The 57,671-nt window shown below is 53.1% G+C and carries 51 protein-coding genes and 3 pseudogenes (1 of these 54 running past the window's edge); 33 read left to right on the forward strand and 21 right to left on the reverse strand.

Annotation, left to right across the window (positions count from 1 at the left end; all coding sequences use genetic code 11):
- On the reverse strand, nt 1–3,627 hold a 3,627-nt coding region (locus V7775_RS13995; RefSeq protein WP_335752531.1), incomplete at its 3' end, for a type VI secretion system tube protein Hcp.
- Between the two features lie 523 nt (nt 3,628–4,150).
- A complete protein-coding gene (locus V7775_RS14000) occupies nt 4,151–5,251 on the reverse strand; it encodes an alcohol dehydrogenase family protein (protein ID WP_335752532.1) in 1,101 nt (366 codons plus the stop codon).
- A 41-nt stretch (nt 5,252–5,292) separates the two neighbouring features.
- On the opposite strand from V7775_RS14000, the gene V7775_RS14005 reads away from it, so the two are divergent.
- The 10 genes and pseudogenes from V7775_RS14005 (at nt 5,293) to V7775_RS14050 (ending at nt 16,768) form a co-directional block, all read left to right on the forward strand.
- Nucleotides 5,293–5,625, forward strand: a complete 333-nt coding sequence (locus V7775_RS14005; RefSeq protein WP_335752533.1) for a hypothetical protein — start codon at nt 5,293–5,295, stop codon at nt 5,623–5,625.
- Between the two features lie 121 nt (nt 5,626–5,746).
- Entirely contained in the window at nt 5,747–6,625 is an 879-nt protein-coding gene (locus V7775_RS14010; RefSeq protein WP_335752534.1) for a LysR family transcriptional regulator, read from the forward strand.
- A 94-nt stretch (nt 6,626–6,719) separates the two neighbouring features.
- On the forward strand, nt 6,720–7,544 hold the full coding sequence (locus V7775_RS14015) for a putative hydro-lyase (RefSeq protein WP_335752535.1): 825 nt from the start codon (nt 6,720–6,722) through the stop codon (nt 7,542–7,544).
- 32 nt (nt 7,545–7,576) lie between these two features.
- Nucleotides 7,577–8,614: a TRAP transporter substrate-binding protein gene (locus V7775_RS14020; RefSeq protein WP_335752536.1), complete on the forward strand. Its 1,038-nt coding sequence runs from the start codon at nt 7,577–7,579 to the stop codon at nt 8,612–8,614.
- A 64-nt stretch (nt 8,615–8,678) separates the two neighbouring features.
- Entirely contained in the window at nt 8,679–9,242 is a 564-nt protein-coding gene (locus V7775_RS14025; protein WP_335752537.1) for a TRAP transporter small permease subunit, read from the forward strand.
- A 4-nt stretch (nt 9,243–9,246) separates the two neighbouring features.
- On the forward strand, nt 9,247–10,530 hold the full coding sequence (locus V7775_RS14030) for a TRAP transporter large permease (protein WP_335752538.1): 1,284 nt from the start codon (nt 9,247–9,249) through the stop codon (nt 10,528–10,530).
- A 68-nt stretch (nt 10,531–10,598) separates the two neighbouring features.
- Entirely contained in the window at nt 10,599–14,174 is a 3,576-nt protein-coding gene (locus V7775_RS14035) for a hydantoinase B/oxoprolinase family protein (protein WP_335752539.1), read from the forward strand.
- 286 nt (nt 14,175–14,460) lie between these two features.
- Nucleotides 14,461–15,130: pseudogene (locus V7775_RS14040) on the forward strand (transposase); the annotation flags it as partial.
- Between the two features lie 589 nt (nt 15,131–15,719).
- A complete protein-coding gene (locus tag V7775_RS14045; protein WP_335752540.1) occupies nt 15,720–16,358 on the forward strand; it encodes a class I SAM-dependent methyltransferase in 639 nt (212 codons plus the stop codon).
- A 29-nt stretch (nt 16,359–16,387) separates the two neighbouring features.
- On the forward strand, nt 16,388–16,768 hold the full coding sequence (locus V7775_RS14050) for a homocysteine S-methyltransferase family protein (RefSeq protein WP_335752541.1): 381 nt from the start codon (nt 16,388–16,390) through the stop codon (nt 16,766–16,768).
- Between the two features lie 267 nt (nt 16,769–17,035).
- Here V7775_RS14050 and V7775_RS14055 read toward each other — a convergent pair whose 3' ends face one another.
- From V7775_RS14055 to V7775_RS14070, 4 genes are all read right to left on the reverse strand, one after another.
- Nucleotides 17,036–17,437, reverse strand: a complete 402-nt coding sequence (locus tag V7775_RS14055; RefSeq protein ID WP_335752542.1) for a hypothetical protein — start codon at nt 17,435–17,437, stop codon at nt 17,036–17,038.
- Between the two features lie 40 nt (nt 17,438–17,477).
- Nucleotides 17,478–17,975 carry a hypothetical protein gene (locus tag V7775_RS14060; RefSeq protein ID WP_335752543.1) on the reverse strand — a complete coding sequence of 166 codons (498 nt, stop codon included), beginning with the start codon at nt 17,973–17,975 and terminating at the stop codon, nt 17,478–17,480.
- 351 nt (nt 17,976–18,326) lie between these two features.
- Nucleotides 18,327–18,656 carry a hypothetical protein gene (locus V7775_RS14065; RefSeq protein WP_335752544.1) on the reverse strand — a complete coding sequence of 110 codons (330 nt, stop codon included), beginning with the start codon at nt 18,654–18,656 and terminating at the stop codon, nt 18,327–18,329.
- 380 nt (nt 18,657–19,036) lie between these two features.
- Entirely contained in the window at nt 19,037–19,936 is a 900-nt protein-coding gene (locus tag V7775_RS14070) for a LysR family transcriptional regulator (protein ID WP_335752545.1), read from the reverse strand.
- Between the two features lie 129 nt (nt 19,937–20,065).
- On the opposite strand from V7775_RS14070, the gene V7775_RS14075 reads away from it, so the two are divergent.
- From V7775_RS14075 to V7775_RS14095, 5 genes are all read left to right on the forward strand, one after another.
- The gene (locus V7775_RS14075) at nt 20,066–20,506 is read left to right on the forward strand and encodes a cupin domain-containing protein (protein WP_335752546.1); all 441 of its coding nucleotides are present in this window, start codon (nt 20,066–20,068) and stop codon (nt 20,504–20,506) included.
- 122 nt (nt 20,507–20,628) lie between these two features.
- Nucleotides 20,629–21,105 carry a hypothetical protein gene (locus V7775_RS14080; RefSeq protein ID WP_335752547.1) on the forward strand — a complete coding sequence of 159 codons (477 nt, stop codon included), beginning with the start codon at nt 20,629–20,631 and terminating at the stop codon, nt 21,103–21,105.
- Between the two features lie 65 nt (nt 21,106–21,170).
- Nucleotides 21,171–21,608 carry a pyridoxamine 5'-phosphate oxidase family protein gene (locus V7775_RS14085; RefSeq protein ID WP_335752548.1) on the forward strand — a complete coding sequence of 146 codons (438 nt, stop codon included), beginning with the start codon at nt 21,171–21,173 and terminating at the stop codon, nt 21,606–21,608.
- 229 nt (nt 21,609–21,837) lie between these two features.
- Nucleotides 21,838–22,737, forward strand: coding sequence for an ADP-ribosylglycohydrolase family protein (locus tag V7775_RS14090; protein WP_335752549.1), 900 nt, complete (start codon nt 21,838–21,840; stop codon nt 22,735–22,737).
- A gap of 44 nt (nt 22,738–22,781) precedes the next feature.
- Nucleotides 22,782–23,249 (forward strand): nuclear transport factor 2 family protein, encoded by a 468-nt coding sequence (locus V7775_RS14095; RefSeq protein ID WP_335752550.1) that lies wholly within the window; start codon nt 22,782–22,784, stop codon nt 23,247–23,249.
- A gap of 305 nt (nt 23,250–23,554) precedes the next feature.
- Here V7775_RS14095 and V7775_RS14100 read toward each other — a convergent pair whose 3' ends face one another.
- On the reverse strand, nt 23,555–24,067 hold the full coding sequence (locus V7775_RS14100) for a MarR family winged helix-turn-helix transcriptional regulator (protein WP_335752551.1): 513 nt from the start codon (nt 24,065–24,067) through the stop codon (nt 23,555–23,557).
- A gap of 98 nt (nt 24,068–24,165) precedes the next feature.
- Here V7775_RS14100 and V7775_RS14105 point away from each other — a divergent pair, with 98 nt between their 5' ends.
- Together V7775_RS14105 and V7775_RS14110 are read left to right on the forward strand one after the other, a co-directional pair.
- The gene (locus V7775_RS14105; protein WP_335752552.1) at nt 24,166–25,134 is read left to right on the forward strand and encodes a haloalkane dehalogenase; all 969 of its coding nucleotides are present in this window, start codon (nt 24,166–24,168) and stop codon (nt 25,132–25,134) included.
- Between the two features lie 160 nt (nt 25,135–25,294).
- Entirely contained in the window at nt 25,295–25,699 is a 405-nt protein-coding gene (locus V7775_RS14110) for an alpha/beta fold hydrolase (protein WP_443070123.1), read from the forward strand.
- 783 nt (nt 25,700–26,482) lie between these two features.
- Here V7775_RS14110 and V7775_RS24770 read toward each other — a convergent pair.
- A complete protein-coding gene (locus V7775_RS24770; protein WP_443070124.1) occupies nt 26,483–26,953 on the reverse strand; it encodes a transposase in 471 nt (156 codons plus the stop codon).
- A gap of 61 nt (nt 26,954–27,014) precedes the next feature.
- Nucleotides 27,015–27,530: a transposase gene (locus V7775_RS14115; RefSeq protein WP_335752554.1), complete on the reverse strand. Its 516-nt coding sequence runs from the start codon at nt 27,528–27,530 to the stop codon at nt 27,015–27,017.
- On the opposite strand from V7775_RS14115, the gene V7775_RS14120 reads away from it, so the two are divergent.
- The gene (locus V7775_RS14120; RefSeq protein ID WP_335752555.1) at nt 27,524–27,751 is read left to right on the forward strand and encodes a hypothetical protein; all 228 of its coding nucleotides are present in this window, start codon (nt 27,524–27,526) and stop codon (nt 27,749–27,751) included. The genes V7775_RS14115 and V7775_RS14120 overlap by 7 nt on opposite strands.
- A 793-nt stretch (nt 27,752–28,544) precedes the next feature.
- Here V7775_RS14120 and V7775_RS14125 read toward each other — a convergent pair.
- The 4 genes from V7775_RS14125 to V7775_RS14140 all read right to left on the reverse strand — a co-directional run bounded on the left by V7775_RS14125 (nt 28,545) and on the right by V7775_RS14140 (nt 32,791).
- A complete protein-coding gene (locus V7775_RS14125) occupies nt 28,545–29,543 on the reverse strand; it encodes an ester cyclase (RefSeq protein WP_335752556.1) in 999 nt (332 codons plus the stop codon).
- A gap of 3 nt (nt 29,544–29,546) precedes the next feature.
- Nucleotides 29,547–30,428, reverse strand: coding sequence for a carbohydrate ABC transporter permease (locus tag V7775_RS14130; RefSeq protein ID WP_335752557.1), 882 nt, complete (start codon nt 30,426–30,428; stop codon nt 29,547–29,549).
- Nucleotides 30,429–30,431: 3 nt separating this feature from the next.
- Nucleotides 30,432–31,460 (reverse strand): carbohydrate ABC transporter permease, encoded by a 1,029-nt coding sequence (locus V7775_RS14135; RefSeq protein WP_335752558.1) that lies wholly within the window; start codon nt 31,458–31,460, stop codon nt 30,432–30,434.
- A 92-nt stretch (nt 31,461–31,552) separates the two neighbouring features.
- A complete protein-coding gene (locus V7775_RS14140; RefSeq protein ID WP_335752559.1) occupies nt 31,553–32,791 on the reverse strand; it encodes an ABC transporter substrate-binding protein in 1,239 nt (412 codons plus the stop codon).
- A 256-nt stretch (nt 32,792–33,047) separates the two neighbouring features.
- Here V7775_RS14140 and V7775_RS14145 point away from each other — a divergent pair, with 256 nt between their 5' ends.
- Genes V7775_RS14145 through V7775_RS14190 form a run of 10 tightly spaced genes read left to right on the forward strand, consistent with a single transcriptional unit; the run spans nt 33,048 to nt 42,706 of the window.
- On the forward strand, nt 33,048–34,088 hold the full coding sequence (locus tag V7775_RS14145) for an ABC transporter ATP-binding protein (protein ID WP_335752560.1): 1,041 nt from the start codon (nt 33,048–33,050) through the stop codon (nt 34,086–34,088).
- Nucleotides 34,089–34,106: 18 nt separating this feature from the next.
- Nucleotides 34,107–35,417, forward strand: a complete 1,311-nt coding sequence (gene hisD, locus V7775_RS14150) for a histidinol dehydrogenase (protein WP_335752561.1) — start codon at nt 34,107–34,109, stop codon at nt 35,415–35,417.
- Entirely contained in the window at nt 35,414–36,439 is a 1,026-nt protein-coding gene (locus tag V7775_RS14155; RefSeq protein ID WP_335752562.1) for an ester cyclase, read from the forward strand. The genes hisD and V7775_RS14155 overlap by 4 nt, the downstream gene beginning before the upstream one ends.
- The gene (locus V7775_RS14160; RefSeq protein ID WP_335752563.1) at nt 36,436–37,200 is read left to right on the forward strand and encodes an SDR family NAD(P)-dependent oxidoreductase; all 765 of its coding nucleotides are present in this window, start codon (nt 36,436–36,438) and stop codon (nt 37,198–37,200) included. Before V7775_RS14155 ends, V7775_RS14160 begins: the two co-directional genes overlap by 4 nt.
- Nucleotides 37,200–38,219 (forward strand): LacI family DNA-binding transcriptional regulator, encoded by a 1,020-nt coding sequence (locus tag V7775_RS14165; RefSeq protein ID WP_335752564.1) that lies wholly within the window; start codon nt 37,200–37,202, stop codon nt 38,217–38,219. The genes V7775_RS14160 and V7775_RS14165 overlap by 1 nt, the downstream gene beginning before the upstream one ends.
- Nucleotides 38,216–39,205 (forward strand): nuclear transport factor 2 family protein, encoded by a 990-nt coding sequence (locus tag V7775_RS14170; protein WP_335752565.1) that lies wholly within the window; start codon nt 38,216–38,218, stop codon nt 39,203–39,205. Before V7775_RS14165 ends, V7775_RS14170 begins: the two co-directional genes overlap by 4 nt.
- Nucleotides 39,202–40,179 (forward strand): cupin domain-containing protein, encoded by a 978-nt coding sequence (locus V7775_RS14175; RefSeq protein WP_335752566.1) that lies wholly within the window; start codon nt 39,202–39,204, stop codon nt 40,177–40,179. The genes V7775_RS14170 and V7775_RS14175 overlap by 4 nt, the downstream gene beginning before the upstream one ends.
- Nucleotides 40,180–40,182: 3 nt before the next feature.
- Nucleotides 40,183–41,304, forward strand: a complete 1,122-nt coding sequence (locus tag V7775_RS14180; protein ID WP_335752567.1) for a cobalamin-independent methionine synthase II family protein — start codon at nt 40,183–40,185, stop codon at nt 41,302–41,304.
- On the forward strand, nt 41,301–41,999 hold the full coding sequence (locus V7775_RS14185) for an alpha/beta fold hydrolase (RefSeq protein WP_335752568.1): 699 nt from the start codon (nt 41,301–41,303) through the stop codon (nt 41,997–41,999). Before V7775_RS14180 ends, V7775_RS14185 begins: the two co-directional genes overlap by 4 nt.
- Nucleotides 41,996–42,706: an RraA family protein gene (locus V7775_RS14190; RefSeq protein WP_443070125.1), complete on the forward strand. Its 711-nt coding sequence runs from the start codon at nt 41,996–41,998 to the stop codon at nt 42,704–42,706. The genes V7775_RS14185 and V7775_RS14190 overlap by 4 nt, the downstream gene beginning before the upstream one ends.
- 149 nt (nt 42,707–42,855) lie before the next feature.
- On the opposite strand, the pseudogene V7775_RS14195 reads toward V7775_RS14190, so the two are convergent.
- The 7 genes and pseudogenes from V7775_RS14195 to V7775_RS14225 form a co-directional block, all read right to left on the reverse strand.
- Nucleotides 42,856–43,595 (reverse strand): annotated as a pseudogene (locus V7775_RS14195) (IS6 family transposase).
- Between the two features lie 245 nt (nt 43,596–43,840).
- Complete coding sequence (locus tag V7775_RS24775) at nt 43,841–44,065, reverse strand: PLP-dependent transferase (protein WP_443070126.1); 225 nt, start codon at nt 44,063–44,065, stop codon at nt 43,841–43,843.
- Nucleotides 44,019–44,929 (reverse strand): annotated as a pseudogene (locus V7775_RS14200) (trans-sulfuration enzyme family protein). Before V7775_RS14200 ends, V7775_RS24775 begins: the two are co-directional and overlap by 47 nt.
- Nucleotides 44,930–45,319: 390 nt before the next feature.
- Nucleotides 45,320–47,704, reverse strand: a complete 2,385-nt coding sequence (locus V7775_RS14210) for a molybdopterin-dependent oxidoreductase (RefSeq protein ID WP_335752571.1) — start codon at nt 47,702–47,704, stop codon at nt 45,320–45,322.
- Nucleotides 47,705–49,177, reverse strand: coding sequence for a pyridoxal-5'-phosphate-dependent protein subunit beta (locus V7775_RS14215; RefSeq protein ID WP_335752572.1), 1,473 nt, complete (start codon nt 49,175–49,177; stop codon nt 47,705–47,707).
- Nucleotides 49,178–49,307: 130 nt separating this feature from the next.
- The gene (locus V7775_RS14220) at nt 49,308–51,758 is read right to left on the reverse strand and encodes a GcvT family protein (RefSeq protein WP_335752573.1); all 2,451 of its coding nucleotides are present in this window, start codon (nt 51,756–51,758) and stop codon (nt 49,308–49,310) included.
- 11 nt (nt 51,759–51,769) lie between these two features.
- Nucleotides 51,770–52,531: a maleate cis-trans isomerase family protein gene (locus V7775_RS14225; protein ID WP_335752574.1), complete on the reverse strand. Its 762-nt coding sequence runs from the start codon at nt 52,529–52,531 to the stop codon at nt 51,770–51,772.
- A gap of 277 nt (nt 52,532–52,808) precedes the next feature.
- On the opposite strand from V7775_RS14225, the gene V7775_RS14230 reads away from it, so the two are divergent.
- The 5 genes from V7775_RS14230 to V7775_RS14250 all read left to right on the forward strand — a co-directional run bounded on the left by V7775_RS14230 (nt 52,809) and on the right by V7775_RS14250 (nt 57,596).
- Nucleotides 52,809–53,555, forward strand: coding sequence for a GntR family transcriptional regulator (locus V7775_RS14230; protein ID WP_335752575.1), 747 nt, complete (start codon nt 52,809–52,811; stop codon nt 53,553–53,555).
- Between the two features lie 154 nt (nt 53,556–53,709).
- The gene (locus V7775_RS14235) at nt 53,710–54,861 is read left to right on the forward strand and encodes an amidohydrolase (RefSeq protein WP_335752576.1); all 1,152 of its coding nucleotides are present in this window, start codon (nt 53,710–53,712) and stop codon (nt 54,859–54,861) included.
- Nucleotides 54,858–56,051 (forward strand): diaminopropionate ammonia-lyase, encoded by a 1,194-nt coding sequence (locus tag V7775_RS14240; RefSeq protein WP_335752577.1) that lies wholly within the window; start codon nt 54,858–54,860, stop codon nt 56,049–56,051. The genes V7775_RS14235 and V7775_RS14240 overlap by 4 nt, the downstream gene beginning before the upstream one ends.
- Nucleotides 56,041–57,210, forward strand: a complete 1,170-nt coding sequence (locus tag V7775_RS14245) for a M24 family metallopeptidase (RefSeq protein WP_335752578.1) — start codon at nt 56,041–56,043, stop codon at nt 57,208–57,210. Before V7775_RS14240 ends, V7775_RS14245 begins: the two co-directional genes overlap by 11 nt.
- Before the next feature lie 14 nt (nt 57,211–57,224).
- Nucleotides 57,225–57,596: a cupin domain-containing protein gene (locus tag V7775_RS14250; RefSeq protein WP_335752579.1), complete on the forward strand. Its 372-nt coding sequence runs from the start codon at nt 57,225–57,227 to the stop codon at nt 57,594–57,596.
- Here V7775_RS14250 and V7775_RS14255 read toward each other — a convergent pair.
- Nucleotides 57,593–57,671 carry the 3' portion of a maleate cis-trans isomerase family protein gene (locus V7775_RS14255; RefSeq protein WP_335752580.1) on the reverse strand. 710 nt of this gene lie beyond the right edge of the window, so only the last 79 of its 789 coding nucleotides appear in the window; the start codon falls outside the window, past its right edge; the stop codon is at nt 57,593–57,595. The genes V7775_RS14250 and V7775_RS14255 overlap by 4 nt on opposite strands.

Raw genomic sequence — 57,671 nt, forward strand, 5'->3', positions numbered from 1 at the left:
AGCACCCGCGCCACCGCCGATCACATCGTTGCCCCCATTGCCCGCGATGTTGTCCTCTTCGCTGGTAGGTAGGGGCTGTCCCGCGACGGTGCGTGTGGAATTGATAACATCCCTATTTTCAGCGCCTGTAATCGATGTACCAGCCACGTTAGTTACATTTACGCTAAGCGTCTGGTTGTCGACCAATGCGCCATCTGAAGTTTGCACAATCACCTGATAAATGTTGTTGCCTACATCATCGGTAGGTGTTTCGAAATCCGGGGCCGCGACGAAGGTCAACACCCCACTTGTTTTATCTATATTGAACACTGATGCGTCGGCACCGCCGGTAATCGCGTAGTCCAATAATGTTCCAGAATCTGGGTCCGTCGCGTTTACGGTCGTGACGAGGGTTTGGTTCTCCGCCACATTGATCTCAGCCATACTCCCCCCGCCATCGGACGAAATAACAGGTGGCTCATTGCCAAGATTTGGCACATCGAGGTCTCTGGGATCGAGGAAGGTGTTTAGGGCAATATCCCAGCTGTATCTTTGGTGATCATCCGGACGGCCATTTTCATTCACGCCGTTCGTGACGAGCCCGATCTGACTGAAGTTGAATGCGACATTAAGACTTGAGCCATAATCTGACGAGGTATTCTCTGATACGGAGGTCGTAATGATGTTGTTTAGGGTGAGCTCATAGATTGTGTCAGTGCGCCCATTCTCATTGTTCCGTGTGACGCCTACAATCTGAAGCGCATCAAGATGTGTGCCCGTTGATGCACTGTTGAGAAAACTCGTCAGCCCTGTGTTGCCGGAAAGAGCAACTGATAAATCCTGAACATTGACAGAGCCAATGCCGCCAATGCCGCCCATATGAGTGGTCCCCGATTGGCTTTGACCGAGGCCAAACGAATCTAGCTCGAACCAGCCCTCAAACCCTTGGGCCGTTGAATCCCCGGCAACGCCATCAATCAGCAGGTAGTAGATCGTGGGAGTTGGTGCACTGACCGAGGGCAATGATGTCGGCTCATCGAGGGAGGCAGGGTCGACGGCGCGGTTATTGATAATATCATAGCCGTAGCTTTGTTGCTCACCAGGGCTGCCATCTGGGTTCTGGCTGGTCGTGACGAGGCCGATCTGACTGAAGTTGAACGCGACATTGAGGCCTGTGCCGTTGTGTGACTCGGCATCCGCTGAAACGGAACTTGTAATAATGTCGTTGAGCGTGAGCTGGTAGACCGTTTCAATGCGCACAATGTCGGGGCCCTCATAGACACCAATGACGCCCTTAATCTGAAGTGCATCAAAATGTATGCCCGAAGAGGTGTTGCCGAGCAAACTCGCCAGCCCTGCGTTGCCCGAAAGAGCGATTGACAAATCCTCGACGTTGACGCTGCCACCACCCCCGCCAATGTGCGTGGTCCCAGATTGGCTTTGACCAAGCTCAAATCCTTCCAGCTCGAACCAGCCCTCAAACCCTTGGGCCGTTGAATCCCCAGCAACGCCATCAATCAGCATGTAGTATGTCGTGGGAAATGATGCACTGACCGAGGGCGATGATGCCGGCACCTTGAGGATTGCGGAATCGAGCGAGGTGTTTTGGGCAACATCCCAGCCGTAGCTTTGTTGCTCACCAAGGCTGCCATCTGGGTTCTGGCTGGTCGTGACGAGGCCAATCTTACCGAAGTTGAACGTGACATCAAGGTTTGGCGCGCCGTCTGGCCGCGCCTCCGCTGATACAGAAGTCGTAATAATGTTGTTAAGCGTAAGCTGGTAGATCGCCGCATTGCTCTCATTGACGCCCTCAATCTGAAGCGCAGCGAAGGGTGTACCGTTGGTGGCTCCGTTGAGAAAATCAGTCAGCCCTGTGTTGCCGGAAAGAGCAACTGACAGATCCTGAACATTGACAGAGCCAGTACCGCTAATGCCGCCCATATGCGTGGTCCCAGACTGGGATTGACCCAGATTGAACGCATCGATCTCAAACCAACCTTCGTGTCCTGCATCGGTCGAGTCACCCGCAATGCCATCGATCAGCAGGTAGTAAGTCGTTGGATTTGGTGCACTGACCGAGCGCAATGGTGTCGGCACATCGAGGTTTGCAGGGCTGAGGGAGGTGTTTTGGACAACATCCCAGCCGTAGCTTTGTTGCTGACCAAGACTGCCATCTGGGTTCTGGCTGGTCGTGACGAGGCCGATCTGACTGAAGTTGAACGCGACATTGAGGCCTGTGCCGTTGTGTGACTCGGCATCCGCTGAAACGGAACTTGTAATAATGTCGTTGAGCGTGAGCTCGTAGACCGTCTCAGCGTGCCCATACTCATTGCGCCTCGTGACGCCCTTAATCTGAAGTGCATCAAAATGTATGCCCGAGGAGGTGTTGCTGAGCAAACTTGTTAGCCCTGCGTTGCCCGAAAGAGCGACTGATAAGTCCTCGACGTTGACACGGCCTCCACCCCCGCCAATGTGCGTGGTCCCAGATTGGCTTTGACCAAGCTCAAATCCTTCCAGCTCGAACCAGCCCTCAAACCCTTGGGCCGTTGAATCCCCAGCAACGCCATCAATCAGCATGTAGTATGTCGTGGGAAATGATGCACTGACCGAGGGCGATGATGCCGGCACCTTGAGGATTGCGGAATCGAGCGAGGTGTTTTGGGCAACATCCCAGCCGTAGCTTTGTTGCTCACCAAGGCTGCCATCTGGGTTCTGGCTGGTCGTGACGAGGCCAATCTTACCGAAGTTGAACGTGACATCAAGGTTTGGCGCGCCGTCTGGCCGCGCCTCCGCTGATACAGAAGTCGTAATAATGTTGTTAAGCGTAAGCTGGTAGATCGCCGCATTGCTCTCATTGACGCCCTCAATCTGAAGCGCAGCGAAGGGTGTACCGTTGGTGGCTCCGTTGAGAAAATCAGTCAGCCCTGTGTTGCCGGAAAGAGCAACTGACAGATCCTGAACATTGACAGAGCCAGTACCGCTAATGCCGCCCATATGCGTGGTCCCAGACTGGGATTGACCCAGATTGAACGCATCGATCTCAAACCAACCTTCGTGTCCTGCATCGGTCGAGTCACCCGCAATGCCATCGATCAGCAGGTAGTAAGTCGTTGGATTTGGTGCACTGACCGAGCGCAATGGTGTCGGCACATCGAGGTTTGCAGGGCTGAGGGAGGTGTTTTGGACAACATCCCAGCCGTAGCTTTGTTGCTGACCAAGACTGCCATCTGGATTCTGGCTGGTCGTGACGAGGCCGATCTGACTGAAGTTGAACGTGACATCAAGGTTTGGGCCGTAGTCTGAAGTGGCATTCTCTGATACGGAACTGGTAATTATGTTGTTGAGCGTGAGCTCGTAGACCGTCTTGCTCCGCCCTTTCTCGTTGGTCCCAGTGACGCCTACAATTTGAAGTGCATCGAAATGTCTGCCCGAGGAGGTGTTGCTGAGCAAACTCGTTAGCCCTGCGTTGCCTGAAAGAGCGACTGATAAGTCCTCGACGTTGACACGGCCTCCACCCCCGCCAATGTGCGTGGTCCCAGATTGGCTTTGACCAAGCTCAAATCCTTCCAGCTCGAACCAGCCCTCAAACCCTTGGGCCGTTGAATCCCCAGCAACGCCATCAATCAGCATGTAGTACGTCGTGGGCATATCAATCTCTTTTTATTTGAGGAAATGGCGGCAATCATTTGATATATCTCATATTTTCGGAAATTTATCAACTTAAAACAAGGGCCAGCAAAGCCGACTGAAATTGGAACAGGATGAAGAGGGTCGCCGGTGCAACAGGCACTTTGGACGGGGGTTTTTGAAGTGAGTTTTCAAATTTCAGCAACTTCGACATTCGTGACGAATCAAAATACTTCAAAACTGGCTTTTGCGGTCATACGTCGCTGCAGGGAGATACCCAGTTTTAAGTGCTCTTGAATGCCGGTTCCCAAAGTCGCAGCGTTGTTTGCTCGCGCATCCACCGAATGTCAATTTTCTGCCCGTGGCGCTCTTCGCTGCAATTGCATCCAGACGAAAGCGGATATTGGTCTTTGAGGAGGCAATGGCCTCTATGTCCGCACAGCCGACATCGGTGCATGGTGCAGCAAACGACAGGTTTGAGCCCAATGTGTCGAATGCTGCGGTTAGCATGAATGTCAGCAAACCGCGCAGGCTTGAGGAGCGATCATAAATCCACAGATTGAGCCGGGATCAAGACAAAGTTTCCAAAATGGGTTTTCTCCATAAATTCTTGTTGGGCTTGCGCTATTTTCTCCAGCGGGAAAACCTTTGCGACAAGTGGGCGAATTTCATTGCTTTCGATGTAGGATACCAAGTTTGGAAACACAGGAGCATCCCACGCCGTGCACCCAATCAGGGAAATGTCTTTGAGATACATGTCGCGCATGTCCAAGCTAACAACGGGACCAGCAATCGCACCCGACGAAACGTAACGCCCTCCGGGTCGTAGAACCTTAAGCATTTGCGCAAAATTCGGACCAGCAACGTTGTCGACAACAACATCAATGCTGCTTTCTCCAAGTCGCATCACAAGATCTTCTTCGCGCTCGACGACGTCGTCTGCACCCAATTCGCGCAACTGATCCATTTTTCTACGACTGGTTATTGCCACAACTTTAGCGCCACGCCGCTTTGCCAGTTGAACCGCAGCGGAACCGACCCCGCCGGACGCGCCCGCGACCAACACAAGGTCACCTACGCCAACCCCAGCACGGTGCAGCATATTTTCAGCAGTGCCATAAGCGCACGGAACCGTGGCAAGTTCTTCGTCCGACCAGTCACAAGAAACCGGAAATATTTCGGATGCAGGAACTTTTACATATTCTGCGAATGCCCCGTCAAAGTTGGACGCCATCCATACCATGTCCATCACATCATACCCGTTGGGCCGCATGCAGGCGCGAACGAGAACACGTTCGCCCATCAAGTCTTGCGCCACTTTATCGCCGACTTGCACAACCATACCGCAGCAATCTGTCCCTTGAATAAGCGGGAACGGCGTTGCTCCGTTCCATCCACCATCCGCTTTTTGCTGGGCTTGGGTTTTTTGCGAATTTGCTGTCGCGCTGGTGTCTGCGGTCACGCTTGACGAATACCAACCAAGACGTGTGTTTATATCCGTATTGTTAACGCCTGCCGCCAGGACCCGTAGCAAAACCTCGTTTGGGCCAGGTACTGGCTTGGATACTGAGCTGTAAACAAGCTTTTCATATCCACCGTTGCCGGTTGTCACGACGGCCATCATTCTATCTTCGCTATCGGACATTTTTGGCTTCTTTCAGGTTTGTATAGTTCTAGTAAGCTTATTTGGGTCAAGCTGTAAAAGACATCAATAATCGAGTACGGTTAGCTGTCAATATTCTGAAAGCGGCCATTGCTGATTTCAAAACGAGCGGCGGGTTTGTCTGCAACCTGTGCATTCGACGTTTGATCCTTGCTGCGCTCTGCACGAATGGCTGGTTTTCCCGCTGCGCGGCAGCACCGAGTTTTACGCTGACGCAGCATTTTCCACGCTGCAAGCGCACGCAGCAGGAAAACCGAATTTACAGAATGGGCTCTTTGCTGCCATTTGCCGCAGCTGTGCAAATGACTGCTTTAGGAAAGGTAAATGTATTCCGGTTGTTTCATATAGATGAGTAATGGCCTTTCTTAAGCGATTTACTATGGGCGCTTCAAACGTGAACTAGGTAGCTTAAGTGAAACTTAGGGCTTCACTTCGTTTACGGTTTTCAAATCAAACCGATCAATATTAGGAATGCACATGACCTTTGATCAAATCAAAACGTTTCTCTGGGTTGCGCGCCTTGGTGGCTTTCGCAAAGCTGCAGAGCGGTTAAACCTATCGCAGCCAGCCGTATCGACGCGCATTTCCAATCTTGAAGAAGAACTTCGTGTTCCATTGTTTGAACGTGGCACTGGCGATGTCGTTCTGACCAAGCATGGAACACTTCTATTATCCTACGCTGAACAGATGTTGTTTGTTGAGGAAGAGATTAAACAGCGTGTGGCAAACCCTTCTGAAACAGAAGGTCTATTCCGCGTCGGCGCATCTGAAACAATTGCACAAGCGTGGTTGCCTGAATTTTTGAAGGCGTTCAGCGAACAATACCCAAGGGTTAATGTTGATCTTACCGTGGATATTTCTTTGAATTTACGCGCGGCCCTTATTGAGCGGCGGTTGGACCTTGTTTTCTTAATGGGTCCTGTGTCTGAATTTTCGGTCGAGAACGTCGCGCTCCCGCCTTTCGATCTGCATTGGTACCGCTCAACTCAAAACGAAGAAACTGATCTAAGCGCTATTCCGATCATTTCATATTCGAGCAAGACCCGCCCGTACAGAGAGCTGATGTCAGAATTATCACGCCGAATTGGCCCACAGTTGCGGGTCTATGCATCGGCCTCATTGTCGGCCAGTTTAAAAATGATTGCAGCGGGAATCGCTGTTGGCCCATACCCCCGTGCATTGGCAGAAGACTTTTTGAAGTCGGGCCAGATCGTTGAGTTTGACCCTGGATTTCGACCCCAGCCTTTGGAATTCACAGCGTCCTACTTGTCTGAACCCCGTAGCTTTCTAGTTGAAAATAGTGCGGAAATCGCGAGACGCGTGGCGATCAAGTGGGACTCGTCGCACCCAAGGTAGTTCCAAAAAATCTATCACTACCGATATAAAATGATAATTTGCATGAATTGATGCTTTTGTGAGATGTATTTTAAACACCACAGAGGCTGCCGTCATGACCCTACAAACCACTGCATATTCCGATCTCCTAAACTCAACGCCCGAACAGGTTCGTGCGGCCATTAGACGTGGTTCTTATACAGGCCACACCGCTGGCCTCGCTACAGGAAAGCTCCAATGTAATCTGGCCATTCTCCCCGAACGGTATGCCTTGGATTTTCTGCGGTTCTGTCAAAGAAACCCAAAACCCTGTCCGGTTGTAGGGGTAAGTGACAGCGGTGATGCCAACTTACCAACGCTTGGTCGTGATATTGATATTCGCTCGGATGTCTCAAAGTATCGAGTGTTTCGTGATGGTGTTTTTGCTGAAGAAATTGATGACATCACAGAGCTTTGGACACACGATTTGGTTACAGTGGCTTTGGGCTGCTCGTTCACATTTGAAAACGCACTGTTGCGCAATGACATTCCTGTTCGACATATCGAAACAGGTCGTAATGTGCCGATGTTCCGCTCTAATATTGATCTAATGCCCGCAGGCCCTTTCGCAGGTAAAATGGTCGTCACCATGCGACCAATACCGGAAAGCCAAATAGACCAAGCCCGCGAAATCAGCGCACGTTACCCACATGCCCATGGCGCGCCAATTGGTGTTGGCGATCCGGCAAGTATCGGTATTTCTGATCTGTCACAACCGGATTGGGGCGATGCAGTTGAAATCAAAGCAGGCGAAGTGCCCGTTTATTGGGCCTGCGGCGTGACGCCACAAAATGTCCTGTTAGACGCCAAACTGCCGCTTTGTATCACCCACTCACCCGGCCACATGCTGATTGCAGACGTGGCTGAAGACGCCGAAACGACCATCCTTCCACTCCAATAAAAATACAAAAACGATCAACTAGGAGAACTAAAATGAAGAAATTTACAATTGCTGTTGCTGCACTGGCCATCAGTGCCAGCTCGGCCTTGGCTGATGATCCTGTGGTATTGAACGCTGTCGGTACTTGGTCTAGCTTGACTAACTATCAAAAGCACGAAGAACCGTTCTTTAACTCACGTCTGAACGAAGCTTCGGGCGGCGAAATCATTGGCAAAATTCAATCCCAATCCGGTCTTGGACTTAAGGGTTTTGAAATCATGCGTTTGGTCAAAAATGGCGTATTCGATTTTGCCTTTGGCCTGCCAGGTTACGTGGCTGCGGAAAATGCAATCTTTGAAGGCGCTGACTTGTCAACGTTGACCCAAGATATCGATACCCAGCGCAAGGTGTCTGACGCCTATTATCCAACTTTAGAAACTGCGTTTGCAGACATCTACAATGCAAAATTGTTGATGTTGTACCCGTTCCCAAGTCAAACCTTGTGGTGCAATGGCGAAGTGAACGGCATCGAAGATTTGAAGGGCAAAAAGATCCGTGTTTACTCCACGACACTGGGTGATTTCGTCGAAGGCGTCGGCGGCACATCTGTCACGGTATCGTTCTCCGAAGTTATCCCAGCACTTGAAAAAGGTGTTGTTGATTGCGCAATCACAGGAACCATGTCGGCTTATACCGCAAAGTGGAACCAAGTTGCGACACATGCCTATACCTTGCGCGTTGGCTGGGGCTTGGCCTTTGGTGCAATGAACATGGACAAGTGGAACAGCCTGACTGCAGATCAGCAAACGCTGATGCAAACGGAAATCGCGACGCTTACTGATGCAATGTGGGCAGAAACAGCAACCGAAGATGACGTTGCAATTTCCTGCATCACCGGTGGTGAATGTGCGATTGGCGAGGCCGGTTCCATGACATTGGTAGAGCCATCCGCTGCAGATTTGGCGTTGCGCGACACTGTTGCGACAGACGTGGTTCTTGCCCGCTGGGCAGAACGGTGTGGCGCTGATTGTGCTGCGAATTGGAACCAAACTGTTGGGCCAATCTTGGGTCTGACAGCGGTGGCCAAGTAAGCGTTAAACAAATGGGCGGCTGGTTTATTCCGCCGCCTAAACCACTCCTGCACTGGATTTTCATATGTTAGATCGTCTCCTAAACAAGACACGCACCCTTAGCTTATGGCTGACTTGGCTAGGTGGCACACTAATTGTCTTGTCTGCCTTTCTGGTTACAGCCGAAGTATTCCTGCGCAAGTTTTTCAATTTCTCAATAGGCGGAGCCGATGAAATTTCCGGTTATGCTTTTGGCGTCGCCACCGCACTTGCCCTTTCGCACGCACTGTTTGAACGCGCCCATATCCGGGTCGACGCCCTTCTTGGGGTCTTTCCCAAAATGATGCACAGCGTGATAAACCTGTTTGGGATGATAATGTTGATCGGGTTTGCATCCGTGGTTGTTTTCAATGTCTGGTCCATGGTCGGTGACAGTTTAGAAAATGGATCGCGCTCCATAACGCCGATGCGCGTTCCACTTGCACTTCCACAAATTCCTTGGCTGCTGGGGTGGATGTTCTTTGTCTTTTCTGGCGCATTAATCGGCCTTGTCGCGATCAAACGAATGATCAGCGGTGATATCGCCGGCACCCAAGATCTTATTGGTGTCAAATCCCTCGACGAACAAATCGAAGACGAAACGGTATAATCTGATGCTTTTAAAAACACTTTTTATCTTGCTGGCCCTTATTGGTCTGGCCGTGCCGATTGCCGCCTCACTTGGCTGGTTGGGATTGATCCTGCAATTTACGGACAGCGCCATGCCCTTGCACCGCGCCATTTCCGATATGGCGTGGCAGACGTCGACCGATTTTCTACTGGTGGCAATCCCGATGTTTGTGATGATGGGTGAAATTCTACTGCGCGCTGGAATTACGGAACGCATGTATGACGGCATCGTTAAATGGGTGGGTTGGTTGCCTGGTGGCTTGATGCACTCGAACATCGGATCGTCTGCGCTGTTTGCAGCAACGTCTGGATCATCCGTGGCTACTGCTGCCACGATCGGCACCGTCGCGGTGCCGCAGATCAAAAAACGCGGATATAACGAAAGCCTGTTTCTTGGAACAGTCGCCGCAGGTGGCACATTGGGCATCCTGATCCCACCATCAATCAACCTGATCCTTTATGGTTTGCTGACAAACACGTCCGTCCCTGAACTTTACCTTGCTGGTTTCATCCCCGGTTTCCTATTAGCCCTTCTGTTTATGGCGACCATCGTTGTGGCGTGTTTGATAAAACCCGAATGGGGCGGTGAAAAGCTGCGCCATACTTGGAGCGAACGTATGCGTGCGCTGCCTGCTCTTGTTCCTCCGTTGGGCATCTTCGTTGTGGTTGTAGGCTCAATCTACGCTGGTCTAGCCACCCCTACAGAGGCAGCTGCCTTGGGAGTTGTTGCGTCAATGCTACTGGCACTTCTGAATGGGAAGCTGTCCATCGATATGATGCGCCAAGCTATTGAAGGCACAATGCGCACCACGGCGATGATTATGTTGATCATCATTGCTGCCGTGTTCTTGAACTTCGTCCTGTCAATCATCGGCCTGACCCAAGCGTTGACAGATTTTGTCACAGGTCTGGGTTGGACCCCGATGCAAACCATGCTGATGATCGTGGCTGTGTTGATCTTGATCGGTTGCTTTATGGAAACGCTGTCCATGTTGTTGACGATGGCACCGCTGATCACACCTATTGTTGTGGCGCTAGGTTTTGACCCGGTATGGTTCGGTATTCTACTCATGGTCTTGCTGGAAACTGCGCTGATTACACCACCTATTGGGATCAACTTATATGTGGTGCAAGGCATCCGCAAATCAGGGCCTATGATTGATGTGATCAAAGGCGCGCTGCCTTTTGTTGCCACCATGTTTGTGATGCTGGGCCTGTTGCTGATCTTCCCGAACCTCGCGCTTTGGTTGCCATCCTTGGTCTACTAAACTCGAACTCATCCATTCCATAAAACTGTAATAACTGCTGGCGCGCCGGCACATAAAGGAGCTGTGCCATGTGGCAATTTTGGGTCGACCGTGGGGGCACCTTTACCGATATCGTGGCTAAGACACCCGAGGGGGTTCTGCGGACACATAAATTGCTGTCCGAAAATCCGGAAGTCTACGCAGACGCCGCTGTGCATGGCATTCGTGAACTGCTTGACCTGTCGCCAACCGATCCGATCCCAGAGGGCCGTATTGGCGCTGTGAAAATGGGAACCACAGTTGCGACAAATGCCCTGTTAGAGCGCAAGGGTGAACGTACAATACTTTTGATCACCAAAGGCATGCGCGATCTTCTCAGAATTGGGTTTCAAAACCGGCCCCGCTTGTTTGACCTCGACATCCAATTGCCCGAATTGTTGTACAGTGATGTCATCGAGGTCGAAGAACGTATTTCGGCGGACGGCGAAATCATTTTGCCACTCGATACAAAGGCTACGCGGGACGCATTGTCACGTGCGTATGGCGATGGGTATCGTTCAGTTGCCGTGGCCTTAATGCACAGCTATCGATTTTCAGATCATGAGAAACAGATCGGAGAAATGGCGCGACAATCAGGCTTTGACCAAGTGTCGCTAAGCCATGAAGCCAGCCCACTGATCAAACTGGTTTCGCGTGGCGATACCGCAGTGGTTGATGCCTACCTTTCACCTATTTTACGCCGCTACGTCAGCCAAGTTGCCGACGCATTGGGTGCGGGCAAAGGAGGCTGTGAACGCCTGATGTTCATGCGTTCAAATGGGGGCCTCACAGATGCCGCCTTGTTTGAAGGGCGCGACGCCATTCTATCTGGGCCCGCGGGTGGCGTAGTAGGTATGGTCAGCACCGCGACGGAACATGGTTTTGACAAACTCATTGGTTTTGACATGGGCGGCACATCGACTGATGTTTGCCACTACGCAGGTGAATTTGAACGCAGCTTTGAAACTGAAGTGGCTGGCGTCCGTATGCGCGCGCCGATGATGTCCATTCACACCGTAGCCGCTGGTGGAGGATCGATCTTGTCGTTCCGAGATGGCCGGATGCAAGTTGGCCCAGAAAGCGCAGGTGCCAATCCTGGACCTGCCGCATATCGGCGTGGCGGCCCATTGACCGTCACGGATTGCAACGTCTTGTTGGGCAAATTGCAGCCTGATTTCTTTCCTCCGGTTTTTGGCCCCCACGCGGATCAACCCTTAGACGTTGACGCTGTACGCAATAAATTCGAGATCATGGCAACTGAGATTGGAAACGGTCTTTCGGTTGAGGAAATCGCCCAAGGTTTTTTACGTATCGCTGTCGAAAACATGGCAAATGCGATTAAGAAGATTAGCGTGCAACGCGGCTACGACGTTACCAAGTATACGATGAATTGCTTTGGGGGTGCTGGTGGACAGCATGCCTGTCTGGTCGCAGACGCATTGGGTATGGAAAGCGTTTTCATCCATCCGTTTGCAGGCGTGTTGTCAGCCTTTGGTATGGGCCTTGCTGATGTGCGTGCGATGCGTGAACACCAGTTTGGTAAAGGCATTGATCAGGTCAATGATGCCGGCAATGTTCTTGATCGACTGTGCGTTGAGGCAAAGGCAGAAGTAACCGGACAAGGGATTACTAATAACAATATCACTATTGTCAGGATGGCGCATATCCGTCCTTCTGGCGCACAACAAACCATTGCAGTTCCATTCGGCACCGAAGTTGAGATGGCCAATGCATTTCAAACGGCCCATGAACAGCGGTTTGGATTTGTACCAAATGGAGCATCTTTGCTGATCGATATACTTTCAGCCGAAGCCATAGGCGAAACCGGTGAAACGGTTCAGTTGGGCGAAAACGCCAATGACGCTTGGGCCCCCAAATCCAGCAAGATGTGGTCGGATGGGGCACTAACCACCACGTCCATTGTCGATCGCCAGCAAATGCGCAAAGGCGATGTGGTTCAAGGCCCTGCAATTCTTACAGAGCCAACGGGCACAAATATTTTGGAACAAGGCTGGCAAGCAGAATGCATCGCAGGCAGTTGCCTTGTGCTGTCACGGACAATACCGCTTGCCCGCCAAGAAGCCATTGGAACCAAAGTTGACCCCGTGATGCTTGAGGTGTTCAACAACCTGTTCATGTCCATTGCGGACCAGATGGGTGCAACCCTCGCCAACACCGCATATTCAGTAAACATAAAAGAACGCTACGATTTTTCATGTGCAATCTTTGATGAGATGGGCGATCTGGTCGCGAATGCACCTCATGTCCCCGTCCATCTAGGATCAATGTCCGAAAGCGTGCGGGTGATTTTGGCGCAAAACAAAGGTAAGATCAGGCCTGGCGACGTATTTATGATGAACAACCCGTTCAATGGGGGGACGCATTTACCCGATGTCACAGTGATCACGCCCATATTTGATCATGCAGGCACACGGATCATCTACACTGTAGCAAGCCGCGGGCATCATGCGGACATTGGCGGTAAAACCCCAGGGTCAGCGCCGCCTGATAGCCGAACCATCGATGAAGAAGGCGTTTTAATCGACAACTTCCTGCTGGTAGAGCAGGGGCAGCTTTGCGATGTTGCAACCCGTGCGCTATTGGCATCGGGCAAATACCCATGCCGTAACATCGATCAGAATATGGCTGATCTGTCAGCACAAATTGCGGCAAACGCTACGGGTCTCAGAGAGTTGCAAAAAATCACTGCACAATTCGGGGTCGAAACTGTGCACGCCTATATGACGCATGTTCAAAGCAATGCAGAAGAAAGCGTACGACGTGTCCTAGACGTTCTGCACGATTGTGAATTTATTTATCCATTGGACAGCGGTGACCAAATCCAAGTTGCGATTACTGTCAACAAAGCCAAGCGTACTGCAACGATCGACTTCACCGGCACGTCGCCACAAAACGAATGGAATTACAATGCGCCAATGGCGATATGCCGTGCGGTTGTCCTGTATGTGTTTCGCACGTTGGTCGGTAACGACATTCCCATGAACGAGGGGTGCCTTAAACCGCTGACCCTTATTGTGCCCGAAGGCAGCATGATCAATCCCGACGCCCCTGCGGCTGTGATTTCTGGGAATACAGAGGTCAGTCAGGCAATTGCTGACACGCTTTATGGTGCTCTTGGTGTGATCGCGGGCAGTCAAGGAACGATGAACAATTTTGTCTATGGCAACGATGTATATCAGAACTACGAAACCATCTGCGGTGGAACAGGTGCTGGTAATGGGTTTCATGGCACAAGTGCCGTGCATAGCCACATGACCAACACGCGCATGACCGATCCAGAGGTTTTGGAAACACGGTTTCCCGTGCGCCTTGACGAATTTTCGATACGGAAAGAATCTGGCGGGGGTGGTGAATTTATCGGGGGCAACGGCATTGTCAGACGGCTGTGCTTTTTGGAGCCAACGACGGTTACAGTTTTGTCGTCCCATCGCAAAATTCCGCCTCACGGTGTGTTGGGCGGCGGTGCGGGTGCTATCGGTGAGAACAGTATCGAACGCTCAAATGGGACCACTGAACTGCTGAACGGGAATGATGAAGCCAGCATGTCACCCGGTGATGTGTTTGTTCTCAAATCTCCAGGGGGTGGCGGGTTTGGACAGGCTTGACCTAAGGGTTCACCATGGTTCGTTGACTTAGTTGCCCAGCATTGCGAGAGCGGCAATCATCTTGATTGTGGCTTTTGATTTTTCTGGCGCGAAATATCAGTAGATTTGCCCTGTCGATTTTGTCGGGGGGTCACTGGTTGCAGTATAATTGTGATCTGCGCGCCGTCAGCCGATATCCGGACGAGACACAGCGTTGGCAATATGAGCTGATATTATTGAAAACCAATTCCTTGATTGAAGCGTGATCTACTGTCTCAAATCCTGTATTGAAACGGGTGATTTGGGGGTGATGGGATCGAAGCAGGAGGCACAGCCCGGGCTGTTTTATGAGTTCTCTCTAGAAGGTCTCGTCCCATAAGATCACCTGTTGCGGTTGATTGATCGATTTGGCGATGCTGAGTGGCATCCTGTCTCACTTGGCCGATTTCTACAGCCAGACTGGTCGCCCATCCATTGACCCGGAGCTGCTCATTCGGATGCTGCTGGTGGGGTATTGCCTTGGCATCCGATCCGAACGGCGGTTGTGCCAAGAGGTACATCTGAACCTGGCTTGCCGTTGGTTTTGCTGTCTCGACCTGAGTGAACGGGTTCCGGACGGACCATCCTTCGTTTTCCAAGAACCGCCCCGCAAGAACAGCCACGGTCGCCTCCGCGAGAGTGATCTTTTGCGCCATGTGTTCGAGGTGACTGTTGCGCGTTGTATGCAAGAAGGGCCCGTGAGTGATCAGGGTTTTGCCGTGGATGCCAGCTTGATAAGGGCTGATGTCCAGAAACGGAACTCCAGCAACCTTGAAGGCTGGGCAGCACGCGCGCGTGATCTCCACGATGCTCCACGCGCAGTGCGCGAGCATCTCGAAACTTTGGACGATGAAGCCTTTGGGGCTGCCAGCACGGTCAAGCCAAAGTTCACCGCTCATGCTGACCTTGCCAGTCAGTGGATAGCGGCGCGCAAGGGTCAAGTGCTGTCCAAAGTCTGAGGCGCGTGCAATCCGTCGTGAGAAATACGAGATCGTCCGGGACTTCGCCCGACAATGTGTATCTACCATGCTTTATGGGCGACAGTGACCCCGCTTTGGCAAGGTATCGCGAACCCGACGAAAAACACGATCTTGGGCTTTGGTTCCTTTACCATTGCGACTTGCGCAACACCAAACGGGTGGCTGTCTTTTGGGCGCATATGCAACAAGAGATCAAAAACATTGAGCGGCTTTTCGTGGGAACATGACCAGCTTGCGGGCTTTGCAGCCATTCGTCATTTTCACACCGACGGCAGGTTAAACACACGCCGCTAGACATGAGGCGCACAGGTCGAGATACTCAGCTCATTCTTGAAATGTCATTATTGTGGATTATTCCCAAAAGCTATCCGACCACTATCACCACGGAAACCTGTTATCGGCCATTCAAGCTGGTCTGGAAAAACAAGGCATCCAACCCCAAAACGCCAGTGTTGAAAATCTGGGAGCAGTTGACTAATTTCATATTGGAGGACGACAGGCGAGCGTCCATTTCCTCGATCAGCTTGCCATAACCGGATCGTAAACCTTGCTTGATATCGGGTGTGGCTTGGGCGGTTCGGCGCGGTTTGTGGCAAAGCAATATGGCGCGCAGATCACCGGGATCGACCTCACGTCGGAATATGTTGAAACCGGACAAGTGCTTTGCGATTGGGTTGGTCTTTCGGATCGTATCAAGCTGCACCACGGTAGTGCGCTTTCACTGCCATTCGCAGATTCAAGTTTTGATGGCGCTTTCATGATGCATGTCGGCATGAACATCCAAAACAAGACAGCCCTGTTTGCCGAAGCCGCACGGGTGCTGAAGCCGGGCGCCAAGTTTGGCATCTACGATATCATGAAAACCAACGATGACGCCCTTGCCTACCCTGTGCCTTGGGCGACAACGTCTGAGACCAGTTGGCTTGCCGAGCCAAAGGAATACCGTCAGGCGCTAGAGGTCAGCGGGTTTCAAGTGACGTCGGAAGAGGACCGTCGCAACTTTGCGGAGGGCTTTTTCAAAGCAATGAAAGCCGCCATCGAAGCGGGCAATGGTCCTCCTCCCCTCGAGTTACATGTTCTGATGCAGCAATCCACTGCTCAGAAAATTCCCAATATGGTCGCGAACTTGATGGCGGGCCGGATTTCACCTGTCGAAATGATCGCGACGAAGGCAACGGATGAATAGTCCAAACCGCCAAATCATTTGGAATCCCGGTGAAAATTGCATTCACTGTCGAGATCGCTGGCCGCCTGCCCACCGGCGCGTTGGTTGAGGACGTAATCAAACAAGTGGACGGGGAAACGGACGGCTACGCCTCCTACTTCATGTTCAACTGCGCACATCCAGACCATTTTTCAAAGGCATTAAATGATGGTTTGTGGATCAAACGTCCTAGCAGTATTGTCGCGAATGCATCGAGGTGTAGCCACGAGGAATTGGATGAAGCAAAGGTCCTTGATGCGGGCAACACTATAGAGCTTGGCGAACAGCTTGCCCGAATTAGACAAATGTTCCCTCATATAAATGCCCTTGGCGGTTGCTGCGGTACAGGTATGCGGCGTCTGCAAAGCATCGCAAAGAGTGCCATTCGCTAAAGCAGACCTTAGCTGTAACGCCGAAATTCGGTATTAAGGGCTCGTTGCCGACATTCGCTGCATTTGCACACGAGATTAACGCTAAATAGAAAGGCGAGAGGCGGCTATGCGGACAAAGTGAGCATAGGTTCCAATCCCTCGAATGGCGGCTTTCGATACTTGGCGCTTTCAGCAAACAGGTGGGAATCTGCTCAAGACATCGATTTGTTTGCGGTTGATATCTAACGATTGCCAGGTGTATTTTTTAAGAGCAGGCAAAGGTTGGAATTATTGGCGTTTCCACGTTTCAGATCCGATGGCGTTGGAGCCGCCATACGTCCAGATACCGCTCCATTGCCCATTTTCCTGCTCTACAAACAGCGCCAATCCGAAATTGTCACCTGATCCATATGAGACTGCGAGTGCTGTGTCGTTCTCTACAGCCTCACCGAAGATGATTGAGCCTTTGAGGTTTGCAGCGCCGATGGCCGTGCCAATATATTCCTCCCCTTCAACTTGCCATATCACCGTGTATGTGTCGCCATTTATCTCGACAGCGACCGTACCATCATAAGGCGTACTATCGCCTGGATTGACGCCAACAACATCGTAAACTCCAATTGGCTGAGCGACTGCTGCTTGAACGCCGATAAAGAGAAGTGTGGATGCCAAGGTTATAAACGGCTTCATGGTTTCGGTCCCTATTTGCAAAAGTTTGTTTGTCTGAACCTCAGCCCATCTCCTCTTGGCACTCAAGCGCCGCTTCCAGAGCCTGGTAACTCCCTGTGAGGTCGATCGCCATAACTTCACCGTCTTCGGTGTACAGTGTCATTGTTTGTTTTACTGCGAGATCAAACAGAAAGTCGGGATTATCGAAGAGAATATCGGCCCCTGGCACGTCTTCGAGGTAAATTCCTACTGCTTCAGCATCATAGTCTTCACCGTCGAGCGAGAAGAGAACCGAATAAAATTCACCCTCTTCGATATCCCCCCAGGCCATGTTGAATGCAGTGACATAAGCGCCGCCCTGTGTGCGATCAAAACCGATGCGTACAATAGAACCGTCGTCAAATTCAGACTGGATTAGACAGCCGTCTCCCAATGAGGGGTCAACCATCACATCCCAATAGTCTGACGCCCCCCACTGCTCAAGTGTTTGGGCTTGCAAAGGGCTGCTGGCAGCAGCGCAAATCATCATTATTGTGGTTGCGATAGCAGTAGTCTTCATCTTGTGTCCCACTTTATTCCAGTTGCGTTAGTTAGACTCTCTCTTTTTACTGATAGCAACTCGTTACTCAATAAATTCCCCTTGGCAGCGACTGCTATCAGCTGTCCGGCGAACTGATCGAATATTGACGTTGGCTGAAATTCCGGAAAAATCACATGCCAGAAAACGATAGCACAAACGGCTTATTTTTTGTCAGATTTTTGTATTTTGCAAAAGAAACTGACATTCAGGCACACTGCAGCAACGACTAATAAGGGCTCAGACCCGCCGTTCGCCGCGATTGCACACAAAAACGGCGTCGAGGCGTGAAGCTAACGTCGACACAGCGGACTTAGTGACACTTCAATCAGCTCAGACCAAAACCGTTACACTTAGATCACGGTAGTTATCTGGGACAATTTCGCCATAGGAAAAGCACTCTAAGGTAAGCTCATTGTTTTCGACGAAGACAACGAAGCCAGTCAACAGCTCACCAACCTCTCCATTGACGATCGGTTTATCCAGCACCAATCTTTCAACGGGTAAATCATTCGAACTCAACGTTAAAAAGTACCCCTTCCCAGTGAAGTCAAGACCAACCAGTTTGCCGTGCGAACACACTTCATCCACAAGCCGCGCAGTAAGGACGTCAGTTGCAAGCAATTCAATAACATTCTTTTCAAAGCTCTTTAGGACACTCAAGAATTCAACTCCATTCCCTTTATTTTAGGTTTGCTCACAAGACAAAGGCCATGTCAAAATGGGCTCTTTGCTGCCGTTCGCTGCTAAAAGATCAATTGTTGCTTTCATCCGAATGCAATGCAGCGAAAAAAATCAGGGGTGGATTACATCCACCTGCTGCGAACGAGACCTGAACCTTAATGCGCGGTGACGCCAAATCTTCGACGCACTTTGCCTTCGGCAATATTGATTGAACTTATTTTGTGAAATTGCAGCAACGGCTTTTCAGCCGGAACCTAATCCCATATGGATTTGATTGGGCTTTTCGACCGGTAAAGATGCTGTACGTTATTCGTCTTCGGGCAATGGGCACGTTAGACGCCCGATAATTAGGAGCCATCCTACTCAAAACTCTTTGACGTGTGATTACTTAGATATTCAACAAAGACTCGGACTTTATTCGCCAGATTGCGACCACTTGGATAAACAGCGCTTATTGGCGTGACCGATGGCTCCAGCGGGAAATCGGGTAAAATGGGCACTAATGCACCGGAATCAAGTTCACCCCGCACGACCCATGTCGGTAGCATGGCGACGCCCAGGCCTGATTTGACTGCTTCTTTCAGAAGCGTAAGGTTCCCAGCTTGAATGCGGCCGGACACTGGCACCTCCAACGTGCCCTCTGGTGACCTGAATTGCCATGTTCGTTGGCCCGACCCAACGTGAAAAGACATGCATGACACCTTACTTAATTCATCTGGATGCATTGGCGTGCCATTCTGTTCAAGGTATCCTGGGCTTGCGACGACGAGCGATCGGCTTGTTGTTAGGCGGCGTGCCATCAGGTTTGAATCCTCAAGGTGCCCAACACGGATAGCGACATCAATGCCGCGACCAACCAAGTCTTCCAAGGTAGCGGATGTCACAAACTGGATCCGTATAGCTGGATACAAGCTTAGAAAATCAGGCAGCATCGGTGACAAGAAGGTGACGGCCAAATCTGCCTCTGCGGTGACCCGCAGTATGCCGGAGGGCGCATTGCTGGCTTGCGATACTGCGCGGCGCGCCTCGTCTACATCTTCAATGATTTGCCGAGCATGGCGCAGATAGATTTCGCCGGCCTCAGTCAGAACCTGCTGGCGTGTTGTGCGTTGTAGCAGGCGGGTGCCCAGATCCTCTTCAAGCCGTGCGATTTGTCGTGATACCGCGGAAGGCGTCGCTTGCGTACTGCGCGCCACAGCGGAGAAGCTCCCCTCATCGGCGACCTGCACAAACAAACGTAATAGCGTGATGTTTTCCATTTGTGCCCTTTTCGCACAGATCATGTTCTCAATGGATGACTTACTGCCAAGTGAACATAAATCATACAAGAAACAGAGAAGGCGCAAAACTTAATACCGCTTTGGGCCAAATGCATAATGGAGAGAAACATGAAACGTATTGAAAATAAAACATCCCGATTGGCTATGGCGATCGCTGCGGCCAGTTTCAGTGCCTTGTTTGCCGGAAGCGCAATCGCCGAAGATAACGTTGGCCGCGCTTATGATGAAGTCGAATTCACCGAAGGCGCGCCGGGTGTTCATTTTGGCCTGCTTTGGGGCGATTGGGCCACGGGACCGTTTTCGATGATCGTCAAAATCGAAGCTGGTGCAAAAGCCCCTGATCACCATCACCCAGCAAACTACGACGGTGTCTCAATTCAAGGCAATTGGGTGCATACCTACGCCGATGGCGTCGAGCAGATCGTCACGCCGGGGTCATATGCATATCAGCCTGCACATGAAGTCCACGGCGACAGGTGTCGTGGACCAGAGGACTGCATCATCCTCATACAGATGGATGGCCCGAACGGGTTCATCGTTGCTGAGTAGCTCTTGAGTAAACAGATACTCTAACGGCTCCCGCTTTGGGATTATGACCGGCAGGTCAGACATATCAATAAGGTGGGGGTCGCAGCCCTGAGAAATCACATGAACTAATTGGAGAGATTTAAGTGACGTTTCTAGATTGCCGAACTCAAGCTGTTAAGGTGGCTTCGGGATTACTTCGTAGTATCGCGCTTTTGGCGATGATTGGGCAAGCCCAAACTGCCGTTGCGGGCCCTGACGATACCGAAAGGACAGCTCGCACGATATTTGGGGAAATCGTGTGGAATGAATTCCCCGGCGGGCGTGCGATAGCGGATGTCGTTGGAGACTTTAAAACAGGTCCACACCTGAAGTTCGTTCGATTTGACGCAGGTGTAAAAACCCTACCTCACATCCACTCTCATAGTTATGTTGGCATTGTTGTTAAAGGTAGAGCGCGCCATTTTGAGCCCGGCAATCCGTCGACCGAGACAATTCTAGAGCCTGGATCAACTTGGTCGATCAACGCTGGCGTTCCCCATATTAGTGAGTGCCTTGCAGGATCTGAGTGCTTGTTTGCAACACAATCCGACGGACCGTTTGACTCCGCACCCGCAGATTAACTCTACATTGGTCTCTTTTAGAGATACAAATTACTGTAACTCTAGATACGGAAAAGGGAGTGTAAATGTCCTATATTGCAAGCGACGTCGTCATCTCAGAGGAAGAGATCCGTGCGATATTGCCAGACCAATATGATACCCAGGTTGGGAAGATCATCAATTCCATCGATGACCTTTGCCGGACGTGGATAGAGCGCTCTCCGTTTATCGTTATGTCGACTGTGGACAAGGGTGGAAAAATTGATACGTCGCCAAAAGGCGACCCAGCAGGCTTTGTCGAAGTCATCGACTCCCAAACCCTTGCAATCCCTGATCGCCCCGGAAATAATCGGTTCGACAGCTTCCTCAATATCATCGCGACGGGGCGGATTGGTCTTGTGTTTTTTGTGCCAAATCGCAGCGAGGTTGTCCGCATCAGCGGGACTGAGCAGGTTGTGCGGGATTTTGATTGCGTAACTCGATGGCAATTAACTCTCGGGTGCCTGATTTTGCAATTCTGGTGAAAGTTAAAGAAGCGTTCTTTCATTGTGGAAAATCCATAACGCGCTCAAAGCTCTGGTCGCCAGAGCTTGCCGAAACAATTGAGGGTCTGGCGACCTATAGTCAGGCGCTTGAATTACATGTGACGTTGGACAGCCCTTCGTCAGAAATGAAACACACAGATTGAGTTTACCACTGCTCTGGACCGCGCACTTTGTGTCGACAGTTGAAAATTTTGGAGGATTACATACTATGAGCCGCAAAATCTCTGCCTTGATGGGCGCACTTACCGCTGATGCTGCGGGCCTAGGTCTGCATTGGTTGTACGATGTTGAGCGCATTGCGCAGGTTGTCGGTGACCGGCCTGCCGCGTTCACACCTATCAATGGCGCGAATTTTGAAGGAGTGTCCGGATACTTCGCCCACGGCATGCGGCGTGATGGGCAGTTAAGCCAATACGGCGAAACACTTGCCTTGGTAATGCGTTCAATCATTGCCGAAGGCCGCTTTGAAGCTTCAGCATATCAAGCTGCGTATGCTGCGCACTTTGGTGCCGGTGGCGCCTATGTAGGCTACATCGACCGCCCAACAAGAGGCACTTTGGCCAACATCGCAGCAGGTGTGTTAAGCCCGTCAGGTGTAGATGATGACCAGCATCCAGCCGTTGCGACCCTACCTGCAATTCTCGCCAAATATGGTAACGATACAGCCAGGGTCAAGGCCGCGATGGAAGTTACGAACGTCAATAAAATGGCAGCAGATTACAGCGGCATTATCGCAACCGCCCTCGCAGCTATCATCGATGGTACGGACCTCAAGGACGCTTTGGATGCCGCCGCAAAGTCAGACCCGCTTTTGCAAGATGCGTTGAATTCAAACGTAGGATCAGTCGCCTATGGAGAAGTCACCAAGCGTGCATGCCATCTTGATCAAGGCGTGCCTCTAAGTTGGCATATCCTCGCAAATACGACATCCTATCAAGAAGCCGTTGAGGCAAATATACGGACTGGTGGTGATAGTGCTGGGCGCGCGATGATCGTAGGCGCACTTGCTGGTGCCGCATATGGAATGGCCGAAATTCCGGACGCTTGGTTGGAAGCAATGGACAATAGTGACGCGTTGTTGGCGCAGGCAAAACAACTTGCTGCGTAGTTGATCATCGTCTCTTATACCTCTTAGCCAAAAGGACCCTCTTCATGGAAAACCGCCCCCCATTGCCACCCTTCACCTATGATACCGCTGTCCAAAAAGTGCGCATGGCCGAAGACGGTTGGAACACCCGAGATGCTGCGAAAGTCGCCACTGCCTACACACTTGCTACCAATTGGCGCAACCGAACGACCTTCGTGACGAACCGTGAGGCGGCAGAGGCATTCCTGAAGGAAAAATGGGTTCGCGAACGCGATTACCGCCTGATAAAAGAACTTTGGGCTTTCACGGGTTCACGCATCGCCGTCCGTTACGCCTACGAATGGTGCGACGACAAGGGCAACTGGTTTCGCTCATACGGGAATGAAAACTGGGAGTTCGCCGAGAACGGGCTAATGCAAAATCGTTTTGCCAGCATCAACGACCTGCCTATATCGGAAGCTGAACGGAAGTTTCACTGGCCTCAAGGTCGCAGGCCCGACGACCACCCGGGGCTTTCCGAGCTGGGGTTGTGAACGCATATTCGCGGGCTGGAAGCTGTGCTCCTGATCGACGCGGGACATTTTGTGACATGGGAACGACCTGAGGATGTCACGAATGGCATGATGTGGTTTCGTCACTCAATGCTGGGGCCAGACCTTCCGATTTTTGAGCGTTCGCGGTATTATGATTTGCCAACAAAACCCATACATAAGGCAGAAGGTTGGGGTGTTAACCTAGGCATTGCACCTAAAAAGGTCAGCTAAGACTCTTTTTCCAGAGCCCTGCGATTTGCTTAAGAAACAGATGGTGGAGCTCGTCTTTTTTTGAAAATTTAAGCTTACGTGACAGCTTGTTCGACAGGGCATCCACGGGGGCGGCATATACCTTCGTTACATAGACGACAATTGCGCCGGGCAGAGCTCTGGTCGCCTGTGAGCGTTTGTAGCATAGTTGCGAGCACTGGCAGCAATGCTTCTCTTTGTTCGGCACTCAGGTTTTCGACGATCCGCGTCGTCACATTTTCCCGCGCAGCCAAGACTGCCTTCGCGCGAGTGTCACCATCTTTGGTCAAACGCAGCACAACGGCACGTCGATCTTGTGCGCTTGGTTTACGTTCAACCAATCCCTCAGTTTCGAGACCATTTATCAATCGAACTGCACCAGAATGCGTCACATTCAAGATGCGGCGCAGAACGTCGATGCTCTCATTGGGGTGGTTGAAAACCGTAACAAGAGCGGACGCCGCGCTTCCGCTGCGGAGGCCTACTCCACCAACGTTCTCATCAATGGCGCTCGAGAGCGTTGTCGCAAAAGCCCCTAAGAGGTTGTTTATATATAGTTCTGTGTTCATGCAGCGATATTTATATGATTAAGTCACATAAAACAATAGGCAAGGAGTTGATTTCCATTTACGTGACTGACTCACATACTTTCACAACGGAGAAACCAATGCCTAATATGTCCCGCCGTCTCGCAATGGTCACATCCGCGCCCATGATAGCGCTTGCCGCTTTTGGTAGCGGCGTAATGCCCGCCAGTGCTGATGAGGCTTGGGCCTCTGAGAAGAAGTTTGTCGAAGTCTTCGGACAAAAGATGGCCTACATTGAGCGCGGCGAAGGTAAACCTATCGTGTTCGTGCATGGTAACCCGACGTCTTCTTACCTGTGGCGCAATGTCATCCCTCATGTTGAAGGTCACGGTCGGATCATCGTTATGGACCACATGGGCATGGGCGATAGCGATAAACTGCCAGCATCCGTTGAAGGCAGGTATCGGCTCGTCACCCAAGCAAAATATTTTGCTGAATTCATGCGTCAGATCGATGCACAGCAGGACGTGACGTTGGTACTGCATGACTGGGGCGGGGCAGTTGGCTTTGATTGGGCACTTCACAATCATGGCAGTCTGCGCGGTATCGCCTATATGGAGACCTTCGTAAAACCGCTAGAATGGGAAGACCTCCCCGAGGATTTTCACCCAACCTTGAAAGCTGTGCGCTCAGACGAAGGTGAACAACTAGTTCTCGAAGAGAACATGTTTATTGAAGGCATGTTACCAGGTGTCACTGGCCGTCCTTTGACTGAAGAAGAAATGACTGAGTATCGCCGCCCATATCTGAACGCTGGTGATGACCGTCTGGCGACTTTGCAATGGGCGCGTGAGGTCCCGATCGGTGGTTCACCTGCTGATGTTGCTGAACGGATCGGTAATTACTCAGCATGGTTAGAAACCAGCGAAGTGCCAATGCTGTTTGTTGATGCAGAACCCGGCGTTTTCATCACTGGAAATACACGTGCCTTTGCACGCAGCTTGCCAAATCAGACAATTGCCGAAGCCAAAGGCCTGCATTTCATGCAGGAAGATGATCCTGACACCATCGGTGCCGCTGTATCGTCCTTCGTCTCGGGTCTCGAGTAACATCTCTAGCAAAAGGGAGGGGCTCTGATCCTTCCCGAAAATGCACTGCCAGAAAAAACTACAGACCATCAACGGCAAGAAGATGGCCTTTGTCTAAGTCGGCGATCCGATTGTGTTCTTGCACGGTGTTTCAACATCTTCCTATCTATGGCGCAACATTATGCCAAATCTCGAAGACAAAGGCCGGCTGATCGCGCCTGACCTCATCGGCATGGGAGATCCCGAGAAATTGGACGACACAGGCCACGACAGCTATTCCGTGCCAAATCACGTATCCTATCTTTTCCCACACCTCGAAGAACTTGGCTGTACGGAAAACATCACGCTGATCTTGCATGATTGGGGTTCTGGCCTTGGTTTCCACTATGCAAACACACATCCTGACACCATCAAAGCCATCGCATTTATGGAAGGTATTCTTACGATCTTTCCAGAAATGGCCGACTTCCCCGAAGGCCTCCAAGAAGTGATTGGCATGTTCAGCTTACCTGAAAGTGACAAGGTTGTTCTGGAAGAGAATTTTTTAACGAAACCTTGCTCCCAGTGGCCATTTCGCGTGATTTGACTGAAGAAGAACATGCTGAGTATCGCCCCACAATGCAGGTGAAGGTCGCCGTCCATGCGTTGTCATCATAAGGGCTGTTAACGGGGCGCTCGCCCTGGCAGAAAATCTCTTTGATCCGGCTGCTGAAATAGAAATAGCACTGTATGAACTGGTCTATGAAAACCAGTTCGGAGAAGTAGATCTCGCCGTCGCCTATGATCATCGTGCAAACAGTATGCACGGCACCTTCGGTAAATTTCCTGCTAACTTTGAAACACCACTCCACACACACCGGAGCCTATCATGCCATCGTTCTGAAGGGTGTAATGACCAACCCCTATCCTGGAATGGACGCCAAAGAACCTGAGCCAGGCTCCTATTGGTATATTTCCACTGGTGCAGAACACACTACTGCTTGTATCTCCGCCAAGCCATGCGAATGGATTTTTTGTGCGGACGGAAAGTTTGACTTCGCCGTTGTCGAATAGACCGTCTTACTAATTTCGTTTTTTACCCGACAATCCCCAAGCGCAGTCTGTCCGGTAGTTTCCTTCTACGGTAGGAAAGCGCATTGAGCACAACTGTTTCACTTGGCTCAATTAAAACCAGAAATGATCAGCCTAACATGTTACGGTTGGCACTGGTTCACTGTGCAGAATACGAAATTTTGGGCTCAATGTAGACCTTTGCTGCACAGTGCTCGAACGGCCAGTTTTCATCTTTGGGGCGTAAGTTATGCAGACCGTGTGAAAACTCAGACCAGTGGCCGAAGCTCTGCCTGTAGCCTCGGATTTCCCATTCTTGCTACACTCGCACCGGACGGAGGCCCAAAGGCCACCTTTGAACGGTTTCAGGCAATCTAAAAGCAGTTTTTGCGGGGGGATTGGCCCTATTCCGCCAAAATTTGCTGGGTGCGGCGATCAAACCCTTCACACCCACCTGATTCAACGCACGTCGGATGTTGTAAGCGAGCGCGGTCAGACCGAACTCGCCGCGAACGTTTTCTAAACGACGCATCAGGCACGCACTCTGGTTCATGGATTGCTTGATCGTACCAAAGGGATGTTCAACGGTGTTGCGCCGTTGGGTCAGTATTTCTGGATTTTCTCGGAGCCGCTTTGCTATCGGTTCAAGAACCGCGTCCCCTTCATTTCGCGTCACTGTTCGGTAAGTACCCTTGGTGCATTTTGATAGCCTCGGGCATCCTGCGCAGGCTTTAACATCGCAATAGTCCAGTTTGACGTTCGTGCGCACAAGTGAGCGTCGTCCAAGCATCAGTTCTTTCCCTCAGGGCAGACCTAAACGTCTTTTCGGGATCGTAGGTAAATTCTTCTCTTCAGATAAGACCCGCTGCCACGGCTGAGCCGCGCAGAGGTTTGGGGACATACGCCTCAATTCCTCGAGCGTCGCATTCTGTGATGTCCTCAATCTGGAAGTAGCCCTTGTCGGCAACGGCCTTGATCTCTGTGACACCCAAGTTCTGCATTGTCGCTGCCGTTGTCTCGGCGAGAAAGCCATAGTCAAGAACCCGGTTGTGAACCTGTTGTTCAGCGATCAATTTGTGTTTGGTATCGACGGCAATCTGAATGTTGTAGCCCACACCAACCTTCGTCATGCGTGCCATGGCTCTGCTATCGGGATCTGTCTGTGATATTTGAGTTTCGCCGCTGTGCTCCAGGGTTTGAAGATGTGCGATCAAACGGTCTCGCTTGCCTTTGATCGCGTCGATCTTACCCCGTAGATCGCCCAACTTAGGGCTGCCAGTTGTGATGCTGTCTGCGCAATCTGTCTGATCCAGTTCGTTCAGGTATCGTTCAAGACGTTCGTCACTTTGCAGGATGTGCTTTGCCAAAGATCTTTGGCAAAGTTGCGGTTCTTGTTGTTCACAGCCTTGATCCGGGTTCCATCAACTGCAAGAAGTTTGCGACCGTACAGGTTAAGCTCCCGACACAAAACAACAAACTGGCGGAAGACTTTTCGAAAGGCGGCGCGGTTTATCCGTCGAAAGTCAGCGATTGTTTTGAAGTCTGGCTTGAGCTGGCGCATCACCAAATGACTTCGATGTTGCGATAGGTTTCCACTTCAAGGTGTCAACTTGGGCGAACCCGGTTCAAATAACCATAGATGTAGAGCTTCAGCAGATCCTTTGATCATATCCAGGCCGACCTGTCGATTTTGGGTGCGCGCGTTGGAAACCAAAATGAGAAATATCTGGGCCATCTGCAAAGGCTTCTATGAACCGGGCTGGGTTTTCCGGACCGACATAGTCATCCACAGTCTCGGGCAAAAGCAGAAGCTGGGATCGCGATATTTCTGAAATATGTGACATAGGAAAGTGTACCACCAAGGCGGAATTCTGTGAATCCCCGATGCACCCTAAAACTCAAGAAGTTTTCTGACAGTCTCCATGATGTTTGCAACACCATGGAGATGTCATGAAGACAAGGTCACTGGGGCGGTGCACAAATCAGATGCAGAACTAACCGTGCTATGACTACCAAATTCTCTTGTTCAGCGAACTAATTTGAGGCTCGACTTACTGACTTTTGGGTCAGGGGCTCACTGTTCCGTTGCAGTGCGGCGTACGACACCAAGGGTGGAAAGCCGACATTCGCTGCGCTCCGCGCCGGGGTCTGCTATGCGGGCTGTACTGCCGTCGCGGGTAAAACCAAGATGGTGACTTTTGATGTAAAGAGGCTCTTGGCAGCAGCTGGCAGTGCTGCATTGGGCTCTGCCAAAGCAAGCGCGGGCAAAGGCAGGCAGTATCTTGCACTACCGGAATTCAAGATGCAGATCAGGGCCCGCCCTCAAATTCAAGTCTGCATGAATTTCATTTGTTGCAGGGAGTGTACTCCATTTAGGACGCCTAGCGTAAAGCATTCAGGCGGCCAAGAACATCCAGTCCCTGACCCTTCAGCCAGTGAAGTAAGTCGATAAATACCCAATTTTCTGAGAGTTTGTCACCACCACGGCGATAGATGTCGACCACACGGAATTCACCGGCTTTGCCGGTTGCAGGCAAACCCATAAAGCCGCCTGTTGCCGTGGCTGTGAAATTGGGCCACCCAAAGAAACCACCGAATTCACCTTCGGCGAGGCGGCACAAATGCCCTGTGCCTGTGCGATTTGTGAAACTGGCGCGGAAGGGGCCTGCGTGTTGTTCGGCGTAGCGCTCGATTGTATAGGTGGCGCCGACACCAGCGGGACCCCACCAGATCATATCATCGTTCCAAGTGCGGGCCAGTTCCTCCACCAGCGGCAGGCCCGATTGCCAAGTGCCTAGATCGTTGATCATCGCATTGATCACAGCGAGGGTTTTCTCGCCCTCTGCCGCGTCTTGTGCAACGTCCATGCGGCCTGTGTGGGTTACAGGGCCAGGTTGGATCAAATGTGCGGCTGTCTGAGGCGGGAAGGGGTTTACGCCTGCTTGGACCATGAGGTGTGGGATGTCGCAAAACAGGGCCGTCTCGATAATCTTGCCGTTATCGACCTTTGAAAATTCGGCGTAACGTAGGAAAGTCATTTTGCGTGTCGCTGGGATGCCAAGCCAAGGCGCATCATGCAGTCCCATAAGATGGCCCATTGAAACGACCCAAATGGATTGGAAGTCATCCATCTGGTTGCGCCCAGCCATAAAGATATCCTCGCGCCGCGTGAGGGACGTAAGCGCGGTTTTAAGCGGAGACCAGAAGGCGTCGGCCACCTCTTGCGCGCCATTGCGAATGTCGAATGGATGCATGCCTCGCCAGAGGTAGTCGGCGGCCGAATGAACCGCCAACACGGCTGCCACAGCATTGGGGGAAGCGGCGTCCACGGCTGCTTGATAAGCGCGGACAACGGCTTTTGCGTCTTGGAACTCTGACATGAATTACCCTTTTACAGCGCCTGCGGTGAGGCCACTGACGATTTGGCGTTGGAAAAACAGGATGAGGACAAAGAGCGGTGCGGTGGCCGAGACAACTGCTGCGACAGCGAACATCACGTTCCCTTCAACTTGGGTAGAGCCGAGGAAGCTGGCGATTTTTGGTATCATCGTCTGGTTCTCTTGATTGAGCAACAGGGCCGTCACGGTGAAGTCATTGTATGCCAGCAGGAAGGAGAACAACCCTGTGGTGATCACACCGGGCCACATGACGGGTACGATGACATGGCGGAACGCTTGGAACCGCGTGCAGCCATCAACCATTGCGCTTTCGTCCAGATCCTTTGGGATGTTGAGAAAGAAGGAATGCAGCATCCAGAGTGTGAAGGGCTGGTTGATCGCAACAAGGACCACGATGGTGGTGGGGATATGCCCCCAAAGGTTCCACTCGAAGAAAGGTAAGAGGTAGCCGGAGACCAGAGTAATATGTGGCATTGCGCGGAACACCAGTGCCAGCATCAGCAGCCAGAAGGCATAGCGGTAGCCAGAGCGTGCAAGGGCATAGCCACCAAGCGTCCCGAGTGTCAGCGAGATGATAACAGTGAAGAAGACGATGATGCCCGTGTTGAGGGCCGCGCGCCAGAATTCCTTTTCGATCCATGCACCTTCATAGCCTGCGCCTGTGAAGGGACCGCCTGTTTCTATCACCGTGCGGGTGCCCCACAGCGCATTCATCCAATCCGCTTTGGAAAAGAAATCGCCTTGAACTTTGAATGAGCCCCAAAGGGTCCAGAGAAATGGGAAGGCCGCGATCACGATCCATGCCAACACAAGGACGGAGGAGATGAGGGCCAGTGGGGTCGAGCGGCGTTTGGATGCGATTGCCATAGGTTACACCGCCTTGCGGTTAAAGTCGCGCCATGTGCGGATCAGCACGGGCGTCAGGAGGATCGCTACACCGAACACGGTGAGCATGGAGGTCGCGGCGGCGGAGGCATATTGCGCGTTATCGCCTAATAGATCGCCATAAATTTCGGTGGAAAGGGACGAGGCATTGGCCTGTGCGGAGAAGCCGATGATCGGCTCGAACACACGAAAATTATCCATCAGCTGGATCAGCGCGACAAAAACAAATAGCGGACCCATGTAGGGGATCACAACATAGCGAATACGCTCCCATCGGCTGGCCCCGTCGATCATGGCCGCCTCAAGCGTCTCTTCGGGCACAGTTTGAAGGCCTGCGTAGAAGACAACAAAGGCGAAGGGGATGCCGTGCCAGACACCATAGGTGAATAGGGTGAGCCAAGTAAGTAACGGCGATGCTTTAAGCGACAGGGCAGGGTCGTTGAATATATATTGCAGAGCTTTGCCAAGAATGCCGTCCGCGTCGATCATCCAGTAAAGGATCAGCGAACCGATCAACGGTGTCACGATCATCGGCAGGAGCGAGATAAAGATCGTAGGCCCTTTGAGCAATTTAGGCAGACCGTTCACACCCAGGGCAACAGCCAGCCCGAAGAGGATAACAAGCGGCGTGACGACTGCGGTATAGGCAAGGGTAAAGGCGAGCGCTTTGTAGAAAGGCAGGTTCATGACACGGGAAAAGAACGCCCCCCAGCTGTCGGCACCTGACCATGCAGCAGATATCTCGGCGGTGGCGAGGTGGCCGCGGTCCACATAGGTGCCAAAGCCGTTGAACCTACCCAAAGGAGCGGCCTCTTTGAGCTTGGCGGAAGCCTCGACATCTACGGAGGTGCTCTGCTTGCAGCCGAAGGGGCCGCAGTTCTCGGACGTGACGAGGATTTGTTCATGTTCGACGTGAAGGGACTGCACAATCACGGAGACAAGCGGGAAGGCGATGAACAGGAGCATCGCAAGGGCGGAAGGCAGGATGAACCAGAAAAAGGTGCGATGGGGCATCAGCTTCGACCTAACAATTTATGAAAACGGCAATTTGTGAGAACGCTTAGTTGTTCGGGGGTGACTTGAGGCTCACCCCCGAACTATTTGATTTACTGCAAGAAGCCTTGCTCTTTTGCGGAGGTTGTATAGGCGGCAACCACATCAGCCAACGCCTGTTCTGCACTCTCGGAGCCTTGCAAGAACTCGGCGAGGTTGTCACCCAATGCGGAGTGCATCAGGCCAACGTAGGGCAGCATCGGGTAAGGGTTTGCACCGCCTTCGGCCGACGCGATCACACCGGCCGATGCAGGCGTGGCTACATATGCGGGGTTGAGCCATACAGCTGCGTCTTGGTTTGCTTTGACTACATCCTCGCCCAGGCCAATCATCATCGCCTGAAAGCTTGCGGCTGCATCTTCATCAGATACGTTGGACGCAATGGTGAAGCCATCCCACCAAAGAGTTGTCGCTGGTGTCGCACCGCCGCCAAGTGTGGGGGCTGCTGCCAGAACGGTTGTGCTTACAACGTCCTCCGAGGAACCTTCATTGTCCAGAACTGCTGCGCCGCGAGAGCCCCACATGACGGAAAGGGCAGTATCGCCCGCTTCCCAAAGTGCTTGTGTCGCGTTGGAATCGAACGTGAGGTAGTCTGGATTAGAATATTCTGTTAGGCTTTTGAGCATGTTAAGCGCTGCAACGCCGCTTTCGTTCTCGATTGCCGGCACGGCACTGCCTGCCTCAAACAACTCACCGCCAGTACCCATGTACATGTTGATGAATTCCTCTGCGAGGTTCCAGCCTGCACCAGTATTCAGAGCAACAGGATGCTCCATGATGCCTGCTGCGCGAATTGCCTCGGCTGCGGCGACAACTTCTTCATAGGAAGTGGGCACTGCAACACCGGCTTTTTCCAGTACATCGGAGCGGTAGAAGAGGTGCTGTGCGTTGGCCATAAAGGCAACAGCCATGACTTTGCCGTCAACAGTCACTTTGTTCACGCTGGGCAGATCAGGCGCGTATTGGGCGATCAGGTCATCAAGCGGGCGCACAAGCCCGTCATTGAGAAGGGCCACGATGGAAGAGTTCGCAACCACTGCGACGCTATATTCCGCTGGTGTGCCGCTCATGCCGGGTGCGTTAAGGGTTTGGTGCTCTTTTGTCATGTTTGCAGTGACGGTGAGGCCGTCGCCTGCGCATGCTTTTGCGACATCCGTGATGGCGTGGATTGCAGGGAAATCATTGGCGATGATCGATACGTTGCCTGCGCCGATACCGCAGCCTGCTATTGCTGTGGTGCCTGAAAGAACGGCGAATACCGTACCCAGAGCTGCTGTTTTAAACATGTTCATGAAGTTCTATCCCTATCGTATCGGCGCTCAATCCTCGAAAGGCGGGGCCGTTGATTATAGTTGCCGACAATCGTTGGCGTTGTGGTCTGACGAATCGAGTGCCGTCTGCATACGTGTGCAATTTAATCCGCAAACGGGATCGTTAAGCAAGTCTTTTCTCACCAATTCGAATATATGCAATAGCTTATAAAAAAGAGTTGCATCGTAAAAGGAATGCTGCATTTATTGAATGCAAACGTATGCAAGGAGATGTGCAATGGCGGAAGTCCAACTCCGTAATATTTCGAAAAAGTGGGGTGATTTTGTCGGCGTTGCTGACTTTGACCTGACCATTGCAGACCGTGAATTTCTGGTTTTGCTTGGGCCGTCTGGCTGCGGCAAGACGACGACCATGCGCATGATTGCAGGGCTTGAAGAGGCCTCAGGTGGGGACATTCTGATTGATGGCAAGCGCGTCAATGATCTTGATCCCAAAGACCGCGATGTTGCGATGGTTTTTCAGAGCTATGCGCTCTATCCGAACATGGATGTGTACGAAAATATCCGCTTCCCACTCAAGGTGCGTGGCATTCCGAAAGAAGAGCATGACGACCGTGTGCGCCGCGCCAGTGCGATGGTAGAGCTTGATGAATTCCTGCACCGTCGCCCTGCCGAGTTGTCGGGTGGCCAGCGCCAGCGCGTGGCCTTAGCCCGTGCAATTGTGCGTGAGCCGAACGTGTTTTTGATGGATGAGCCGCTGTCTAATTTGGATGCAAAGCTGCGCGTGTCCACCCGTGCCCAGATCAAAAACCTGAGCCATGAACTCAAGGTCACTACTATCTATGTGACCCATGACCAAATTGAGGCGATGACCCTTGCTGACCGCGTGGTGGTTATGAACAAAGGTGTTGTGCAGCAGGTCGGCTCACCTACGGAAATCTATGATCGTCCGGCAAATGCATTCGTGGCCAGTTTTATCGGTAGCCCTGCGATGAACCTCGTCGAGGGGGCTTTGAAAAGCGGTACATTCACCGCGCCGAATGTAGAGATTAAAGGGCTGACGGGGCCTGATGGTCCCGCAACGCTAGGTTTTCGGGCGGAGGATGCCACGGCGTCAGAGGCGGGGCAGATCACTGCGCCGATCTATGCGCTTGAGCTGTTGGGTGATGCCACGATGATCACGGTGAAATCGGGCGGTGCGTTGGTGTCGGTAAAGGCGCATAAAGATTTTCGAGCCAAGATTGGTGCCACTTTTGTTGCCACTGTTCCCGCCGATATGTGCCACTTGTTTCACAGCGAAACTGGCGAACGTCTTTAATTTCCAAGGTAGACTGAAATGACAATTACCCATCTGAAATCTGGCAAGCCTGAATCCGAGCGTGCCGAAGATGATGCAGCCGTACGTAAAACGGTTGAAAGCACCCTGAGCGATATCGAAACACGCGGTGATGCTGCAATCCGTGAGCTGTCGGCCAAGTTTGACAAATACGAGCCTGCAAACTTTCGCCTGACACCCTCTGAAATTGAGGCGGCAATGCAAAAGGTGAGCGCGCGGGACATGGAGGACATCAAGTTCGCCCAAACCCAAATCCGCACCTTCGCCGAAGCGCAACGTGCCAGCATGACTGACATCGAAATTGAAACCATGCCTGGTGTGATCTTGGGGCATAAGAATATACCTGTGCAATCTGTTGGTTGTTACGTGCCGGGGGGTAAGTTTCCCATGGTGGCCTCTGCCCATATGTCGGTGCTGACGGCGACAGTTGCTGGCGTGCCGCGGATTGTGGCCTCTGCGCCGCCGATGAATGGTGCGCCGCATCCTGCAATTGTCGCTGCAATGCAGTTGGGCGGCGCGCATGAAATTTACGTGCTGGGTGGGATGCAAGCGGTTGGTGCGATGGCAATTGGGACCGAGACGATTGAGCCGGTTCATATGCTTGTTGGTCCCGGCAACGCCTTTGTCGCTGAGGCAAAGCGCCAGCTGTTTGGCCGTGTGGGGATCGACCTGTTTGCAGGCCCAACCGAGACGATGGTGATTGCGGACGATACTGTTGATGCAGAGCTGTGTGCGACGGATCTTTTGGGGCAGGCGGAGCATGGCTATAACTCACCTGCGTGTCTGATCACCACCAGCCGCAAGTTGGCCGAAGATACACTGGCCGAGATTGATCGTTTGTTGGAGATTTTGCCGACGCGGGAGACGGCATCGGTGAGTTGGCGTGACTATGGCGATGTCATCGTGTGCGACACACACGCCGAAATGTTGCAGGTCGCCAATGATATGGCCTACGAGCACGTGCAGGTGATGACGGACCGTGATGACTGGTTCTTGGAAAATATGCACAGCTATGGTGCGCTGTTCTTGGGGCCACGTACCAATGTGGCAAATGGGGATAAGGTGATTGGCACAAATCACACCCTGCCTACGAAGAAGGCGGGGCGCTATACAGGTGGTCTTTGGGTCGGAAAATTCCTGAAGACACACAGCTATCAGCGTATCACCAGTGACGAGGCCGCAACCACCATCGGTGAATATGGCTCACGCCTGTGTATGCTCGAAGGGTTTGTCGGTCACGCCGAGCAATGTAATGTGCGCGTGCGCCGTTATGGCGGTAAGAATGTAGCTTACGGGGCAGCAGCAAAATGACACTCCATACGGCATTGGTGCCGCTTCAAAAGGCGCTGGCGACCGCGACGGCTGATGGTGTGCGCGACGCACTCAAGGTGATGACGCCTGATGCGGTGATCCACATGTGTCACCCGATTGGTGATGTTCTGGGTGCTGATGCCTATGAGCGGATGTATGCACCGCTCCTCAATGCTATGCCCGACCTAGAGCGCCGGGATATGATCACGTTGACCAACACGACGCCCGAGGGTGAAGTGTGGGTTGGTTGTATGGGTAACTATATGGGCACGATGTTGCGCCCGTGGCTAGGCATTCCGCCGACGGGCCATCTGGTGCATATGCGCTATCACGAGTTTTTCCGCATCGAGGATAACCACGTGACCCAAGCGCAGATTATCTGGGACATTCCCGAAGTGATGATGCAGGCAAACGCATGGCCGCTTGCCCCGCAGTTGGGTAAATACTTGGCGACACCTGCGCCCATGACGCAGGATGGTCTGACGGCTGATGGGGACGGCAGTGCCACTATGGCACATGTCATTGCGATGCTGACGGACCTGTGCAAATACCCTGCCGATCCTGACCCTGCTGTGATGAATTTGGACAAATACTGGCACCCGCGCAACAACTGGTACGGGCCTGCGGGCATCGGTACAGGGCGCGGGATCGCAGGATTTCGCAACTGGCACCAAATCCCGTTCCTAAAAGCCATGCCCGATCGCAAGCTTGATGCGATGGGGGACCTGATGTCGCAATGGTTTGCCCAAGGGGATTACGTCTGTGAGACAGGTTGGCCCAACATGCGCCTAACCGTCAGTGAGGGTGAATGGATGGGATTGGCACCAGCGGGGCGCGAAATTCTGATGCGTTCACTTGATTTCTGGCGCATGGAAGGTGATTTGATCCGCGAAAACTGGGTGCTGATTGACCTGCTGGATATCTACCGCCAGTTAGGGGTGGATGTGCTTGCCCGCATGGGCGAGTTTAACAAGGCCCGTAATCTGGGACCGATCACTCTTCCCGAAGGACAGTTTCAATGACACTGCCACAAACACCCACGTTTCGCCTTGAGGGTAAGCGCGCGATGGTCACGGGGGCAAGTTCCGGCATTGGGCTGGCGGCTGCTGTGGCATTGGGGCAGGCGGGGGCGCATGTTGTTCTGGTCGCGCGCGGCGTTGAGGCGTTGGAGGCTGTGACCAAGCAGATGACAGCGGCGGGATATTCCGCACAAAGCTTGCCGCTGGATATAACTGACATTGCAGCAACGGAGGCGGCGGTAGCAGCGCATGGGCCGTTTGATGTGCTGGTGAACTCTGCCGGATTGGCGCGTCATTCACCCGCGCTTGAGACCACGCTTGAAGTCTATGACGCTGTTATGGAGGTGAATGTGCGTGCCGCATATTTCCTCACGCGCAATGTGGCTAAGGGGCTGATCGCTGCGGGCAAGGGCGGCAGCCTGATCAATCTGTCGTCCCAAATGGGACATGTGGGTGGCGTGGATCGCTCTGTCTATTGCGCGACGAAACATGCGCTGGAAGGCATGACCAAGGCAATGGCGATTGAGTGGGGGCCAAACGGCATCCGCGTGAATACGTTATGCCCGACATTCATTCGCACCCCGTTGGCCGAGCAGACCCTCGCCATCCCAGAGCGGCGCGCGTGGATTGAAAGCATGATCAAACTAGGCCGCGTGGGCGAGATCGAAGATTTAATGGGACCGGTGGTATTTCTGGCCTCTGATGCATCGGCGCTGATGACAGGCACCAGCCTATTGATTGATGGAGGTTGGACAGCTGATTGATGCCAGAAGGTAAAGTCACATCATTACATGTTGCACGCCGCGCTGGCGTGAGCCAATCGGCGGTGAGCCGTGTGTTTTCTGGCGCGTCAGCATCTCCTCAGACGGTGATCAAAGTGCGCAAAGCAGCAGAGTATCTGGGCTACCGCCCCAATCCGCTGGCCCGCGCGATGATCACCGGAAAAAGCAAGATCATTGGTCTGGTGGTCGCCTATCTCGACAACCAGTTTTACCCGCTGGCATTGGAGCGTTTGTCTAATGCGCTTCAGGATCAAGGGTATCATGTGCTGGTATTTATGGCACCAAATGACGAGAACGCGGTTGAGAAGGTTGTGCATGATCTGATGGATTATCAGGTTGCGGGGATCATCACGGCCAGCGTTGGCATGACCAACGATCTGACGCGGCGCTGTGCGGATGCGGGTATTCCTGTGGTGATGTTTAACCGTGGGCAGGATGGTGGTGGAATTTCCTCTGTCACTTCGGCCAATGTTGCAGGGGGCGCGCAGATTGCGGATTTCTTGGCGGCGGGAGGGCACAAACGCATTGCGCATATCGCGGGTTGGGAAGGGTCCTCGACGGGACGTGACCGTGCGCGCGGATTCATCCAAGGTCTTGATCTGCATGGACTGGCCCCTGTGGCTGTGATTGATGGGCATTATGACCGCGAGATCGCCGCACAAGCGACACGTGACATTATGTCCGGGCCGCAACCCGCTGATGCAATATTTGTGGGGAATGACCATATGGCATTTGCCGTGATGGACACCTTGCGGGGTGAGTTGGGTCTGTCGGTGCCTGATGATGTGTCGGTTGTGGGATATGACGACGTGCCTTTGGCGGCTTGGGCGGCTTACGATCTTACCACGCTGCGTCAGCCGCTGAACCGGATGGTTGAGGCAACAGTCGATACGCTGCTGGGGCAGATTGCGGATGCAGAGCGCCCCTCCCAGAAAATTGAAATTGAAGGGCCTCTGATCCTGCGTAGATCAGCCAGAACACCGGAAGGATGGTCGCTATGAAGGGTTTCTCGAACAGGTTTGAGGATTTTCCCGATTATATCTTGGGGATCACGAAGGAAATATGGGAGGAGCGCGGGATTGCCACGCTGCACCACTATTATACGCCTGATCTCGTGGTCCGCTCACCTTCATCCGTCGTGATTGGCAACGAGAATGTCATTGGTGCCACAATGGCAACTTTGGCGGAGTTTCCCGATCGCACCTTGCTGGGAGAAGACGTGATCTGGTCCGGCACACCCGAAGAGGGGATGTTATCCTCCCACCGCATCTACTCCACCGCAACCCACATGGGGGACGGGGTATACGGTAAGGCCACGGGCAAAAAACTAGGCTACCGCATCATCGCCGATTGCCATGCGATTAATGACCAGATCAACGACGAGTGGTTGATCCGCGACCAAGGCGCAATTGTGCGTCAGATGGGCTGGGACCCAACCGATTATGCCCGCGATCAGATCGCAAGTGAGGGTGGGCCGGAGCATGCGGTTAAACCCTTTACCCCTGCGATTGATGTGGCGGGTCCCTATACTGGACGCGGTAATGAGAATGAGTGGGGCGCGTGCTATGGCGATCTGCTCACGCGGATCATGGGGGCGGACATGGCCGCAATACCTGAAGGTTATGATCGCGCTTGCCAGCTTGAACTGCCTGGCGGTGTTACGGGCCATGGCTGGGGTGATGCGGATACGTTCTGGATGGGGCTGCGTGCGGCCTTTCCGGATGCTGAGTTTAAGATCCATCACGTGATTGGTCGTAATGATCCGACCCTGCCGCCACGTGCGGCTGTCCGGTGGAGCTTGCACGGCAAACATTCAGGCTGGGGTGGTTTTGGCAGACCCTCTGGGGCAGAAGTGCATGTGATGGGCATTTCCCACGCTGAATTCGGCGCGATTACAGGCACGGAGCCAAAGTTGCGCCGCGAATTTGTAATATTTGACGAAACCGCGATCTGGAAGCAGATCCTCTTGCACACAGGTGCGCTATGACCCCCGATGAGATGAACGCCCGTATTGTCCGTTATGGCGAGTTGATGCCGTGTAAGACAGCATTTATTGACGCGCACACACCTGGTTCGAACCAGAAAGAGAACTTTACCATCATTGGGGGCGGCGTCTCAGAGAGCCCTGACCAGCATGTACATATCGGTATACCGCACGGGTTCAATATTGGCGCAGCAGGCCAGCCGCCTAAATGCCGCAACTCGTTGCATAGCCACCGCACGGCAGAGGTGTTTTTTGTACTGTCAGGGCGCTGGCGGTTTTTCTGGGGCCGTTATGGCGACGCGGGCGAAGTGGTACTGGAAGAAGGTGATGTCATCAACATCCCCACAGGTATCTTTCGCGGGTTCGAGAACATCGGCACGGATTATGGAATGATCATGGCCGTCCTCGGCGGTGATGATGCGGGTGGTGGTGTGATCTGGGCACCCCAAGTGATTGAAGATGCTGCGGATCATGGGCTCGTGCTGGGCGATAATGGCAAGCTCTATGATACCAAAAAAGGGGAAGCTTTGCCGGGTGGCGTTGCCCCCTTGCCGGTGCTGACGGAAGCGGAAATGAAAGCCTATCCCGAACCCACCACTGCTGATGTCGTGCCACGTCATGTGGCGCGGTATTGGGATATGGTGGCGCTCGGCGACCGCAAACCTGCCCTGGTGATAGGCGAGAACGGCACGTTGCCCGACAAGCCCGGATTTGAAGTACATCTTGTCACGCGCGGCTCGGCAACCGCCGAGATGCACAAGCATGATCTTCCCAGCGTGCTGATGCCCATGCGCGGTCACTGGACTGTCAAATGGGACGCCTCGGGGGAGACACATAGTGTCGTCCTTAACCCCGGTGACACGATGTCACTGCCCGAGGGCGTGATGCACAGCGCGCAGCCCTCGATGACAGGAGAGGCGTCAATGTTCCATGTTGTCGCCACTGTTGAGGGCGCTGGCCCTACCTGGAAAGGATAAGCCATGACCGTTTTGACAACTCACGTTGGATCGCTGCCGCGCAGCCAAGACGTAGTGGATTTCATTTTTGCCCGCGAAAATGAAACGCCCTATGATCAGGACGCATTTGATGCGGCGATGGCCAAGGCGGTGTCTGAGACCGTGGCCAAGCAGGTCGCTGCAGGTGTGGGTATTGTATCGGACGGGGAGACGTCCAAGATTAGTTATGCCACCTACGTCAAAGATCGCTACACCGGATTTGGCGGTGACAGTCCACGCAACGCCCCGGCGGATCTCAAGCAGTTTCCGGGATACCTCAAGCGGCTTGCTGAGGAGGGTGGCACCCCGAAATACGCCCGCCCCATGTGTGTGGGCGCAGTGACGTCCAAGGGGCAGGGTGAGTTAGAAAAAGACATCGCCAATCTAAAAGCGGGGATGGCCGAGCATGGAGCTCAGCGCGGCTTTATGAACGCGGCGTCTCCCGGTGTGATCAGTTTGTTTTTACAAAACGACTTCTACAAAAACCGCGAGGCTTATCTGGCCGCGTTAGCGGATGCGATGAAGGCGGAGTACGAGACAATTGTGGCTTCCGGTCTGGACCTGCAGCTGGATTGCCCTGATCTGGCTCTGTCGCGGCACATGTTGTTCAATGATCTGAGTGATGCGGAATTTGTGAAAATCGCCAATATGCATGTTGATGCGCTTAATCACGCGCTCAGCGATATTCCGCAGGAGAAGGTGCGCATCCATATTTGTTGGGGCAACTATGAGGGGCCGCATGTTTGTGATGTGCCCATGGCCACGATGTTCGATACGCTGATGTCAGCCAAGGCGCGCTATGTCCTATTCGAGACATCGAACCCGCGCCACGGCCATGAGTGGACCGTTTTTCGCGATCGCAAAGGCGATATTCCTGATGACAAGGTACTGGTGCCGGGGGTGGTTGATACCACTACTAACTTTGTCGAGCATCCCGAACTTGTCGCCCAGCGTATCGACCGCTTTACCCCGTTGGTGGGGCATGACCGTGTGATCGCAGGTAGCGATTGTGGGTTTGGTACGTTCGCAGGCTTTGGCGCTGTTGATCCTGACATCGCCTTCGCAAAGCTCAAGGCTCTCTCGGACGGGGCCGCCCTCGCGTCATGACGCTTCCGCTGATTTTGCTGCCCGGCATGATGTGTGATGCAAGGCTGTTTGCGCCGCAGGTTGAGGTGCTGTCAAAGCGCGGTCCGGTGACGGTAGCTGATGTAAGCGGGCATGACAGCATGACTGCACTGGCGGCTGCAGTGTTGGCGGATGCGCCGCCTGTGTTTGCCCTTGGTGGGCTGTCCATGGGCGGCATCGTCGCAATGGAGATGGTCAGGCAGGCCCCTCAACGCATTGCCAAATTGTGTTTGATGGACACCAATCCGATGGCTGAAACAGATGCTGTCAAATCCCGCCGCGGACCGCAGATTGACAAGGCACAGGCAGGGCAGTTGGACCATGTCATGCGCAATGAGATGAAGCCGAATTACCTGACGGAGGGGCCGCGGCGCGCCACGATCCTAGACTTGTGCATGGAGATGGCGCTGGAGCTTGGGTCGGATGCGTTTGTGCGCCAATCCGTTGCTTTGCTGGATCGCCCCGATCAGTGCGACACCCTGCGCGGCGTGACGGTGCCTACGCTGGTGCTGTGCGGACGTGAAGATAGCCTTTGCCCTGTTGCGCGCCATACACTGATGCATGAGCTGGTGGGCGGCTCCGTGCTGGAGATCATCGCGGGGGCTGGGCATCTACCGACCTTAGAGCAGCCACAACATACCACAGCGGCGCTGATCCGCTGGATGGAGGACGAATGACGGATACGGCTTTGGACGACACACTCCTGACGCTACTGCGGTCAGTGGATACCCCAACAGTTTGCAATGCAATCGAGGTGGCTCAGGGCAAACGCGGGTTTGATGCTTTTACCCGTGGCACAATGCTGTGTTCTGACCCTGATGGTGGTGCGATTGTCGGCTATGCCGTGACTGCCAAGATAGCCGCCGTCGAGCCGCCCACCGAAGCGCCAGACGTGATCCGCGCGCGACGTATGACCTATTACAAAGCGATGTCGGAGGGGCCAAACCCGTCAGTCGCGGTTGTAGAGGACCTCGATTACCCCCACGCCATTGGAGCCTATTGGGGCGAGGTCAATACCACTATCCACAAAGGGTTCGGTATGTCCGGGGCGCTGACCAACGGTGTTATGCGCGATCTGGGCGATATGGCGTCAGGCTTTCCGGTCCTTGCAGGGTCGGTCGGCCCCAGTCATGGCTTTGTCCATGTCAAAGAAATTGGAACACTAGTCAGTATTTTTGGCCTGAATGTGGCCCAAGGCGATCTGATCCACGCCGACCGCCACGGCGCCGTTGTGATCCCTATGGATGTGTTGGGTGGGTTGGCGGATGCGATTCAGAAGATGCAAGAAACTGAGACACTGGTTCTCGGTCCCGCGCGTGCGCCAGGGTTTGACTTTGAGACGTTTGAGCGTGCATGGATTGCATTTGAAAAATCACGAACCTGATCAACAGTGGTCGAGATTTTATCTCCAACGCCTCGCCTGATTTGTACGGGAAAGTTGAATTCTACCCAATGAGGTTGCTCTGTCGCAAACTTTTCAATCTATTGACGAACGGTCTTCTGCGGACGCAATTATGCTTCGAGCGCGGCAAACTACCTGAACGCTGGGATACCTGTATTGGCTAATTGACCCTTGCGGTTCTTATGCGCGGCTTTGATCCCAGCCAATGTTGCAGCCGTAAAATGGAAAGCTTTGAAGCCGAGCATTGGCCGTGTAATCCGTTTGATAAACCTGTGATCCTGTTCGACGATGTTCATTCTCCGGCAAACAAGTTTACCCTGCCATGCAGTTGTTGAGATATTTGGATTGAACGATTTCGATGATCCGCCCTCCTCCCGTGAATTTGAGGATGACATTTAAGTTTTGCAGGCCAGCCAAATTGGCTCGACTTTTGTCGATGGCAATACGATCTGGGATACCGTTTGTGCCAACTGCCCGTTTGAAAATCGCCGCGCAGCAGCGGTATCGCGGCGCTCTGACATCATGAAATCAAGGGTTTGTCCGCCGCGATCGACTGCGCGATACAGGTAGACCTATTTTCCGCGAACTTTGACATAGGTTTCATCTGTCACCTGACAGGGTATTGCGCAGTAATATCCCGAGAGGGCTTTCGCCATGAAGAGGCGGTTTGCTTCTTTCTTGCCTTGGCATTTTCAGCGATCAGCGGTGAGAACTTCACCACCCAACGGTTCAGCGTGACATGATCGATTTCAACACCACGTTCAGCCATAATTTCTTCCAAGTCTCTATACGAGACGCCGTAACGCACGTAGAAAAATATGGCAAAAAGGATCACGCTTTTGGGGAAGTGATCCCCTTGGAAATCAATCATCACGGTTGGGCGCTCACCTTCAAGAACAAAGCTCCGCATCTAACATGGTCTAGCCGTCTTACCCAATCGACACAGTTTTGCGACAGAGCCTTGATGCGCGATGTACAGATGACGGCTACTTGAACAATGCAGCCCTTAAGTGTTGCGCCCAGTCCTTCAAAATCATTTTCAAATGTCTACACAAGACAATGGCAGCGTTTCCTTAGGTGAAGGACGTTCTGTCAATTCATCGCTTGAACGGAAGTTTAGGATGCGACCTTGGCCGCGGCCAATCCGATCTCAAACTCGGACTTTATCAAATCAAAACTTTCAATGCCTACAGAAACCCGGATCAGGTTGTCCTCAATACCAAGCGCGTAACGTTCGTCTTTCGTCAATTTTCGATGGGACGTCACGGCAGTCATAATAACGAGCGTCGCGACGTCACCAAGAGCAGGCCCTTTCACATCCGCGCAAGAAGGCATTCGCATTGGCGCGATTGCCTTTCAGGACAAAGCTGACCATCGCTCCATGCCCGCCTGAGATCATTGACGTCGCCAGTTCATGATCGGGATGTGAAGTAAGGCCGGGGAAGTGGGTCTTTTCAACCATGCTGTGCCCGTTAAGAAACGTGGCTAATTCTTGGGCGTTCTCTTGCGCCTGCTTGAACCGTAGGTCAAATGTATTTAGCCCGCGCTCTGCCATCCAGCAGTTATAGGGGCTGGCGTTCAAACCCATTGTTGCGATGACATCGCTGATCTTGTCTAGCAGATCAACATCAATGCCACCAAGGTAGCCAAGGTTCAGATCACTGTGTCCTGACAGCATTTTGGTGACCGAATGCATGGCCAAATCGGCTCCTTGTTCGAGCGGGCGAAACCCCGTCGGGGTTGTGAAGGCATTGTCGATCAACAGCAAAGCTCCGACAGCTTTGCAGGCTTTCACCAACGCCTCAAAATGGGTCACGCGAAGCATTGGGTTCGAAACGATTTCAGCCAGCACAATTTGGGTTCCAGGGGTGATCGCATGGGCAAATGTACTTGGATCAGAGGAGTCAAATGTGCGGCAGGGAAAACCCATACGCGGCAGTTCATCCGTCACCATTTTCAAAGACCGACCGTACAGCTGCGACGCGGCTGCGATTGAATCGCCAGCCCTCAACACTGCATGAACGTCGCCGAAATTGCCGACATGCCAGAGGCTGTCATGACACCTGCATTGGCGCTTTCCATCCACGACAGCTTGTCAGACAGACTTTCCGCATTCGGGTGGCCTTCGCGCGCATAGGCGAAACCCTTTTCTTGCCCATCATAAACCGACTGAAGTTGATCCGCATCTTCGTAGTGATAAACCACGGATGGTGACAAAGCAGGGACAAGCGGCTTGCCAAGGCTTTGAGGAAAGTGCCGCGACGCACGACTGAGCTATGTGGTTTTTTCATTAGTCATGATCCTTGTGAGTGTCCCTTAGGCGTCATTGCAACCAGACCCAATGCGTGACTTTTCCATGATGAATTTCTTAACCGCTGCGAGATCATTGTCCAACACGTTTAGAACCTCAGGGTGGGTGGGCCGTTGCGAGGGTCACCATCGGTACGGATCCGGTAGGCATAAGGTTCATTATGTATAAAAGGCGCAGCATTGTAATTTCTGACTATCGTCACCGCCGATTGTAGTAGTGTAGCTCTTGAGTAGGGTAGGGCCCTGACGTCGTGAAAATTGCGGCCTAGAATCGCATAATGGCGCTTATGTATTTTCGAAGGGAGGTTTCTTGTGTACGCGATTTTTCTGGATACGCCCGTGATTAGGCCTGGAAAGGGTTGTCAATTTGATTTTTGGGGAAAGATACGCCTGGTGTTTAGGAAACGGGCCAGTGAATTTTTCAAAATTGACCAAACAGGTGTGGGCAGTGGGGCCTTGCGACAGGTCCGAAGTACCCTGATCGCGGGTGAGGGTATTGGGATTGCCGCCGGAGCAAAGTAATGTTCCATCAGGCCTAACAGTTGCATCCAACCAAGCGCCAGTGCTGATCGACACGACCCCTCTCATAAGATCACCGTCAAGGCAGGCACTGGCAAGGCAGGCACCGCGTTCATTGTAAATGCGCAGTATGTCGCCCGAGACAATCCCTTTGTGGCCTGCATCTATCGGGTTTATACCTATGCGGCTGCGCCCGTTGATTTTGGCGGCCTGACTGACAGGGCCATGATCGAGTTGGGAATGTAGTTTGTCGGCGGGCTGGCCAGAAATAAGGTGAAACGGATACTCGCTAGAGGCATTCCCCAACCACTCGGTAGGCGGATACCATGCAGGATGTGGTAAAACCCCAACATCTTTGAAGTTCGCAATCGCTTGAGACAAAATCTCGACGCGTCCGCTAGGTGTTTTGAGCGGGTTGATATTAGGGTCCTCACGAAAGGCCGACAAAGCACCATGGCTTGGTTTGCCGGGGTCCACGAAATGCCAGCCTTTGGCGGCGAACTCTGCGTGAGGCGGCAAGGTGAGGCCAGTGGCTTTGGCTAATTCGCGGCTTTCGTTATAAAGCCACTCCACCCAGTCTTCTGCCGAGCGCCCTTCGGTAAATGCACTCTCTACCCCTAAGTGGCGACTGATCCCTGTGAGAATATCATAATCATCGCGCGCATCTGCGTTTGGTGGAACCACTGCCTGCATCGCAACAATGTAGGGATCGCGGGGGTTGATCATTAGGTCAGAGCGTTCGAGTTGGGTGGTGCAGGGCAGCACGATGTCGGCGCGTTTGGCCAGCGCGTTCCAGCACCACTCATGAGCGATGATCGTGTCGGGTTTTTGCCACGCTTGCACAAGTCGGCCGAGGTCTTGGTGGTGATGAAACGGATTGCCGCCCGCCCAATAGATAAGTTTGATATCTGGATAGGTGTGGATTTTACCGTTGTATTGAAAGGATGTGCCGGGGTTGAGCAACATATCACTGATCCGCGCGACAGGGATGAAGCTTTTGACCGGGTTTCGCCCCTGTGGAAGCGAGGCATATTTGGTTGTTCGTTTCTCTGTGCCAACGGAATTGGCTGCGCAATACCCAAAAGCAATACCGCCGCCGGGCAGTCCAATTTGACCCAGCATAGCGGCAAGAGTGGTGGCCATCCAAAATGGCTGTTCACCGTGCGATTGACGGGTCATCGACCAAGAAACCGAAACTAGCGTGCGAGATGTCGCCATGCGCCGCGCCAGATCGATGATCGATTGGGCCGGAATTTGGGCGATCTCGGCGGCCCATTGTGCGCTCTTTGCAATGCCGTCATTTTGGCCAGTAAGATAGCTGGCAAATGTTTCAAATCCAACGGTATAGCGGTTCAGAAATTCTTGATCGTGCCAGCTGTTTCCCAGAATTTCATGGGCGAGGGCGAGCATCACAGCGACGTCGGTGCCCGGGCGTGCAGCAACCCATTCAGGTTTGAGATCGTCGGCAATATCACTGCGGATGGGTGAGATGTTAACGAATTGAACCCCGTTATTTTTTGCCTCGGTCAAGGCTGAACGGGCGCGGTGGGCACCTGTGCCGCCGGAGCTGATCTGGCTGTTGCGCAGGGGCATGCCTCCGAAAGCTACCAACAACTCTGTGTTATCAACAACTGATTGCCAACTGGGCGGATTGTGGATCATCTCCGTGGCGTTACCGAGGATATGCGGCAATATCACCTCGCCCGCCGCGAGGCTGTAGGAGTTCACAGACTTTGTGTAGCCGCCAATGCAGTTAAGAAAACGGTGCAACTGACTTTGAGCATGGTGGAAGCGCCCCGCGCCAGACCAGCCATAAGAACCACCATAGATCGCCTCGTTTCCGAAATTTGAGCGAACGCGGTCTAACTCACTTGCGACGCACCTTTCGGCCTCGTCCCAGTTGACCTGAACAAAGGAATCATGCCCACGCATTTCTGTGGCAGAGCCGGGGCCATTGTCGAGCCAGCTTTTGCGTATCATTGGCGCTGTTATCCGCAAGGAATCGTCAAGCGTTCCCAGATAGCCTTGGGCGATGGGAGAAGGGTTTGGGTCATGTTCAAACGGATGTAGCGCGCGCAGCTCTCCGCCCTCAGCTTCAGCGCGGTACACCCCCCAATGGCTGGCGGTCAGCGGCAGGTCTGTTCTGGACATCTAAGCAGCGTTGAAACGGTCGATCATACCGTCCCAGATAGGGACCAGATCCAAAAGGCCGTCCCAGAAGGATTGCTCGCGGCGACGGTCAAAGTTCTCAAGCGAGGTGCCTTGTTGTTCGACCCAAGTGTAATAGGCGAGATTGAAGATACGTTCACGATCAAATCGGCCAAGCTCAATCATGTGATCGATGCCTGCGCCGAGGATATGTTGACCAAAGACCTCAGCGGCTTGAACCTCGCCAAAACCTTTGGAGAAGTGTTTGTTTTGGGCGATTGCCATTTCAGTATGGTACATGTCCGCGCCATCAGTTGCGACAGTTAGGACGACGTCGCCTTCGTCGAGGTCGTTGAATTTTGCGTATTTTATTGCGCCGAGGATATTGGCGATTGAGGACAGCCCCAGATCGCTAAGTTGGGCGATTTGTTCTTGGGGTAGGCCTTGATGTTTCGAAAGGTAAGAGCGGCCAGCAACGGTGTTGAAAACGAGGTTAAGCCTATCGCATGATGCGTCTGAGACACCAATGACAAAATCAGACTCCATCACGTTATGGATCAAAGGCACGTGTTTGTCGCCGATGCCTTGGATGTTGTGTTCGCCGTAACCGTTATAGAGCAACGTGGGGCATTCGAGCGCCTCGATAACCCCTGTTTGGGTGCCGAGTGCCCGTTTAAGATGATCGCCAGCGGCCAAAGTTCCAGCCGATCCAGTTGCGGCGACAAAAGCACGCGCGCTCAGTGTTTTATCTACGTTCAGATGATCAAAGATACGTTGCAGGGCAGGGCCAGTAACGGCCCGGTGGATGATGTAATTACCGTATTCGCCAAACTGGTTCAGGATCAGGTTTTCTGGGTTTTTCTCAAGGTCATGGCAGGCGTCGTAAATTTCTTTGACGTTACTTTCCGTGCCGGGTGTGCGGTAGATGTCATTTGGGTCGGTCAGCCAACCGTTGAGCCAGTCGAAGCGTTCTTTGCTCATCCCCTCGGGCAGCACCGCGATCGAACGGCAGCCAAGCAGATTGGCGATTGCAACGCCGCCGCGACAGTAGTTGCCAGTAGAGGGCCAGACAGCCCGATGCTTCGTGGCGTCAAAAGCGCCCGACATCAAACGCGGGATCAGGCAGCCGTAAGCCGCAAGAACTTTGTGCGTGTTGATCATAGGGAAGCGATTACCAAGCGCTACAACGATCTTCGCCTTGACGCCGGTCAGCGCTTCAGGAAGCACGATGTGTTCGGGAACCTTCACCAAGCTGCGGCGGTCGGCCCCGTTGTGCCAATGAACGCGAAAAAGGTTACGTGGATCGGGCGCGTCGGGGTCGGCATCTGCGATTTCAGCCATTTTACCAGCGAGCTTTGCGTGCGGGTCCGCAAGGTCAGAAATGCGCGGTAAAACAAGGCCGGTGTCGGCCAAGCTTTTGATGTTGCGATCATAAGCGTCCTGATCAACGATTGCGGTTTCCAGCCCTGGGATCATCTCAAATTCCTTCTGCTTGCCTTGTCTGGCACGCATAAGGTTACGTCCGGTTAGGGATTTATTTGCGCAAATCAGCAGGGGAACGCGACGAAAATGATCGCCAAAGATGCGAACGCGTCAGCCAATCCGACTATCCCAGCATACGTTCGCTCGTTGGATCATGAAATGGTGCGAGGCTTAGTTCGGCAACGATTTCTTTGCCTTCAACCATGACAGAGTATCGCCCCTGCGAAAGGCTGCCCCGGCCTGTGGCACCTTCTGAAAGCGAGACAAAGCACAATCCGACTGCGGCCCCGACTGTGTGCCCATAGGCTGCAGATGTGACATAGCCTGCGACTTTACCATCGCGCAGAACCGGTTCGTTGTGATGCAACATTGGCTCAGGGTCGCAGAGCTTGATTGAGCACAGAAATGGCCCCTCTGCTTGGGCTTTTCGCGCAAGATAGGCGTCGCGCCCGATGAAAGGGATGGCTTTGTTCGGCTTGCAGGCGAAATCGAGGCCGATTTGGTGCGGGGCTTCAGTGTAGGCCATATCGTGGCCCCAATGAACAAAGCCTTTTTCGATGCGAAGCGCGTTTAGAGCTTCACCGCCAATGAGGCGCAGACCGTGGTCTTTACCAGCATCCATGAGCGTGTCGAATACATGCTCCGCTAGGTCTGGTGTCACAAATATTTCCCAGCCGAGTTCGCCGGAGTAGGACAGTCTTTGAGCTGTTACCTTCGCATGTCCGATGTAAAAGGTTTGAAAGCTGTTGAACCGGAAGGCTTCATTCGACAGATCAATGTCGCAAACCGAGGCAAGCAGCGCGCGGGATTTTGGACCCATCAAGCCGAGGACACCGAATGAAGTGGTGACATCGCGCAAACGCACGTCTTCGCCTGCTTGAATCTGATCGCGCAGGTGAATGTAGTCGCGCCGTGTGTGTGAAATCGAACTCATCACCATGAAACTGTCTTCGGCATGACGCGCGACTGTAACGTCGCTCTCGATCCCGCCGCGCTCATTGAGCATCAAGGTATAGGCAACGCGGCCCGTTTTCATCGACATATCATTGGTGCAGATGCGTTGCAGAAACGCTTCTGCATCCGTGCCCTCAACCATGAGTTTTCCGAGCATTGAATAATCGATCATCGCAGCGCTTTCGCGCGCGGCTTTTTGCTCGCCTTGGGCATAGTCGAACCAGTTCTGCCTGCCAAAGCTATAAGTGATCTCTGGCGTTACACCCTTGGGTGCAAACCAGCCCGGACGCTCCCAGCCTTGGGTTTCGGTGAAAAACGCGCCCTCGGCCTTCAAAGCGTGGTGAAACGGGGTGCGGCGCAGATTTCGTGCGGTTTCACGTTGGCGGTTCGGCCAGTGCATCGCGTAGGTGAGAACCAGCGTCTCGGGGCAGCGCTCCCGCAGGTAGATGTCGCGGGCCTGAAATTCTTCGCAGCGCTTTGGGTCCATCTCGGAGAGGTCGATTGGCGCGTGACCTTTCATGATCCACTCTGCCAAGGCTTTGCCAGCGCCAGGACCAGATTGAATACCAGTGGAATTGACCCCAGCGAGCACGAAGTAGCCCTTAATGTCTGGGGCTTCGCCCAAGGTAAAGCGGCCATCGTAGGAGTAGCTTTCAGGACCATTAAAGAAAGTGCGAATGCCTGTCTCTTGCAGCACAGGAACGCGCTCCATCGCAAGTTCCAGCACCTCCATAACGTCCTCTTCAACAAAGGGCAGGCTGTCGAATTCAAAGCTCTGGGGAATGCCGTCTTTGGCCCATGCTTTGGCATGGAAATGGGCAAATCCGAACAGGAGCTTGCCTGCATCTTCCTTCCAATAGGTACCGTCGCAGTAGGAGCGCAGAACCGGTAGATCACTGGGTAAATCCTTGATCGCTTCGGTGACGAGGTAGTAATGCTCGCAGGCATGAAGCGGGACGCCGACGCTATTTTGTTGGCCCAATTCGCGCGCCCACATGCCGCCACAGTTCACCACATAGTCGGCGGTAATTGTGCCTTGGTCTGTTCGCACGCCTTGCACTTTGCCATTTTCGACATGGACCTCTTCAACCTTGATGTTTTCAAGGATCGTCGCGCCGTGCATACGCGCCCCTTTGGCCAGCGCCATGGTCAGATCGATCGGATTGGCCGAGCCGTCACTGGGCATATGGATGCCGCCTAAAACGCCCTCGGGGTTCATCAAAGGCCAACGCTCGGAAATTTCCTCAGTGCTCATCAGGTGGGCTTCGACACCGAAAAGCGAGGCGAAATCAGCCTTGCGCTTAAGCTCTGCATGGCGCTCCGCGTTGAGGGCGATGGAGATTGACCCGGATTGACGGAAACCGGGGTTCTGACCTGTTTCGGCTTCGATATCTTGCAAAAGTTCGACGCCGTATTTGGCAAAGGCAGTGGTGGAATGACTGCCCTGCAGTTGACCGACCAATCCTGCGGCGTGCCATGTGGTGCCAGAGGTGAGTTGCTTACGTTCTAGCAGGACCACGTCTTTCCACCCTTCGCGGGCCAGATGATAGGCGGTAGAGCAGCCGTGGATGCCGCCGCCGATAATGACAACTTGAGCGTGGGAGGGCAGTGTCTTAGCCATGATTTGGAGTCCTAGTGTTGGAACAGCTGGCCAGAATTGGCTGGCCTGTGATTAAGGTTTGCAAGCCGCATCAAATGCCAAGCGAGCGCTTGATTGCTGGAGATAACGGGCTTGGCGATATGGGCTTCGGCAAGGGCGATGACAGATAACGCACGCAGACTGGTGCATGAGACGAAGACAGCATCGCAATCGTCACGCGAACCGATGGTCTGGATTGCGTTGAGAATACTGTCTGAGGTGATGCGGGCGACGATGAAGTCGTTGGACTGATTGAATGACGCGACAGCGTTGATGTCAAAACCAGCAGCTTTTAGGTTTGCTTGCATCTCGGTTGTCACATCGGGAGCATAGGGCGTGACCAGCGCGATACGTCTGATATCCAGAGCGGTGAGCGCGGCTTTGCAGGCGGTGATCGGATTGCTGACTTGCGCGCCCGGATGAATTTCGCGGATGATCTGTGACACGCGTTCTTCGCCGATCATTGTAGCACCTGATGTGCAGCCGTAGCCGATCGCATCAAAGCCGAATTGGCTCGGCAGCAGGGCTGCGGTTTCAGGCAGATCATGCTGCATTTGGCGCAGCGTGTCGGGGGTGACATCCATAGAATTGGCGATGCGCGCATGGTAACAGGCGATGCCTTCACCGTGCAGCAAGCTGGCCATTTCGTGCTCGATTGTTTGATCGGTTTGCAGGCAAATCAATCCGATCCGCGCAATATGACCTAGACCCGCATCGGTTTTGAATTCCAGCTTTTCGATGGATGCTTTATCCATGGTCCGGCCTCTTTGAATAGCTCGTCGTTTCAGCCGCTTGTTGCGGTAATGGGGATAGATCGGACCTTTGTGCGTTCCGGGGACGACCTCGGGCGGGGTTCGCGGCATCTTCAAACATAAAGACACCCGTTTGCCAGAATTCATCTTTCTGCGCCTGCGTGAGAATTGCCATGGTCGTTTCTCCATTAGAGTGCCAACTGGTCTATACCAAATGATTCATCTTGGTATAGACCAGATTTCGTGTTACTCAAAACAAAAAATTTGGGACTTACAAAATATGCCTGACGTTGCTGTAAAACTCTTTGACGATACGCCGAGATTTAGGCAGATTTTCGAAGCTTTGCGCGAAGAGATCACAAATGGAAATCTGGCGAAACACACAGCGCTGCCGTCCGAAAGAGTGGTTGCAGAAGCCTATAACGTCTCTCGTATGACGGCGCGCCGTGCCCTTGAGACGCTTGAGGCTGAGGGATTAAGCTATAGTCAGGGCCGCAAGGGACGTTTTGTTTCCCCGCCTCGATTGACATATGACATCAGCCAAATGGTCAGCTTTGCAGCCGATGCGCAGGCAAGCGGTGTGGATTTGCAGATTGAGGTGATCAAGGCAGAGCAACAAAATGCTGATGCGAAATTGGCCCGAGACTTGTTAGTGCAAATCGGGGAGCCGTTGCATGCTTACACACGATTGTTCAAGAACGATGGTCATGCGATTTTTATTGAAACCGAATTTGTAATTGCAGCACGATTTCCTGACCTGTTGAGTTATGACCTTCGACAATCGACCACCCAACTTTTAGGTGAGCACTTTGATACGCGTGCCCATACTGGCGATGTTGTCATTCGGATGCGCGGGGTGCGTGTTGATGAGGCGAAACTACTGGGTTTGTCTGCAAATACCGCTGGCATCGAGTTGGAGCAGGTGATCCGCGACACCGCAGGCGTTCCGTTTTGCATTGGCCGTCAGATATGGCGTGGAGAATTGGCTGAATTTTCTGCACGAACAATGGTGAATCCCGAAGGCTAAGATTCCTGTAAAAAGTTGCAATAGTGCGGACATTTTCCGAGAGCCGTCACAATGGCATCAAATTCTGCGTAATTTTATCGCGATCAGCCGCTTTTTTGACGCCTATTTTCGAGCTGTGCTCTTAAGTTAAGCGACAGATGAACAAGGATTTAACATGTGTGAGTTTCACAAAAATCTGACGGAGATGCGGCATGCATTTCACCGCGACCCCGAGCTTGGGTTTCAAGAAATTCGAACCAAGGCGGTGGTGGCTCGTCGTTTGCGTGATCTGGGCCTTGAAGTACATGAAGGCGTTGGCGTTGTTGGTGTTTTACGTGCGGGCGGTGGAAATAGGGCGATTGGGCTGCGCGCTGATATGGATGCACTGCCCATCACTGAAATCAGTGAACACGATTATGTGTCTGCCAATTCCGGCGTTATGCATGCTTGCGGTCATGACGGGCATATGACGATGTTGCTTGGCGCTGCAGAAACGCTGGCCAAAGATCCTGATTTTGACGGCACCGTAGTGTTCATTTTTCAGCCGAACGAAGAACATGGGCTCGGCGCGCGCGCGATGATTGACGAGGGATTCTTGGAGAGGTTCGCGATTGATGAGGTCTATGCGATCCATAATTTGCCCGGCGCGCCATTAGGGCAGCTGTCAACGCGTGTCGGTCAGATCTGCGCCAGCGAGAGCCTTTTTGAGATTGAGATCAAGGGGCAAGGTGGCCATGCATCTATGCCTCATGTCGGGGTGGACGCGATCACGGTCGGATCAGAGATGGTGCAGGCACTGCAAACGATAATTTCGCGCAAGCTTGCTCCGGGTGCAGGGGCGGTTGTATCTGTCACTGAATTTCTGACTGACGGGCAACGCAATGTACTGCCAGGACATGCAACGCTGAAAGGCGACGTGCGCGCACGCGTGCCCAAAGATCGCTTGGATATTGAGCGGTTCATGCGCCAGATTGTCGAGGGTGTTGCCGTCGCGCATGGGGTCAAGGCCAAGATGAGCTTTGTGACTGAATTCATCGAAACCATCAATGCACAAGGCCCTGTCGATGCAGTTGTTCGGTCCGCGCACGCCGCGGGGCTAGAGGCCATTGGTGATCGGCCTTCGATGAGCTTTTCCGAAGACTTTGCTCATTTCTGCGAAGCTGTTCCGGGCTGCTTTCTATTGCTCGGCAATGGGGAAACCGGCCCGCATGGCCAACCGTTGCATGCAGCGGATTATGATTTTAACGATGCGCTTTTGCCTATCGGGGCTGCCTTTTGGGCCGAACTGGTTCGTGATCGTTTGCCAACTAGAGAGACCATGCCATGAATACTTTACTGCCATCCGTTATATTGGGCCATGTCGCGGCCAGCCGCAAAACTGGCGACGCAGCATTTCGGGTTTTGTCGACGAACGACTTTGCCACCGCGCGTGCTGAGATCATGGCGTGGGACGGCTACGAGGCAACTCCGCTAGTGTCGCTGAGTGCTTTGGCTAAGGCGATCGGCGTCGGTGAAGTTCTGTACAAAGACGAAGGCCCCCGGTTTGGTTTGGGCAGTTTCAAAGCACTGGGCGGATCCTATGCTGCGTTGCGGGTGCTGCAACGCGTGATTTCTGAGCGGTTGGATCAGGACGTCTCGCTGGCTGATGTGCGCCAAGGCAAATACGCGGCGGAGTGCGCAGCGATCACCTTGGTTTCGGCGACCGACGGCAATCATGGCCGCTCACTGGCGTGGGGCTGCAAGCGGTTTGGTGTTCCCTGCCGAATCTACATCCATGCGGAAGTCAGTGAAGGGCGCGCAGTCGCCATGCAAGACCTCGGCGCTGAGGTCATTCGGATCGAAGGGGACTACGACGCATCGGTCGCACTGGCAAAAAGTGAGGCCGAAGAAAACGGGTGGTTCGTGGTGTCGGACACTTCATGGCCGGGCTATTCGCTGCCGCCACGCGATGTGATGGCTGGTTATGGCGTGATGACACAGGAAATCTGTGAGGCACTGGAGCACGCGCCGACACATGTGTTCTTGCAGGGTGGCGTTGGTGGTTTGGCTGCGGGCGTTGCAGCGGGCTTGCGTCAATATTGGGGCGATGCGTCGCCGCGTGTGGTAATCGTTGAGCCGGACCTAGCGGCCTGTTTGTTTGAAAGCGGCAAGTCAGGAGACCCAACCAGTGTTGCAATAGCCAAAGAAACATTGATGGCGGGATTGTCTTGTGGTGAGCCGTCGCCATTAGCTTGGGAAATCTTGGAAGAAGAAGCCCGCGATTTTCTAACGATACCAGAAAATTTGGTTGCGCCTTGCGTGCGTCTTTTGGCTGCTCCTTTAGATGGCGATCCAGTGATTGAAGCGGGCGAAAGCGCAATTGCGGGACTTGCGGCTTTGATCGCGGCCCGCACAGACAGCGCACTTTCCGAGAAGTTGGAACTTAACGCAAATTCGCGGGTATTATTGATTGGCTCCGAAGGCGTAACGGACAGAGCCATCTTCAACATGATCATGGAGGGTCGTGATGCAGCCTAAAGAATTGATACGCGGATTTAGCACGGGCGAGTTTGAGACTCGAACAAAGAACGCTCAGGCGTTGATGGCGCAGCAAGGGCTGGCAGGCATGCTCTTGATGAGCGAGCCGGACGTTCGTTATTTTAGCGGGTTCCAAACGCTGTTCTGGCAAAGCCCGACGCGACCATGGTTTTTGTTTGTGCCGGCTCAAGGCAAGCCCATTGCGGTTATCCCTGAGATCGGGGCTGCGTTGATGCGGCAATCTTGGTTGGAAGATATCCGCACGTGGAGCGCGCCTGCTCCAGAAGATGATGGTATCAGTTTGCTGACAGAACTGCTCTCTCCCTTGGCTGCTGGCAAAGCGCGGATTGGGGTAATGAAAGGGCACGAGACATTGCTGCGAATGCCCTTGGGAGACTGGGAACGTCTGATTGCCGGATTGCCGGGGCTGGAAATTGCAGATGTCACAGGACTGGTTCAAGGCCTGCGCATGGTAAAGTCCCCTGCAGAAATCGTGAAGCTTTCACATATTTGCGGCATTGGATCGGCAACATTCGCGCGTGTGCCTGAAATAATGTCGGAAGGTATGGCGCTGGAGGATGTGTTTCGCACGTTCCGACGTGAAGCATTGGGGCAGGGGGCAGATGATGCGCCCTATGTTGTGGGTGCTGCGGATCAGGGTGGCTATGTCGATGTGATCTCACCGCCGTCGCGCCGTCCTTTGCAATCTGGTGATGTGCTGATGCTGGATACGGGTCTGACTTGGGATGGGTATTTCTGTGACTTTGATCGCAACTGGGCGATTGGCCGCGCGGATGATGCAGCGCGTCGTGCCTATGATGTACTGTGGCGCGCAACCGAAGCAGGAATTGCCGCTGCGCGGCCCGGAAATACTTGCCGTGATCTGTTCAATGTCATGTCAGCGGTGATTTCCGAATTGGACGACAGTGGCGGAGACATTGGTCGTTTGGGTCATGGGCTGGGAATGCAACTGACCGAGCAACCGTCACATGCAGCGTTTGACACAACTGTGTTGACAGAGAATATGGTGCTTACGTTAGAGCCATCCCTGTCTTACGGCGATGGCTTGATGATGGTGCATGAGGAGAACATTGTCGTCGGCGCGGATTCTGCGCGGCTTTTGACAACGCGGGCCGCACCTGAATTGCCAGTGATCTAAACAGGAGCCGGCCGTTGGATAAATATAAACCCGGTGACGATGTAGGGCGGTTGGATTTCTGGTCCTTTGAGGCGCCAGCAAGCGAATATCGCGTCACCAAGGGTGATCCCAAGACCTACGGGCGCATTGATGCGGGCGGTCCGGGTCACACAACGCGCTATGGAATTTGGCGCTGCACGGTTGGCGCGTTTGACTGTATCGAGCAGGGCGATGAGTTGATGACGGTGCTTTCTGGTCGATGCAAATTGATCCAGCACGACACTGGTGAAACCCGCGATCTTGGACCCGGTGATAGCCTGTTTGTGCGTGATGGCAGTCGGGTCACATGGGATGTCAGCGCAGACATTACCAAGGTATTTTTTGGCCACAAAGCCACAGGATACTAGGGCAGAAGCGATGTACCAGTGTGTTGGAATATCTGACCAAAGCCGGTCAATTGATCGGTGATTCCGGCTCGGCGC

The organism is Sulfitobacter sp., from assembly GCF_036960155.1.
Classification (GTDB): Bacteria; Pseudomonadota; Alphaproteobacteria; order Rhodobacterales; family Rhodobacteraceae; genus Sulfitobacter.

What these genes read in the sequence shown, in the direction of transcription:
- V7775_RS14000 (WP_335752532.1), bottom strand. Translation starts at nt 5,251, where the DNA reads ATGTCCGATAGCGAAGATAGAATGATGGCCGTCGTGACAACCGGCAAC.
- V7775_RS14010 (WP_335752534.1), top strand. Translation starts at nt 5,747, where the DNA reads ATGACCTTTGATCAAATCAAAACGTTTCTCTGGGTTGCGCGCCTTGGT.
- V7775_RS14015 (WP_335752535.1), top strand. Translation starts at nt 6,720, where the DNA reads ATGACCCTACAAACCACTGCATATTCCGATCTCCTAAACTCAACGCCC.
- V7775_RS14020 (WP_335752536.1), top strand. Translation starts at nt 7,577, where the DNA reads ATGAAGAAATTTACAATTGCTGTTGCTGCACTGGCCATCAGTGCCAGC.
- V7775_RS14025 (WP_335752537.1), top strand. Translation starts at nt 8,679, where the DNA reads ATGTTAGATCGTCTCCTAAACAAGACACGCACCCTTAGCTTATGGCTG.
- V7775_RS14030 (WP_335752538.1), top strand. Translation starts at nt 9,247, where the DNA reads ATGCTTTTAAAAACACTTTTTATCTTGCTGGCCCTTATTGGTCTGGCC.
- V7775_RS14035 (WP_335752539.1), top strand. Translation starts at nt 10,599, where the DNA reads ATGTGGCAATTTTGGGTCGACCGTGGGGGCACCTTTACCGATATCGTG.
- V7775_RS14055 (WP_335752542.1), bottom strand. Translation starts at nt 17,437, where the DNA reads ATGAAGCCGTTTATAACCTTGGCATCCACACTTCTCTTTATCGGCGTT.
- V7775_RS14060 (WP_335752543.1), bottom strand. Translation starts at nt 17,975, where the DNA reads ATGAAGACTACTGCTATCGCAACCACAATAATGATGATTTGCGCTGCT.
- V7775_RS14070 (WP_335752545.1), bottom strand. Translation starts at nt 19,936, where the DNA reads ATGGAAAACATCACGCTATTACGTTTGTTTGTGCAGGTCGCCGATGAG.
- V7775_RS14075 (WP_335752546.1), top strand. Translation starts at nt 20,066, where the DNA reads ATGAAACGTATTGAAAATAAAACATCCCGATTGGCTATGGCGATCGCT.
- V7775_RS14085 (WP_335752548.1), top strand. Translation starts at nt 21,171, where the DNA reads ATGTCCTATATTGCAAGCGACGTCGTCATCTCAGAGGAAGAGATCCGT.
- V7775_RS14090 (WP_335752549.1), top strand. Translation starts at nt 21,838, where the DNA reads ATGAGCCGCAAAATCTCTGCCTTGATGGGCGCACTTACCGCTGATGCT.
- V7775_RS14095 (WP_335752550.1), top strand. Translation starts at nt 22,782, where the DNA reads ATGGAAAACCGCCCCCCATTGCCACCCTTCACCTATGATACCGCTGTC.
- V7775_RS14100 (WP_335752551.1), bottom strand. Translation starts at nt 24,067, where the DNA reads ATGAACACAGAACTATATATAAACAACCTCTTAGGGGCTTTTGCGACA.
- V7775_RS14105 (WP_335752552.1), top strand. Translation starts at nt 24,166, where the DNA reads ATGCCTAATATGTCCCGCCGTCTCGCAATGGTCACATCCGCGCCCATG.
- V7775_RS14110 (WP_443070123.1), top strand. Translation starts at nt 25,295, where the DNA reads ATGCCAAATCTCGAAGACAAAGGCCGGCTGATCGCGCCTGACCTCATC.
- V7775_RS24770 (WP_443070124.1), bottom strand. Translation starts at nt 26,953, where the DNA reads ATGCTTGGACGACGCTCACTTGTGCGCACGAACGTCAAACTGGACTAT.
- V7775_RS14125 (WP_335752556.1), bottom strand. Translation starts at nt 29,543, where the DNA reads ATGTCAGAGTTCCAAGACGCAAAAGCCGTTGTCCGCGCTTATCAAGCA.
- V7775_RS14130 (WP_335752557.1), bottom strand. Translation starts at nt 30,428, where the DNA reads ATGGCAATCGCATCCAAACGCCGCTCGACCCCACTGGCCCTCATCTCC.
- V7775_RS14135 (WP_335752558.1), bottom strand. Translation starts at nt 31,460, where the DNA reads ATGCCCCATCGCACCTTTTTCTGGTTCATCCTGCCTTCCGCCCTTGCG.
- V7775_RS14140 (WP_335752559.1), bottom strand. Translation starts at nt 32,791, where the DNA reads ATGAACATGTTTAAAACAGCAGCTCTGGGTACGGTATTCGCCGTTCTT.
- V7775_RS14145 (WP_335752560.1), top strand. Translation starts at nt 33,048, where the DNA reads ATGGCGGAAGTCCAACTCCGTAATATTTCGAAAAAGTGGGGTGATTTT.
- hisD (WP_335752561.1), top strand. Translation starts at nt 34,107, where the DNA reads ATGACAATTACCCATCTGAAATCTGGCAAGCCTGAATCCGAGCGTGCC.
- V7775_RS14155 (WP_335752562.1), top strand. Translation starts at nt 35,414, where the DNA reads ATGACACTCCATACGGCATTGGTGCCGCTTCAAAAGGCGCTGGCGACC.
- V7775_RS14160 (WP_335752563.1), top strand. Translation starts at nt 36,436, where the DNA reads ATGACACTGCCACAAACACCCACGTTTCGCCTTGAGGGTAAGCGCGCG.
- V7775_RS14165 (WP_335752564.1), top strand. Translation starts at nt 37,200, where the DNA reads ATGCCAGAAGGTAAAGTCACATCATTACATGTTGCACGCCGCGCTGGC.
- V7775_RS14170 (WP_335752565.1), top strand. Translation starts at nt 38,216, where the DNA reads ATGAAGGGTTTCTCGAACAGGTTTGAGGATTTTCCCGATTATATCTTG.
- V7775_RS14175 (WP_335752566.1), top strand. Translation starts at nt 39,202, where the DNA reads ATGACCCCCGATGAGATGAACGCCCGTATTGTCCGTTATGGCGAGTTG.
- V7775_RS14180 (WP_335752567.1), top strand. Translation starts at nt 40,183, where the DNA reads ATGACCGTTTTGACAACTCACGTTGGATCGCTGCCGCGCAGCCAAGAC.
- V7775_RS14185 (WP_335752568.1), top strand. Translation starts at nt 41,301, where the DNA reads ATGACGCTTCCGCTGATTTTGCTGCCCGGCATGATGTGTGATGCAAGG.
- V7775_RS14190 (WP_443070125.1), top strand. Translation starts at nt 41,996, where the DNA reads ATGACGGATACGGCTTTGGACGACACACTCCTGACGCTACTGCGGTCA.
- V7775_RS24775 (WP_443070126.1), bottom strand. Translation starts at nt 44,065, where the DNA reads ATGCGAATGCCTTCTTGCGCGGATGTGAAAGGGCCTGCTCTTGGTGAC.
- V7775_RS14210 (WP_335752571.1), bottom strand. Translation starts at nt 47,704, where the DNA reads ATGTCCAGAACAGACCTGCCGCTGACCGCCAGCCATTGGGGGGTGTAC.
- V7775_RS14215 (WP_335752572.1), bottom strand. Translation starts at nt 49,177, where the DNA reads ATGATCCCAGGGCTGGAAACCGCAATCGTTGATCAGGACGCTTATGAT.
- V7775_RS14220 (WP_335752573.1), bottom strand. Translation starts at nt 51,758, where the DNA reads ATGGCTAAGACACTGCCCTCCCACGCTCAAGTTGTCATTATCGGCGGC.
- V7775_RS14225 (WP_335752574.1), bottom strand. Translation starts at nt 52,531, where the DNA reads ATGGATAAAGCATCCATCGAAAAGCTGGAATTCAAAACCGATGCGGGT.
- V7775_RS14230 (WP_335752575.1), top strand. Translation starts at nt 52,809, where the DNA reads ATGCCTGACGTTGCTGTAAAACTCTTTGACGATACGCCGAGATTTAGG.
- V7775_RS14235 (WP_335752576.1), top strand. Translation starts at nt 53,710, where the DNA reads ATGTGTGAGTTTCACAAAAATCTGACGGAGATGCGGCATGCATTTCAC.
- V7775_RS14240 (WP_335752577.1), top strand. Translation starts at nt 54,858, where the DNA reads ATGAATACTTTACTGCCATCCGTTATATTGGGCCATGTCGCGGCCAGC.
- V7775_RS14245 (WP_335752578.1), top strand. Translation starts at nt 56,041, where the DNA reads ATGCAGCCTAAAGAATTGATACGCGGATTTAGCACGGGCGAGTTTGAG.